Annotated in this window: 56 protein-coding genes (1 of these 56 cut by a window edge); 10 read left to right on the forward strand and 46 right to left on the reverse strand. The window is 57.6% G+C overall.

Annotated features, from left to right (window positions below; genetic code table 11):
• From IC235_RS17520 to IC235_RS17625, 22 genes are all read right to left on the reverse strand, one after another.
• A protein-coding gene (locus IC235_RS17520; RefSeq protein WP_191006498.1) for a hypothetical protein crosses the window boundary here: on the reverse strand, positions 1–46 show its 5' portion. It extends 464 nt beyond the left edge of the window; 46 of the gene's 510 nt are visible here — the first part of the coding sequence; it begins with the start codon at positions 44–46; its stop codon lies off the left edge, out of view.
• Positions 36–872 carry a hypothetical protein gene (locus tag IC235_RS17525; RefSeq protein ID WP_191006499.1) on the reverse strand — a complete coding sequence of 279 codons (837 nt, stop codon included), beginning with the start codon at positions 870–872 and terminating at the stop codon, positions 36–38. Before IC235_RS17525 ends, IC235_RS17520 begins: the two co-directional genes overlap by 11 nt.
• 1 nt (position 873) lies before the next feature.
• Complete coding sequence (locus IC235_RS17530) at positions 874–1,311, reverse strand: hypothetical protein (RefSeq protein WP_191006500.1); 438 nt, start codon at positions 1,309–1,311, stop codon at positions 874–876.
• A gap of 3 nt (positions 1,312–1,314) precedes the next feature.
• The gene (locus IC235_RS17535) at positions 1,315–2,736 is read right to left on the reverse strand and encodes a hypothetical protein (protein ID WP_191006501.1); all 1,422 of its coding nucleotides are present in this window, start codon (positions 2,734–2,736) and stop codon (positions 1,315–1,317) included.
• A 6-nt stretch (positions 2,737–2,742) separates the two neighbouring features.
• Positions 2,743–3,873 (reverse strand): hypothetical protein, encoded by a 1,131-nt coding sequence (locus IC235_RS17540; RefSeq protein ID WP_191006502.1) that lies wholly within the window; start codon positions 3,871–3,873, stop codon positions 2,743–2,745.
• Position 3,874: 1 nt separating this feature from the next.
• On the reverse strand, positions 3,875–4,183 hold the full coding sequence (locus tag IC235_RS17545; protein ID WP_223847384.1) for a hypothetical protein: 309 nt from the start codon (positions 4,181–4,183) through the stop codon (positions 3,875–3,877).
• The gene (locus IC235_RS17550; protein ID WP_191006504.1) at positions 4,170–4,475 is read right to left on the reverse strand and encodes an oxidase; all 306 of its coding nucleotides are present in this window, start codon (positions 4,473–4,475) and stop codon (positions 4,170–4,172) included. The genes IC235_RS17545 and IC235_RS17550 overlap by 14 nt, the downstream gene beginning before the upstream one ends.
• The gene (locus tag IC235_RS17555) at positions 4,472–4,693 is read right to left on the reverse strand and encodes a hypothetical protein (protein WP_191006505.1); all 222 of its coding nucleotides are present in this window, start codon (positions 4,691–4,693) and stop codon (positions 4,472–4,474) included. Before IC235_RS17555 ends, IC235_RS17550 begins: the two co-directional genes overlap by 4 nt.
• 3 nt (positions 4,694–4,696) lie before the next feature.
• Positions 4,697–5,137: a hypothetical protein gene (locus tag IC235_RS17560; protein WP_191006506.1), complete on the reverse strand. Its 441-nt coding sequence runs from the start codon at positions 5,135–5,137 to the stop codon at positions 4,697–4,699.
• Entirely contained in the window at positions 5,137–6,138 is a 1,002-nt protein-coding gene (locus IC235_RS17565) for a hypothetical protein (protein ID WP_191006507.1), read from the reverse strand. Before IC235_RS17565 ends, IC235_RS17560 begins: the two co-directional genes overlap by 1 nt.
• The gene (locus IC235_RS17570; RefSeq protein WP_191006508.1) at positions 6,135–6,731 is read right to left on the reverse strand and encodes a DUF6046 domain-containing protein; all 597 of its coding nucleotides are present in this window, start codon (positions 6,729–6,731) and stop codon (positions 6,135–6,137) included. Before IC235_RS17570 ends, IC235_RS17565 begins: the two co-directional genes overlap by 4 nt.
• Positions 6,728–8,890, reverse strand: coding sequence for a phage tail tape measure protein (locus IC235_RS17575; RefSeq protein ID WP_191006509.1), 2,163 nt, complete (start codon positions 8,888–8,890; stop codon positions 6,728–6,730). Before IC235_RS17575 ends, IC235_RS17570 begins: the two co-directional genes overlap by 4 nt.
• Positions 8,891–8,951: 61 nt before the next feature.
• Entirely contained in the window at positions 8,952–9,122 is a 171-nt protein-coding gene (locus IC235_RS17580; protein ID WP_191006510.1) for a hypothetical protein, read from the reverse strand.
• A gap of 14 nt (positions 9,123–9,136) precedes the next feature.
• Positions 9,137–9,496: a hypothetical protein gene (locus IC235_RS17585; RefSeq protein ID WP_191006511.1), complete on the reverse strand. Its 360-nt coding sequence runs from the start codon at positions 9,494–9,496 to the stop codon at positions 9,137–9,139.
• An 88-nt stretch (positions 9,497–9,584) separates the two neighbouring features.
• Positions 9,585–10,007 carry a hypothetical protein gene (locus IC235_RS17590; protein WP_191006512.1) on the reverse strand — a complete coding sequence of 141 codons (423 nt, stop codon included), beginning with the start codon at positions 10,005–10,007 and terminating at the stop codon, positions 9,585–9,587.
• Positions 10,008–11,258, reverse strand: a complete 1,251-nt coding sequence (locus tag IC235_RS17595; protein WP_191006513.1) for a DUF2586 family protein — start codon at positions 11,256–11,258, stop codon at positions 10,008–10,010.
• The gene (locus IC235_RS17600; RefSeq protein ID WP_191006514.1) at positions 11,259–11,981 is read right to left on the reverse strand and encodes a hypothetical protein; all 723 of its coding nucleotides are present in this window, start codon (positions 11,979–11,981) and stop codon (positions 11,259–11,261) included.
• Positions 11,978–12,529 (reverse strand): hypothetical protein, encoded by a 552-nt coding sequence (locus IC235_RS17605; protein WP_191006515.1) that lies wholly within the window; start codon positions 12,527–12,529, stop codon positions 11,978–11,980. Before IC235_RS17605 ends, IC235_RS17600 begins: the two co-directional genes overlap by 4 nt.
• Positions 12,530–12,534: 5 nt before the next feature.
• Positions 12,535–12,951, reverse strand: coding sequence for a CHAP domain-containing protein (locus tag IC235_RS17610; protein WP_191006516.1), 417 nt, complete (start codon positions 12,949–12,951; stop codon positions 12,535–12,537).
• A 62-nt stretch (positions 12,952–13,013) separates the two neighbouring features.
• Positions 13,014–13,514: a hypothetical protein gene (locus tag IC235_RS17615; RefSeq protein WP_191006517.1), complete on the reverse strand. Its 501-nt coding sequence runs from the start codon at positions 13,512–13,514 to the stop codon at positions 13,014–13,016.
• Between the two features lie 61 nt (positions 13,515–13,575).
• Complete coding sequence (locus IC235_RS17620; RefSeq protein WP_191006518.1) at positions 13,576–14,664, reverse strand: phage capsid protein; 1,089 nt, start codon at positions 14,662–14,664, stop codon at positions 13,576–13,578.
• A 92-nt stretch (positions 14,665–14,756) separates the two neighbouring features.
• Positions 14,757–15,773 (reverse strand): hypothetical protein, encoded by a 1,017-nt coding sequence (locus tag IC235_RS17625; RefSeq protein ID WP_191006519.1) that lies wholly within the window; start codon positions 15,771–15,773, stop codon positions 14,757–14,759.
• A gap of 174 nt (positions 15,774–15,947) precedes the next feature.
• On the opposite strand from IC235_RS17625, the gene IC235_RS17630 reads away from it, so the two are divergent.
• The 8 genes from IC235_RS17630 (at position 15,948) to IC235_RS17665 (ending at position 22,353) form a co-directional block, all read left to right on the forward strand.
• Entirely contained in the window at positions 15,948–16,415 is a 468-nt protein-coding gene (locus tag IC235_RS17630; RefSeq protein WP_191006520.1) for a phage terminase small subunit-related protein, read from the forward strand.
• A 121-nt stretch (positions 16,416–16,536) separates the two neighbouring features.
• Positions 16,537–18,105: a hypothetical protein gene (locus IC235_RS17635; protein ID WP_191006521.1), complete on the forward strand. Its 1,569-nt coding sequence runs from the start codon at positions 16,537–16,539 to the stop codon at positions 18,103–18,105.
• Between the two features lies 1 nt (position 18,106).
• Complete coding sequence (locus IC235_RS17640; RefSeq protein ID WP_191006522.1) at positions 18,107–18,616, forward strand: phage protein Gp36 family protein; 510 nt, start codon at positions 18,107–18,109, stop codon at positions 18,614–18,616.
• A gap of 3 nt (positions 18,617–18,619) precedes the next feature.
• Positions 18,620–20,791: a phage portal protein family protein gene (locus tag IC235_RS17645; RefSeq protein WP_191006523.1), complete on the forward strand. Its 2,172-nt coding sequence runs from the start codon at positions 18,620–18,622 to the stop codon at positions 20,789–20,791.
• Positions 20,791–21,330 carry a phage virion morphogenesis protein gene (locus IC235_RS17650; RefSeq protein WP_191006524.1) on the forward strand — a complete coding sequence of 180 codons (540 nt, stop codon included), beginning with the start codon at positions 20,791–20,793 and terminating at the stop codon, positions 21,328–21,330. The genes IC235_RS17645 and IC235_RS17650 overlap by 1 nt, the downstream gene beginning before the upstream one ends.
• A gap of 42 nt (positions 21,331–21,372) precedes the next feature.
• The gene (locus tag IC235_RS17655) at positions 21,373–21,609 is read left to right on the forward strand and encodes a hypothetical protein (RefSeq protein WP_191006525.1); all 237 of its coding nucleotides are present in this window, start codon (positions 21,373–21,375) and stop codon (positions 21,607–21,609) included.
• Entirely contained in the window at positions 21,606–22,082 is a 477-nt protein-coding gene (locus IC235_RS17660) for a hypothetical protein (RefSeq protein ID WP_191006526.1), read from the forward strand. Before IC235_RS17655 ends, IC235_RS17660 begins: the two co-directional genes overlap by 4 nt.
• A 22-nt stretch (positions 22,083–22,104) precedes the next feature.
• On the forward strand, positions 22,105–22,353 hold the full coding sequence (locus IC235_RS17665; RefSeq protein ID WP_191006527.1) for a hypothetical protein: 249 nt from the start codon (positions 22,105–22,107) through the stop codon (positions 22,351–22,353).
• Positions 22,354–22,381: 28 nt separating this feature from the next.
• On the opposite strand, the gene IC235_RS17670 is transcribed toward IC235_RS17665, so the two are convergent.
• The 17 genes from IC235_RS17670 to IC235_RS17750 all read right to left on the reverse strand — a co-directional run bounded on the left by IC235_RS17670 (position 22,382) and on the right by IC235_RS17750 (position 31,710).
• Positions 22,382–22,747 carry a DUF2511 domain-containing protein gene (locus IC235_RS17670; protein ID WP_191006528.1) on the reverse strand — a complete coding sequence of 122 codons (366 nt, stop codon included), beginning with the start codon at positions 22,745–22,747 and terminating at the stop codon, positions 22,382–22,384.
• On the reverse strand, positions 22,744–23,148 hold the full coding sequence (locus tag IC235_RS17675) for an SH3 domain-containing protein (RefSeq protein ID WP_191006529.1): 405 nt from the start codon (positions 23,146–23,148) through the stop codon (positions 22,744–22,746). Before IC235_RS17675 ends, IC235_RS17670 begins: the two co-directional genes overlap by 4 nt.
• 68 nt (positions 23,149–23,216) lie before the next feature.
• On the reverse strand, positions 23,217–23,798 hold the full coding sequence (locus tag IC235_RS17680) for a hypothetical protein (RefSeq protein ID WP_191006530.1): 582 nt from the start codon (positions 23,796–23,798) through the stop codon (positions 23,217–23,219).
• 2 nt (positions 23,799–23,800) lie between these two features.
• On the reverse strand, positions 23,801–24,109 hold the full coding sequence (locus IC235_RS17685) for a hypothetical protein (protein WP_191006531.1): 309 nt from the start codon (positions 24,107–24,109) through the stop codon (positions 23,801–23,803).
• Between the two features lie 19 nt (positions 24,110–24,128).
• The gene (locus IC235_RS17690; RefSeq protein WP_191006532.1) at positions 24,129–24,404 is read right to left on the reverse strand and encodes a hypothetical protein; all 276 of its coding nucleotides are present in this window, start codon (positions 24,402–24,404) and stop codon (positions 24,129–24,131) included.
• Entirely contained in the window at positions 24,401–24,841 is a 441-nt protein-coding gene (locus IC235_RS17695) for a hypothetical protein (protein ID WP_191006533.1), read from the reverse strand. Before IC235_RS17695 ends, IC235_RS17690 begins: the two co-directional genes overlap by 4 nt.
• A gap of 2 nt (positions 24,842–24,843) precedes the next feature.
• Entirely contained in the window at positions 24,844–25,248 is a 405-nt protein-coding gene (locus IC235_RS17700; RefSeq protein WP_191006534.1) for a hypothetical protein, read from the reverse strand.
• 77 nt (positions 25,249–25,325) lie between these two features.
• Entirely contained in the window at positions 25,326–25,565 is a 240-nt protein-coding gene (locus IC235_RS17705; protein WP_191006535.1) for a hypothetical protein, read from the reverse strand.
• Between the two features lie 24 nt (positions 25,566–25,589).
• Positions 25,590–25,793 carry a hypothetical protein gene (locus IC235_RS17710; RefSeq protein ID WP_191006536.1) on the reverse strand — a complete coding sequence of 68 codons (204 nt, stop codon included), beginning with the start codon at positions 25,791–25,793 and terminating at the stop codon, positions 25,590–25,592.
• Positions 25,774–26,049 carry a hypothetical protein gene (locus IC235_RS17715; RefSeq protein WP_191006537.1) on the reverse strand — a complete coding sequence of 92 codons (276 nt, stop codon included), beginning with the start codon at positions 26,047–26,049 and terminating at the stop codon, positions 25,774–25,776. The genes IC235_RS17710 and IC235_RS17715 overlap by 20 nt, the downstream gene beginning before the upstream one ends.
• 1 nt (position 26,050) lies before the next feature.
• Positions 26,051–26,614, reverse strand: coding sequence for a host-nuclease inhibitor Gam family protein (locus IC235_RS17720; protein ID WP_191006538.1), 564 nt, complete (start codon positions 26,612–26,614; stop codon positions 26,051–26,053).
• Between the two features lie 84 nt (positions 26,615–26,698).
• Positions 26,699–27,133, reverse strand: a complete 435-nt coding sequence (locus tag IC235_RS17725; protein WP_191006539.1) for a hypothetical protein — start codon at positions 27,131–27,133, stop codon at positions 26,699–26,701.
• Between the two features lie 4 nt (positions 27,134–27,137).
• The gene (locus tag IC235_RS17730; RefSeq protein ID WP_191006540.1) at positions 27,138–27,518 is read right to left on the reverse strand and encodes a hypothetical protein; all 381 of its coding nucleotides are present in this window, start codon (positions 27,516–27,518) and stop codon (positions 27,138–27,140) included.
• A complete protein-coding gene (locus IC235_RS17735; RefSeq protein ID WP_191006541.1) occupies positions 27,505–28,161 on the reverse strand; it encodes a P-loop NTPase family protein in 657 nt (218 codons plus the stop codon). The genes IC235_RS17730 and IC235_RS17735 overlap by 14 nt, the downstream gene beginning before the upstream one ends.
• Positions 28,162–28,374: 213 nt before the next feature.
• Positions 28,375–29,274 (reverse strand): ATP-binding protein, encoded by a 900-nt coding sequence (locus tag IC235_RS17740; RefSeq protein WP_191006542.1) that lies wholly within the window; start codon positions 29,272–29,274, stop codon positions 28,375–28,377.
• A gap of 70 nt (positions 29,275–29,344) precedes the next feature.
• Positions 29,345–31,405 (reverse strand): hypothetical protein, encoded by a 2,061-nt coding sequence (locus tag IC235_RS17745; protein ID WP_191006543.1) that lies wholly within the window; start codon positions 31,403–31,405, stop codon positions 29,345–29,347.
• 74 nt (positions 31,406–31,479) lie between these two features.
• Positions 31,480–31,710, reverse strand: coding sequence for a hypothetical protein (locus tag IC235_RS17750; RefSeq protein ID WP_191006544.1), 231 nt, complete (start codon positions 31,708–31,710; stop codon positions 31,480–31,482).
• Between IC235_RS17750 and IC235_RS17755 the strand changes: the two genes are divergently transcribed.
• Entirely contained in the window at positions 31,703–32,791 is a 1,089-nt protein-coding gene (locus tag IC235_RS17755) for a LexA family transcriptional regulator (RefSeq protein ID WP_191006545.1), read from the forward strand. The two genes, IC235_RS17750 and IC235_RS17755, sit on opposite strands and share 8 nt — an antisense overlap.
• 158 nt (positions 32,792–32,949) lie before the next feature.
• On the opposite strand, the gene IC235_RS17760 is transcribed toward IC235_RS17755, so the two are convergent.
• On the reverse strand, positions 32,950–33,324 hold the full coding sequence (locus tag IC235_RS17760) for a hypothetical protein (RefSeq protein ID WP_191006546.1): 375 nt from the start codon (positions 33,322–33,324) through the stop codon (positions 32,950–32,952).
• A 677-nt stretch (positions 33,325–34,001) separates the two neighbouring features.
• Here IC235_RS17760 and IC235_RS17765 point away from each other — a divergent pair.
• The gene (locus IC235_RS17765) at positions 34,002–36,101 is read left to right on the forward strand and encodes a M13 family metallopeptidase (protein WP_191006547.1); all 2,100 of its coding nucleotides are present in this window, start codon (positions 34,002–34,004) and stop codon (positions 36,099–36,101) included.
• 270 nt (positions 36,102–36,371) lie between these two features.
• Here IC235_RS17765 and IC235_RS17770 read toward each other — a convergent pair whose 3' ends face one another.
• The 6 genes from IC235_RS17770 to IC235_RS17795 form a co-directional block, all read right to left on the reverse strand.
• Positions 36,372–36,989 (reverse strand): Hsp20/alpha crystallin family protein, encoded by a 618-nt coding sequence (locus IC235_RS17770; RefSeq protein WP_191006548.1) that lies wholly within the window; start codon positions 36,987–36,989, stop codon positions 36,372–36,374.
• A gap of 301 nt (positions 36,990–37,290) precedes the next feature.
• On the reverse strand, positions 37,291–38,361 hold the full coding sequence (locus IC235_RS17775) for a chorismate mutase (protein ID WP_191006549.1): 1,071 nt from the start codon (positions 38,359–38,361) through the stop codon (positions 37,291–37,293).
• A 110-nt stretch (positions 38,362–38,471) separates the two neighbouring features.
• A complete protein-coding gene (locus tag IC235_RS17780) occupies positions 38,472–39,317 on the reverse strand; it encodes a prephenate dehydrogenase (protein ID WP_191006550.1) in 846 nt (281 codons plus the stop codon).
• Between the two features lie 337 nt (positions 39,318–39,654).
• Positions 39,655–40,869, reverse strand: coding sequence for a pyridoxal phosphate-dependent aminotransferase (locus tag IC235_RS17785; protein ID WP_191006551.1), 1,215 nt, complete (start codon positions 40,867–40,869; stop codon positions 39,655–39,657).
• Between the two features lie 92 nt (positions 40,870–40,961).
• Positions 40,962–41,900 carry a prephenate dehydratase gene (locus IC235_RS17790; protein ID WP_191006552.1) on the reverse strand — a complete coding sequence of 313 codons (939 nt, stop codon included), beginning with the start codon at positions 41,898–41,900 and terminating at the stop codon, positions 40,962–40,964.
• A 774-nt stretch (positions 41,901–42,674) separates the two neighbouring features.
• Positions 42,675–43,199 carry a DinB family protein gene (locus IC235_RS17795; RefSeq protein ID WP_191006553.1) on the reverse strand — a complete coding sequence of 175 codons (525 nt, stop codon included), beginning with the start codon at positions 43,197–43,199 and terminating at the stop codon, positions 42,675–42,677.
• Positions 43,200–43,520 lie beyond the last annotated feature (321 nt).

The following is a 43,520-nucleotide window of genomic DNA, read 5'->3' on the forward strand; positions in this document are numbered from 1 at the left end:
CACCGATGTCAAAACGGTAGCGTAGGGGTGTGCTGTTATTGGGCATTGGGCACGAAGGTGATAGTGTCTAAGAATCCATCCCCGGCCGCATCATCCTCCACAATGAAGCCCGCCACGGTTTCATAAAACCGCGTGATGGCCACCGCCTGGCCAGTGCCATTTCGGGCCGATACAGTTCCCAGCAGCACATCTTTCACCCCGGCCACGGATTGGATGGCATCTTCAATCTTGCTCAGGTACACCAGGCCATCAAAGTCCAGGCTTGCCAGATACAGCCGTAGCGCCGCCCGTACCGCAGCCTTCAGCGCATCCAGGTTCACCAGCGGATTGAAATACACCGTGGCCAGCACCTTCAGCCGGTCCGCGTCGCCTGTGGTTTCGACAATGCGCGTTCCTGGAAAACGGATTTGGGCAATGTAGCCGCGCACCTGCGTCATTTCCGGCCCGGTCAATGCCCGCAGGCCACCCGGCGCACTCGCGTCATCGGTGGCCAGCTTCAGGAAGAGCTGATTGGTGGTGTAGTTCTCTTTGGCTGTGGCCTGCGTCACCAGCTTCAAACCAGTGCTACCAGCCGGGTAGTGGATGCCATCGTCATCCACCACCAGCTGGTCGCCTTGTTGAAACTTCTTTACCTGTATCGCATACCACTGCGCCGTTCCTGGCTGCGCCCTGGCCAGCTTCGCATCCACGTCCGCCATGTGACGGTCAAAGATGGTTTCATGCACCCGCAGCACCACGGCCATCACGTAGGCCAGCAGCCGGTAAATGGCAACGGCTGACGGACTGGTCAGACCTTCAGGCCCGGCCAGCTCAGGCGTGGCCGCTATCTCATCCAGAATACTGGTTTCAATTTCATCTATTGTTCTGGCCATCTTATGCGGGGTTTTTGCGAGTGATGCGGACGTAAACACTGCCCACGGGATAACTCAGTCTAATTTGAAGAACGCCGAACTGATTAGGCGCAATGGTCATTTGGGCGGTTTGGCCTGCGGCGTAGCGATTGGAACCAGTCAGCGCGAATACAATCGGCTGGTTTTCTGGCAAAGTGGCCTGATAAGGAACCGCAGGATTATGGAAGAGCGGAAGCGTGTTTTGTTGGCCCGTGACAGGGTCATAGTAGTCCAGGGTGTAAGAGGTTCCGGCATCCACAGGGGAACCGAATTCATCCAGCACCACCAGCAGGAAATTGGTGGCCAGCGTGACGCCAAAACCAAAGTGGCCAAACACATCAGACGCCACAGGCGTCATCTGAACTCCAAAACCGTAGTGACCAACCTTGCCAGCAGCCAGGGCATCCGTGTATTCTGACATGGCCTAGCTGTAATAGTTGTTAATGGCCCGATACTCGATTTGCACCCACAGGGCGCGAACGTTTTGAACGTTGGCGGGTGTGGCATCAAAGAGTTGGTCCCCGTTGCCCCGGTTGGTGGCCTGGTTCCAGGAAGGCACCGCGCCCACCTCAAAGGGAAGGAAGGTGGCACCCGTAACCCAATCTGTGGCCACAGCGTCCAAAGGTGCCTGACGGGTGGACCAGCGCATCCCAATGGTCAATCTGTGAGGCGTCACACCAGCGTCCCCGCTGGCATAGTCCACGGCCACCGGCACGTTGTTGTTTTGAACGTCCGGCTGGTTACTGTCAAAGCTGGCTGCTGTGGCGGGGAAAGACGTATCAAAGTTGTAGCCAGTCAGCACCGGCACCGCCCGCAGAATTTGAGCCACCGCAGCCACCTGGACGGGCGCAATCCGATACCGCGCCTGAAAGTTGCCAGCTGTGTTTTCCGTGATGTAAATAGACCCTTGCTGTGACCAGGAAAACCCTGTCAACACCAGGAAATTCACAATGCTGCCATCAGCTGAGTTTACCAGCCAAGTATTGCCAGGCGTACACACCTGGCCAGCGGTGCAAGTGCTGACTAAATACCAGCCCTGCGCATATCGCAAATGAACGGGGCCAATGCCAGCGGCTAGGTGTGGCGAATCCAGGCGTAAAGTATAATCCTCACGCGCTGAATTATTGAAGCGCGGGTCCACACTCACACAGTTCGGAAACCAAGTAGCGTCAGCAGCTTTCGCGGCGGCTAGTGTTGGGTAAAAAGTGCCCGCCACGATAATAGGTCCACGGATATTATTATTTGAGCAGTCCGCAGGGTTTTGGACCGTCATGGTAGAAAGCGGGTCCGTGTAGCTGTATTTAATCCAGTAAACGGCCAAGTTGCTATTGAAAAAAAGGCAGCGCGTAAAACGGACAAGGTTGCTTCCCGTCCCATCCAGCATCCCTTTGAAAATGGAGCTTTCAGCCGCCGGAAAAGTCCCGCCACCAGTGGTCAGGACCGCCCCGGCTAAGTTGTTCTGAGCCTTCACAAAACATCTGTTCAGGAAGCTGACTAGGTTGTCTGTGCCAGCTAGTTGAAAAGACTGGCCCACTACAATGCGCAAGTCATACAATTCTGTGTCAACTGGTCCGCCGTAGATTTTGTACACGTCTAAATTGTTGCCCTGAATTTGGACTAGGCCATCAGCAACAACGCGGTGGTTTATGGCTATGCGGCCTTCCATCGCATAATTGCCAGCGCCCACCACGATGTAGGATGGCCCGAGGTTCTGAGTGTAGCAAAGAATAGTATTGAAGGGGTCTTCAGGCGCACCTGTGCCACCCGCGCCACCAGTTTTTGAAACAAAGGCCACGCCGGATTCGGGTAAGCCATTTTGTAGGTGCCAATGGAAATTATGGAGCATGGTGAATTACGAAATGGTTTCTTCAAAAAAGAGTGTTCCGGCCGTGTAGCCGCTTTGATACACCACGTTTGAGATGGTGAGGGAAGACCCTGCGGGAATGGAGATTCCCCGAGTGTCCACATTAGCCAGGAAGACAAAAGGCGTGACGGCCCCGCTGCCTACCTGGTAGCTGGCTGAAGCGATGCCAGAACTACGCCCGACCAAATTGATAGTGGTGGCCACGCGGTAGTCCTGTGGCGGCGCGGCGGCCACTTGACCAAAGGCCATTTGCCACAAATACTTTGCGACTGAGGCACCCACGCGGACTTCTGTGCTGCCTGTAGCGGCGTTGTCTGTGACCGTGATATTGGCCCCAATAAAATTCAGATTGGTGCGGGCGCTGAAGGACGTTCCATCTTTCTGAATGGTATGGCCACCTGTGCCTGGTGTGACGGGTGTGGTGGTGGCTGTGGCGTCGGGGCTGGTGAAGCGCAACCGCCATGCGGCCGGGTTCACCACCACGGCCTGCGGGTTTTCTGAAGGCAACGAGGCCATAAGCTGCGGCCCCAGGCACTCATACAGCGCATACTTCGTGGCCGAAATGGCGTGATACCAAGTATCCCCCGCATTACCACTTTCATTGCTCGGGGCAAAACTCTCCCACCGGGTCACACTGCCACGGGCACCGTTCAGGCCATCGGCCCCGTGCAAGCTGGCTAGGAACTGTGCGGCCGTGCCCACGTTGCCAGCGTCCAGCCACTGCTGGTAGGCACTTTTGCCGTTCACGCCATCAAAGTAGTCCACTCCCTTGCGCGGGGTATGCCCGTCAAAGTAGTCGATGCCCTTCTGTGGTGTGTAGCCATCAGCACCCTTCAGCCGAAACTGAAACTGCCAGCCGAATTGATGCCGGATGTGATAATCTGATGTGCTAGTGTTCACATAGGCATCACCTTCAATGCCAATGCTGGCATCGGGCGGGCCGTAGCCTTGCAGAATGCGAGCGCCCCGCTGAAGTCCTTCCAGCAGGGCCACGGCATCGGCCACGGTGCCAAACACCGTCCGATAATCAACCGCTTTGTTTTTACGTCCCGAAATGATGTTGGCAATCGTAGAATTACGAATCGCATCAGCCAGGGCACCAAGAATGAGGTTTGGCATATTAATAAAAGTCTTGTTCGTCGTGGTCGTTTTCGTCGTGGTCAATCAGACCCTCCTGCTCAGGCACCTGCGCCCGTACCAGGTTTGTGGTGTTCACTCGGATTTGCTGGTCCTGGAAGTAGGCCACGGTGTCAGCTGATACCGTGGCCCCGTCTGGCACCACCAGCACCTGGCCGGGCACCAGGTCATCCGTAATGGCCAGCCCGTTGGCATCGGCCAGGGCAAACAGCCCGTCCGCGCCCCCGAGTAGGCCAATAGCCACATCCAGCAGGCTCTGGCCTGCGCTTACCGTCACCTTAGTCATTTGCATCACGGTAGTAAGCGGCCACGTCCAGGGTCGCGCCGCTCAGGTTGATGTGGTCCACTTCCATCCCGTCCGCTTCAAACTGCGCCTGGATGCTGGAAGAGATGGCCGCTGAAGGCGCATCGTCTTCAATCATGTTCTGGATGCCCACGCCCACCAGGGGCGCGGCCCGCCACTCGCCGGGATTGGACTGCAAAATCAGCTTCTGGTTCTGCTGTGTGCTTTCACCCACCACCAAGTCACCGCCCTGGATGTCGAGGTCATTATCACTGTTCAAAAGCAAATCAAAAACCCTCATGATAGTCTGGCGGTGGTGATGGTTCCGGCCTGAGCTGCGGCCGTTCCCGTGGTGCTGACGTTGCCCGTGATGGTGGCTGTGGTCATCAAATCGGCCATGAGGTCCACCAGCTCACTGGCATAATCCACGCGGTCCTGCGGCCCTGCGGTAGTCCGGCGGGCCATGTCATCCAGCAGATTGGCCAGACGTGTTTTAGCGGCGGCTCTGTTTAGTGGCATCGGTTAAGAGAATAAGAGGTTAAAGCGTCGTTTTAGGTCGGTGAACTCGGGAGCATTCACCAGCTGAAGAGTAGCGCCGCTGTTGGTCTGAAAAACCATGCGGCCGATGGCGTCAAATAAGTCCGACATCAGTTCCTTCATGCTCTCCTGGCCGTTTCGGATGCTGTAGCTTTCCACAGCACTGTATTGCACCACCAGGCCCGTGTGGTCATCCAGCATCAGCACCGTCACGGTGCTGCCTTGCACTGGCCAGATGGTGAAGCCGTCCTGCGCCCCATCCACCACCGACCGCAGCCGGACGTTCAGCAGTTCGGCCCCTTCATCGTCGGGGTCCACGTCGATGGTGCGGGCCGCTTTGTCCACGTCCTTCACGGTGCCCGTCACCACCATAGCAGCTAGGTCACCCAGGACCAGCTGCTTCAGCATATTCACAATATTTTCCATTAGTGCGAGCTGCGTTTGCCTAGTGTCACTTTGCGCCGGTAGCCTTCCGGCCCGAAGCTGATTCCTACCGCATCCACCAGGTAGCGCCCGCTCCGCTGTGGGTGCTTTGTGTCGAGCAAATCCGCCACACCGGAATGAATGATGCGGGGCACTCCGAAGCCGGTAAAATCGCCCCGGTAACCGTCGTATTTGAATTTAGCCAGCTCCGCTTCAGCCAGCAGCTTCAGCACGGTCTTGTCCTTCGTTTCCGTGCGCAGGGTGATGGTTCGTTCCTCCCCATCCACGTCCCCGGCTTCTGTGGTAGTTCTCTTGCCGTTTTGGTGCATGGCCACCACTTTGGCTTTGATATGGACATCCTCTTTGCGCTGGTAGGTCAGGTTATCATCTACAATGTTCTGCTGGAAGCTGTAGAGAGCCAGGGCCGCTTCCACCCCGCTGGTGCTGGTGAATTCCGTGTAGGTCAGCCCTACAAAAAGCCGCCCGTCACGGAAGTAGGCACACAGGCCAGGGTAATCATCCTTCAGCTTCTTCAGCACCCCGGCCGTGGTGGTGCGGTCAGCCCGAAACGTGTCTATCCTCATATCGGGGATGCTCGGGGAAAGAATGGCCGTGGGCACCAAGTCAGCCAGCAGCTTGCGTAGGGTGGTATTCTTCCAGCTGCGGTTCACGCGGGTCCGCTTCAGGTTGAAATACCCATCTTCCAGGCGCAGTTCAAACGGGATGGTGAGTTTGATTTCGGCCACATAGCCCTGGAATTCCGTGTGCAATTCGCCGTCATAGCCAAGTTCTACGGTCACAGGGTCGCCTACCTGCACCAAGTCTTCCAGCGCCTGCACAGTGCCTTCCGTGTCATCGTCCGATGCCAGCACCGTACAAAAGCCGTACAGCTTCAGGGTGGCCGTATCACCCAAATTCTTCCAGCTGGATTCCGAATCAAACCCGGAAATCTTGGTATAAACGATGTCCCCAATCGTTACCCGGCAAGTCAGTAGAATGCTCATTTTTTACGAATGAGTTTGGCCAGGGATGATTCATCAGACACAGCCGTAATCTGATAGGCGAAGTAGTCCGAAGCGCCTTCAATAGCTGGAAATTCAATGGTTTTGATGACCAGGGCCGTGATGTTGAAATAGGTGAGTAGCTGGCACTGAACCTTCAGGTGACGGTTGCGCCGAAACAGCATTATCAGCTTGCGCAGCCATTCTTCGGGGTAATCTTCCGGCACCAGGCTATTGGCCACGGCCTGGCTGCGGTTGCCTTCGCGCACAGCATAGCCCTGGATTTTGATGGCGTAGTTATCGGCCCCAATCATTTCAATCACGGTGAAGTCACCTCCGGCTATCACCGTTTCCACCATGTGCTTTGAGCCGCTGACCGTAATCAGCGGCTCATTGGGCAGCATCACTTCATCCAGCTGCATGGCGAAGAATCGAGGCGTGCCCAGGTCGGAAGCCGTGGGTGCTTTGAATTCGGCGGCTTGGCGGGCTTTCTCAAAAGGTTCTATGCCGCCGTATGGCAGGCGCGTCAGCAGCGCCCCGAGCTGGAAGGTGGCCGCTGTGTGGGGCGCTGCTGGTGTTGTTTTTACTTCGCTCATGCTCCTGTTCCTTGACTTACACCATTCACCACGCGGGTCAATCCCTCTTCCAGCATGGTCATGGCATCGTTCACGCCTTCCTTGATATTGGTGGTGTAGAAGTTCACCGAATCCTGGAATTTCCCGATGTGGATGTTGATAGTGGTGGGCTTGCTGCCACCGCTGGCCACCTTATCCACTGAAGCCTTCAGCTTGCCGTTACCAGCTGCGCCGATGGCCGTTTGGCCAGCCGCAAAGGGGTCTTCATTCTTGCCCGCTATAATCAGCTTGCTTTCGATGTCCCCGCCCATCTTCATTTCCCCAAAGCCGAGGTAGGGCGCAATCTTGTCCCACAGGAATTTGATTTTGCCGACCAGTTGATGCACGAAACCCGTGATTTTATCCCACAGGCTGCGGAACCAGGCTTCTATCCCTGGAAACAGCTTGAAGATGCCCTGCACCATCATGGTGAAGGGATTGTACTTGATGAAGAAGTTGCCGAGTGCCAGCAGCCAGCCTTTCACCACGTCCCAGTTGCGGATAATGAGGTACACCGCCCCGGCCAGCGCCATAATGCCCAGAATGATGGCCCCGATGGGGTTGGCATTCATGGCCACGTTTAACGCCCACTGTGCGGCGGTGGTAGTCACGAAACCGGCAATCAGCGCAGGCAGGCCCGTCACAGCCGCCCACAGCCAGGACGCCCCGGCCCGCAGTGCGGCTACGCTGCCCTGCCACATACTGGTCAGGAAACCCTGCATGGAAAACGCCTTCAGCCGGTTCTGGAAGATACCCAAAGCCAGCGCCGCCTGAAGCCGTATCGAGGTGCCAAACGTGAAGATGGAAATGATGCCCCGCCCCATGCTCAGGATGAAGGAGCCAATTCCCTGCGCCGCCACCAGCAGCATCCGCGCCCCGAACTGAAGCACGGCCAGCGCCCCTTTGGCCAGGCCCAAGCCAAAATCCCACACAGCACTGGCTGCGTGAACAAGGCCGTTTTTCATGATTTCCAGGATAGGCAGGGATTGGCTCATCACGGCCGCAGCTTGCCCGGCCGTCTGGATGTATGGCAGGTAGGGTTTGGTAGCGTTGAAAACTTCAATGCCCAAATTCTCCCACATGGCCTTCATCCGGTCCATGCGGGCCGCGTAGCTGTTCATCACAATTTTGGCAGCATCCACGGCCCCATTGGTGCCCCTAATCTGGCTTTCAAACTGTGCCATCTTATCCACCCCACGCAGCAGGATGTTGCCCACGGCATCATTTTCCACCCCGAAAAACTTGGTCACCAGTGCCCCATCCTTCTGAATTTTCTTCAGCTCAGTCAGGCGCTGGCCTAGCGTGAGGGATTTATTGGCTAGGACGTTGATGTCCACGCCTGCGGCCTTCAGTTCCATGCGGGTTTCTTTCGGCAGGAAGCGGCCTTCCGAAAGCTTGCCCAGCACGTTCCGCAAACCCACCCCGGCTTCAGCTCCTTTCTTCTGGCCAGCGGCCAGCACCTGGATGGCGGCGTTGGTTTCGTAGAAGCTTACCCGCGCATTGCTGGCAGCCACCCCGGCCGATGCCAGTGACTGCGTGATTTGTGGCACCTGAGCGGCCCCCGCGTTTGCCGCTGAAGCCATCACGTTCATGGCCGTGGTCATGGCCTTCGCCGTCAGCACCGGATTGTTCGTGTCCACGCCAAACTGCTGCATGGAAGCAGTCAAAGCAGCGGTGGCCCCAACGGCATCTCCGCCCATGCTTTTGGACAGGATGGCCACGCTGGTGGTCATGCTGTCCATAGCCGCCTGGTTCTTGGCCAGCTGCGGCCCGAGTTCCCCGAGGATGTTGGTGGCGCTGGTGACGTAGCCACTAACCGGCCCGCCGAAAATGCTGGCCGTGTTGCGGGCCGATTGGCCCATTGCATCCAGGGCCGCGCCCGTGGTGCCTGTCAGTGCCGACAGTTCAGCCAGGGTCTGTTCAAACTTCACGCCCGGTTCCACCGCGCTGGTGATGGCGTTGTTGATGGTGGTGAAACCCTGCGCCACCTGGCCAGCCACGGCCATGTTCAGGAACATGGATTTGGCGCTGGCCTTCGCTTTGTCGAGTACACCGGACACCTTTTCCCCCCGCTGCAAAATCTGTTGCATCGGCCCGGAAACCTTGTCCACCAGGTTCAGCACCCACTGGTAATTTTTCATCGGATAGTGTCGGGATTAAGATGAAAAAGGGGTAGCCGCCTTTGGCCGCTACCCCTTTCAATTATTTATTCTCCTGGCCGCTTTCGGCCTCTTTTTGCCGCAGCCATTTGAGGTCTGCGAAGTGTTCCGCCCATTCCAGGTCTGTGAGCTGGTCCACTTGGTCCTGGCTCAGACCGTAGTAGTATCTCAACATGGAATCCACCAGCCGCAGGAAGCTGGTATGGCGGTCCACTTCCGCCTGCTCAATTAGTTTTTTAGCGTGGCGGACAGGCTGGTGATGATTTCGTCCACCTTGTTGGCCAGGGCGAAGAAGAGTTGCACGTTGCTTTCCGTTTCAGCCTGGTAGTTCAGTTGCGTGTTCTTCAGGATGGTTTCCTGGTAGGCATCCACGTCCCGGCTCTTGGCCAGGGCCGCGTTGGCAGCTTTCACCAGTTGGCGGGTGGGCTGTTTGAAGTACACCTGGCGGTCACCAACTTCAAAGCATTTCACCTCACCATGCGCGGCCACCCACTGTGCCACCTGGTGTTCCGTGGGGTTGCCTTTTTTATCCACCAGGGCAAGGGTTTCAACAGCGTCGCCTGCGGTGGTGCTATTCAGATTGTCCATTTTGAAAGGGGTTTGAGGATTTTTGAAGCCGTTATGGCCGTAGTGCTATTTCTAGCGGTTTTTAAGTGTTCAAAAGGTGTTTAAAAGCCTAAGCGGCCTGCAATTCGATTTCGGCACAGGTGAAGGGGATTTCCACTTCCATGTTCAGGTCGCCCTGCTTGCTGGCCTTTTCCCATTCGAGGGTCAGGACACTTTTACAGATGTCCTTAATCATCAAATTGGAATCGTCCAGGTACTGCGTGATGATGTCGAAAGGGGCCAGCGTGGTGGGCGTCTTTCCGGCTGCTTTGGCAGCGGCCACAATGGCTTCAAACTCACTTTGCAGCACCGTGATGGAGCCGTTGCAATCCGGCGAACCGTTGGCGTAGGCCACCGGCTTATTGCCCACGGCGCGGATGAATTTGCGGTCCCGCTTTTCGCCGTACTTGATGGCCACCACTCCGAGAACTGCCCGCCCGAGGAAGGCAAACTGGATGTCGGCCCAGCTGTATTCTTTGCCGTTGATTGTCATTTAAGAGGCGGTTTTAAAAGGGTTGTCGTATTGGACTGTGGCTTCGATGTGTTCCGCCGAACCTTTGGGCACGATGGTCACCAGGGCTTTGATGGTGGAGGTGGACAGCACGTTCTGCTTAGGGTCCACGAAGACCGTGACGGACGAGATGTTGGTGCCCATCCCATCTTCCAGCGCCTTGCGCAGCTCATTTTGGAAGCTGGCCACCTGGATGGCGGACAGGTAGCCCGTGACCGGGTCCACGTCCACGTCATCCAGCAATTCCAGCAGGTAGGTGGCACGGGCAATGCGGGCGGCGGTGTGGATGGTGCGGCTCAGCTTGATGAAGGCATAATCATCCGTGCGGGCCGTACACGTCGCATCTCCGTTGTAGAAGAAGCCATCACGCCCCGAATGAATCAGCGGGAAGATGTACCCCTTGTTATACAGGATGTCGAGGTCACCGCCCTTGCCGTCGCTCAGCTCAGTCACCAGCTTGCCCCCGCTCAGCTCCGCAGCAGTGATACCGGCCAGCTTGCCCGACTTCACCCGGCCAATGCTGCGCTGGACGGGCATGGCCGAAAGCCGACCAAGCACCTTGCCCACCTGCGCGTACTTACTGGCCACGGCAATCCCCGCAGTCACCAGCGCCGCAGCCCGCAGGCTGTCCCGGCCGATGGTCACGGCCACGCTCGGGGCTTCCAGGGTGCGCAGGTCGTAAGCGTTGGTGGTGGTGCCCGTAAACAAGCGGCCTTCCAACACAATGTCCAGCGGGCGGAAGGCGTCAAACTCAGCATCCGCGAAAGCCTGCGCCAACGGAATAGCCGTCAGCAGGTCCGCCGTGATGCCCGTAGGCCCGGCCACTTCAGCAGCGGCGGGATTCAGGGCCACGCCCAACAGGCGCATCTTGCCATTTTCGGCCTTCAGCTTATTCAGCAGAGCCGTGTTGGTGGCATGGCCAGGCGTGAAGAGTTGCACCAGCGTGGTGGCCGCAGGCACCAGCAGCACCCGCAACGGGGTGCCGTCCCCGGCTTCCGTGTAGAAGTCCTGGATGTGCTCATACACCAGCGCGGCATTGGTCACGTCATCGGCTTCCGTGGCCCCGGCCAGCTGTGCGCCCCGCTTGCTGTAGAGCAGCGTTTCGCTCAACACGTAGCCCACGGGTGCGCCGATGACGATGATGGCCAGGCCATCCGCATTGTCCACTTCCGTGGCCAGGTTTCCATTGCCCAAAAGGATGTTCACATTGGGCCGTTCTGCTACCAGTGTCATTTAGGCGGTTGCTTTGGTGGACGTTTTGGTTTTCGGGCTTTTGGCGGCAGCGACCTTTTTCGGGGCCGCAGCTTTGCGGGCGGGCTTAGCCACGGGCGCGGCTTCAGTCGAGGCGGGCGCAGGGGCTTCCGTGGAAGTGGTGGCGGGCTTGGCTACCTGATAGGAAGCATTAGCAGCCAGCTTTTCCACGTCGGCAGAATTCGGCTCATCCTGAGCTGAAGCATCCGGCTGGTCAGCCGTGCCTTCACCGCCCTGGTCAGCATCATCCTGGTCGCTTTCGTCCTGGTCGTTGTCTTCCTGGTCGGCATCGTCGTCCTGGTCGGCATCGTCCAGACCCAGCCCGGCCAGCTCTTCTTCCGGGAGTGCGCCGGCCAGAATGTCCGTCAGCACCTTCGATGGCTCTTCACCGTTAGCCACCCGTTGCAGGTGGGTGGCGAAGAATTGCACCAGGTCTTCCACCTTGCCGCCGTGCGCCGCAGCCAGGCGGTTGACGTGGACGTTCATGGCCGCCGTGGTGATTTCGCTGGCTTCAGCGTCAGCCGTGACCTTCACCAGCTGGCCGCCGTTGGCATCGGCACCAGCTTGCGCGTAGCCCACATTCTCAGGACGGTAAAAAATGCCGTCATGCGTAGATGCCACCAGATAGGGGGCATCGGGGTTACTGGCAAAATAATCGGGGGCCATGTCCTTCAGCTGGTCCACCGTGTAAAGCGTTTTGCTCATTTGAAAAACCGTGTAATGAATGAAAAAGGGTTGCTGAGCTTGTAGTAAAGCCCGATGGTGAGCAGTAGCAGCACACCGATGGTGAAGGCAATACAGCCCTTCACAAAGCGGCTCAGCGGGGCTTTCACCACCTGCGTCTGTTTCACCGTTTTGGTGCTGGTGTGATTCACCTGCGTGTCCGTCACGGGCACCTGAAATGTCCAGGGCGCAGTGATGGACTGGATGGTCACTTGCCCGAAGGCATCCAGACCGAAAGCCAGGGTGGTATGTCCGGCCTGGCTGTAGATGGTGACCGGCTTAAAACGCCCGGTCTTTTCGTCGTACTGGATGCGGGTGCGCAGGCGGGCCGAATCACCAGGAGCCGACACCGACACCATCCGCTGAACCACCCGCTTGGTGGTGGAATCCGTGATAATGGTTTCGTTGGGTTCCAATCTGGTGGTAGCACAGCCGAAGCTGGCCACCACCAGGACCATAAGCGCCCCCAACTTCAGCATCCAGCTGACCAGGTTGGTTTTGGGGTCATTAATGCGGATTGGGTAGCGCATGGTTTTTATCGAGGAATCCAACAGCTCACTAATGATATTTGAGAGGCCAGGCGGCGCATCTTGTGGACGCCATCCCCTTCCCGAGTGATGCCGTGGCCGCTTCCGGTATTGCCTTCCACCGTGATGGCGAAATCATCCGTCCAGCGGTCCACAAACCCGACGTGGCCGATGCGGCTTCCGTAGATGAAGCCCACGCAGTCCCCGGTTTTGGGCTTGCGTTTCATGGCCCCGCCGCGCCGGTAAATCACCCGCTCGGGCGGGAACCAGTTGGCAGCGGCCCCGGCTCCGGCTGGCACTTTCAAGCCCAGCACCTTCAGGCACCAGCAGACAAAAGCACCACACCAGGGCTGGCCTTCCACGTTGCCCGAGCTGGCCAGATAAACTTTAATTTTCGGCCCCCGATTGAAGCCGGTTTCTGTCACGCCCACCTGGCTGTTAAAGACTGTGGCCAGGCGGGTTCGGATACTATCTTCTTTATTGGTCGTTAGTGCGTTAGCTGCGTGGCTAAAAAGACAAAGAGCGAGAGCACCCACAAAGAGGCGATGATTTTTTGCCATTCGGTAAGCCTGTAGAAAGCCCGCACAAAGCGGATGGTGAAAAGGAAGCGTCCGACTGGCGTGATGTACCGTTTGACTAATAGCCGCGAAAAACAGTAGAGCGCCACGGCCCGAACGATGGCCAGCAGGATGGTCTGGAAAACCCCCACATCCATCAGCGCCGGGCCATCGGGACCATCACCAGTGAAGAGGTGGAGGATAGGCCCGTAGGCGAACCAGCCAGCCAGCGCGGCCACCGTGATGGTGATGCCACCGTGGCAGCGGGTGAAGCGGACCACTTGGTGTTTGGCCCGATGAAAGATTGCGGCCACGCGGGCAGCAATGCCCCGCACGAAGCCAGGAACCAGGTTGTCCACGATGGTGCAAATCAGCGCCACCACAGCAGCCCACAGCAGAACAGAAGCCAGGATAATGAGGAGGTTTCCCATTGTCGTATCGTTGAAATTGTGAATTCAGGCGTGTCCATCGACACGCCTGAATTCAGCTGGATTAGGCCGCTTTTTCTACCAGGGCAATCACGCCCCGCTGGTCGGCTCGGGAAATCTTACCACCTGCGCGAACCATTGCCGACATCACATCACCATACATGGTGGGCGAACCGTTTTGCTCAAAAACGTCGATGCCGCCGTTGGTGCGGCTACCTACCGCCTTGCGCACGAATTGGGGATGCCAGAAGATGATGGAAGCGCCATCCGTGGCAGCCGTGGCAGCGGCCACATCTTTGGGGGCACCGGCCGCCGTGTAGAGCAGGGTCCGGCTGCGCACCATGATGTCGAAACCGAACACCCGGCCCAGCACGCCTTCTTTCAGGGCACCCTGGCCGAAGATGTTGGCCGAAACGAATTCGGGAATCAACATCAGGTCCATCAGTAGGTCGGCATCCACCAGGGCCACGCGGCCTTCACGCGGCACATCCATGCGGTCCAGCAAGCGGGCCGCGTTGGCAAAGTCTTCTTTGGCCACCCGCAGGCGCTGGCCAGTCTGGAAGCCCTTGTAAGCGTCACGGGCCGCGCCGCTGGTGCGGAAGATGTTGGTGGGCAGCGTAGGCGACCAGTTCAGGAGCATCCCGTCAGCCACGGTGCTGCGCAGGGTGCTGATGTGGTCACCCATCACATCCATGCGCTTGTTGTAGCTGGCTTCTACTTCTTCCGTTACCGTTACCACCGTGGGGTCTGTGGTGTACTCATCCACCACGTAGTCATTCACCGTGTCCGTGCGCTTGGTTACCACGGCAGGCGTCACAGCGCGGTTCTTCTGTGCCGTGGGAGGCGCACCGGCTTGCGGAACGTGAACAATCCGCCCCTGCAAGCCTTCCGAATCATCACGGGACTTGTTGATGAAAGAATCATCGGGGAAAACGTTCTGGTCGATGTCCGCAATCCAGACCTCCTTCTGAATGGCCATAAAGGCAAAAGGAGCCTGAAAACCCATCGGCTGAGCTGGCAGGAGGAAGCCCGTACCCAGCACAGCCGCGCCGGTAGCGGTAGCAGCCACCGCGCCGAACATAGGCGCAAGCGCCATAATCAGCGCCATTACCATCACCACGTTATAAATGAGGTTTTTACGATTCAATTTCATACTAAAAGCTTGTCGTTAGACAGTAGTTATAGATTGGTTTTTGGACAAACCCACCAGATTAAGGCGGGCCAAATGGTCACTGGTATCGAGGTTTAGCCTTTGATGCTGTAGAAGGCTTTGTAAAGCTTTTCGTGGATTTCAGGCTTTTCGCGCTTCAGGCGCAGCCAGGTTTTGGAATCATCACGCTCCCAGCGGCGGGCGTCCCAATCAGCACGCGACAGCACCAGCTTTTCCAGTTCATCCTTCGGACCCTCAGCAGCGGCAGCGGCAGCAGCTGCGGCGGCATTGGCCGTAGCGTTGCGGTCCACCACGTCGGTCAGGCGCAGGCTGTCTTTGGGCGGGGCGGCATCACCAGCGGGTTTCAGGCCGCTGAAGTCCACCAGCTCCAATGCAGCTTCGGGGTCCAGCTTGGCCAAGCGCAGGAACATGGCTTCTTTCTCCGGCTTGATGAGTTTGTGTTCCTTCGCCAGCTTCAGGATGAAATTGGCGGTGGTGGTGTCGGCATCGGCCTTCACCTTGTCGATGGCTGCCAGGGCGGCTTCTTCCGAAGCGTTTTCCGACAAGCCGAGGCGGGATAAAACCAGCTTCATTTTGGGCTTGTAATTGAGTTGGAGATTGGGAAAATTCTGTTTGAAGGCTTCAGCAGTAGCGGCGGCATCTTTCGACAGCAGCAGGCTCCCACCCATCGTTAAGCGCAGGGCGCTATCATTGCCAGGTATGTCGCAAATGCTTATTTCATAGAGCTTTGATTTAATGGCGGTGGGAAATAGTTGGCCAGCCAAGCGCAAAGCGGGGTCATCGGAAAAGCAGCCAGGGGCGCTTACATCCAGTTCGGGCGAGCAAGCCCGCAGCCAGTCCCCGTCCACCTTGCGTTTGATTTCAGCCGCGAATTCATCCTCTTCGTCAAAGACTGGTTCACCAGTCAGCAGCGGACCTTCTTTCTGAAGGTTGATTACCCGCCCAATGACGCGGCCCCGCTGGTGCATATAGAGCAGTATGTTGTTGCGCTCATACTGCGAAATGTCGATGCCTGCGGTCATCACGCGGATGCCATAGGAGTTGACCTCATTTTCGTCGGAGATGACGAAGCGGGTTGGTTTGTCAGCCATTGAGGAAGGGGGGTGCTTCGGTTGAGAGGCACAATGTTACAGGCACCCCTAAGCGGCTGTAAAGCAGAAATTTCCGTCACGCGTATGAATCACTACGCGTGACGGAAAAACCATCTGGACACCCCTTCCGCGCCCGAACATCTTTGCGCCATACCGCTACATTACTAGGAGCTTATGGCCAGCAAAACGCCCAGCAAAACCAGCGCAGAAAAGGACTATGCCATGACGTTGTACCTGTATTCAGGCATGACGCAGCAAGAGATAGCCGAACGGGTAAAAGTCAGTGAAAACACGTTAACCGCCTGGAAAAAAGAAGGAGATTGGGAAACCCTGAAGGGTGCCCGCACGGCCACGAAGCCGCAGCTGATAAAAGACTTTTACCAGCAGATAACGCTGATAAAAGAAGGCGCGGTGGATGAGCAGGGGCAGCGCCGCGCCATGAGCTACAAGGAAACACAGGCCGTGCTGATGATTACCAAATCAATCAAAGCACTGGATGCGACACTGAGCGCAGACCTGTATGTCCAGGTGCTGGAAGAATTCGTGCGCTGGCAGTACGAGGCCAGCCCCGATGTGGCACAGCAATTCCTGCCCTGGATGGACCGATTCATGAAAGGCAAGTTTGCCGAGCTATCCAAATAAATCCATACCGTTCAAAAGGCGTTCAAACAGCCCTAGAATCGACGCGACTACCCTTGCGGGCGTCAGTGTATGGATAAAAGGCTTAGAGAGCGCCACAGCGGCTTAAATCACCATTAGCCAAATGGCCCTATACCGGAAGACCAAAGACCCCCAACAGCGTTGGGAAGCCCTGGTGCTGCGCGTCAGCAGCGCCACCGCTGCCGAAAAAGAGCAGCTGAGCGAAAAGGAAGGCCGCATCCAGCGGGCGCTGGTGGATTATGACTACTTCGTCACCACCTATTTCCCACATTACACCAAAAACAAGCTCGGGGAAGTCACGCCCTGCGCCCCGTTCCATATCGAGGCAGCCAACGCCGTGCTGGCTGACCCTGAGTTCACCGGCTTCTGGCAGTGGTTCCGTGGTTCGGCCAAAAGCACCCACGCCAACATCTTCCTGCCCATGTGGCTGAAGATTCAGCGGCCCATGCGTCAAATCAACGTGATGCTGCTGATTGGCAAGAACAACAAGACGGCCACCCGCTTGCTTCAGGATATTCAGGTTGAGCTACAGCACAATGAATTATTCATCCGTGACTTTGGCCAGCAGGTGCTGGATGGTTCGTGGGAACAGGGCGAATTCCAGACGCAAGATGGGTGCGCGTTTGTGGCGCTCGGGATGGGGCAGCCGCCCCGTGGCACCCGTTTTGGTGCCCAGCGCCCCGATTACATTGTTTGTGATGACCTGGACGATGACAAGCTGAAGAAGAACCAGGGCCGCATCACGGAAGTGGTGGAATGGCTTCACCGTGCCGTTTTGGGCACAATGGATGACGGCCTGATGCGCTTCCTGTTTGTCAACAACTTCATTGCGAAGAAAGGGCTGATGGCACGGCTGATTGCCGAACATCCTGACTGGTTTATCATGCGGGTGGATGCCCTGGATAAAAACGGGGTGCCGTCCTGGCCGCGCCACAGCAAAGCCCACTTTGACCGGGTGCGCAAAAAAATCAAGCACAAGGCGTTTGAATCGGAGTACATGAACAATCCGATGGAAGACGGCGGCGTCTTCCTGTTGGAACAAATCAAGTGGAAACCCGCCCTGAGCGATTGGGCCAACTATGACGCCCTAGTCATGTATGGTGACCCAAGCTTCAGCACCAGCGAAAAAGCGGACTTCTTTTCCATTCCCCTGTGGGCGAAGCGGGGCACCAAGTTCACGAAGCTGAAGGTGTACCACCGCCAACGTGAAACCGCCGCCAAAGCAATCAAATGGTGGTTCAATTACTACTACAGTTTGCCCCTGCGGCTACGGGTGAAGGTGCGCTGCTACATCGAGGCCAACGCCACACAGAAAACGATTCTGCGGCCCATTATCGAGCGTGAAGCCAAAAAACGGGGCGTCACCAACTTCATCAAATTCGACACCACCAAGAAAGGGGATAAAGAAGACCGCATCAGCAGCATGACCACGCAGTACGAGAATGGCGACGTGGAATATAACTCAGCTGAGCAGTCCGACCCCGATATGCTTGCCAGTGTCGAGCAGTTGACTGGATGGGTGGAAGGTGGTGGCCAGGGGATGCACGATGACGGCCCCGATGCCGATGAATCGGCATGGCGCAAACTGGAAAAAGCGGGCAAGCGAAGCGGCCGTGCAGGGCGCGAACGCAGCAGCGCAGGGTTCAAAAAGTCATCTTCAAGAGGTTTTTAACATGAGTTTTATCAAGCTTTCCGACTATAGCGCCAGCATTACGGCGCGTGACCTCCAATCCTTACTGAGCATCGACGAGCCGGACCCAACATTGGAACCGTTGCCCGAAGACCAGGACGATGATGGCGACCCCGACCCTGACCCCGCGCCCGCCCCGGCTGTGAGCCTGCGCGAAGAAGCTGAAGCCAATGCCATGACGGAAGTGGCCAGCTACCTGCGTGGGCGCTACGATATGGAAGTCGCTTTTGCGGCTACGGGCACCGCCCGCAATAAGCAGCTGGTGCGCCTGGTGGTGGATGTGGCCCTGTGGAACCTGTGCCCCCGCGTGGCTTTCGCCAACGTCAGCGAAATCCGAGAAACCCGCTACAAGGCCGCTATTGCCTGGCTGACGATGGCACAGCGCGGCCTGAGCAATCCTGACCTACCCGCCTACGCCCCCGACCCCGAAAAGCCACAGGGCCGAATGCGCTTCCGCTATGGTTCCAATCCCCGCCGCAGTCAATCATTCTAATTCATGGAACTGAACATCTTTGGCCGTCGCCTCACATTGGGCAAAGCCCCCGCATCCGCGCCCACCGCTCCAGGTAAGAAAATACGGCCCGCCCGTGGCGCGAAAAGCCAGCGCGTAGCTGAGCAGATAGAACGCCCCTATACTTACCACCGCTCCAAAGCAGAAATGGATGTGTGGGTGCTGGCTGAAAACCGCGCCCGTAACCCCGTTATGCCGCGCCGTGACCGGCTGATGCTCATTTATGAGCAGGTAATGAAAGATGGCTACCTGACCGGCCAGGTAAAGACCCTGAAGAATAAAGTGCTTTCGGGTGGCTTTGCCGTGGTGGATAAGAAGTCCGGCCAGGAAGTGGATGAAGTCCTGGAAATGCTGCAACGGCCCTGGTTTCATGACTTCATGAATGCCTACCTGGACACCGACTTCTACGGCCATACGCTGCTGAACTTCCGTTATCCAGCTGAAGACGGGGACCACGTTGGCGAGTTCACCGGCTTTGACCTCATCCCGCGTGAAAACGTGGTGCCCGAAACCGGCGAAGTATTGCAGCGCGTCACGGATTCCATCGGCATTCCGTTCCGCAATACTGATGCACCTTATACCAAGCTGCTGGTAGAAATAGCCCTGCGGGATGAAACCGGCCGCTATTCGTTGGGCATTCTCAACAAGGCCGCGCCGGAAATCATCTGGAAGCGGTACGCCCGCACCGATTGGTCCCGCCGCTCCGAAAAGCACGGAATGCCGCTGGTAGGCTTGACCACCAGCGCCGTGGAGAAATCCGAGCTGGATGATAAGGAAATGGCCCTGGCCAACTTGGGTTCGGATGGGTATATCCTGCTGGAAGAGGATGAAGAACTGACCTTCCACGAAGCCAAAAGCAACGAGAACGGCCAGATGTACAGTGGCATCAAAGACGCCTGTAATGATGAAATAGCCTTCATGATTACGGGCCAAACTATGACCAGCCAGGACGGGGCAAGCCTGAGCCAAAGCGAGGTTCACGAACGAGTACAGGAAAACTATGTGGTAGAACGGCAGCGGTCACTGTCCTACTTTATTAACTTCAATTTGTTCCCCTTCCTGCGCAGTTGGGGCTATCCGTTGGATGGCCTGGAATTCAAATGGCGGACGCTACTGGATGAAGAGGCAGCTAAGAAAAAGGCGGCTGAAGCACCCACGCCCGAAGACCCCAACGCTAACCCCACCGGCCCTGAGCATGGCCCGCAGGGCACCAATGCCCCCACCGCGCCCGGCAAAAAGCAGCCACCCAAGCCAGGCCAGGGCAAGCCAGGCAAACAGCAGCTCACGCTGGCCACACCAAATTTTACTAAGCCCGTGGCGCAGGCCAGCGCCACGGGCCGCATCCAGCTGGCCGGAACGGATAAGGAGAACACGAAGCTGCGGGCGCTATTCGACAAAGTAGTGGACAAGCTACACGCCGAAAGCCCGAAGCTGCGGAAGATGATGCGCAGCCCCGAGTTCCGCGCCATGCTGAAGGAAACCGGGGACCAGCTCAGCGACGGCCTACAGGAAGGCTACGGCGCAAAGCTGCCAGAATTGGAGTATGGCACCCCCGACGCCGTGCTACTCGGGAAGCTCACCACCAGCCTTTACATCTTCAGCGCAAACAAGAGCTACAAGCTGCTGACTGAGCTGAACAAACTGCTGCTGGACGGTGGCCAGGTGCGGCCCTACGCCGATTTTAAGAAGCAAGCCCTACAGCTGCATGAGGATTATAATATCCAGTGGCTGAAAACGGAATATGACACCGCCGTGGCAACAGGTCAGATGTCTGCCAAGTGGCAAAGCTTCCAGGAAAACGCCGAACACTACTTCCTGAAGTACACCACGGCCGGGGATTCCCGAGTACGGCCCGCGCATCACGATTGGGACGGCATCACGCTACCCGTGGACCATCCGTTTTGGAATACCCACTGGCCACCCTGCGGCTGGAAATGCCGCTGCAATGCCGTGCGGGTGCCCCGCCTCACCAATACCGCCACCAGCCAGGACCGCTTGGATAACCTGACCACCACCCCGCCCGAGTTCGGCCACAATGCAGGCAAAACGGGCGTAGTGTTCCCCGAGAGCCACCAGTATAACGACATCCCCGCAGGTGCCAAACCCATCCTGCGGCGCATGGCCACCGAAGAAGCACCCACCGCCAAACCGAAATAATGAGCTTCCGCGATGACCTAAAGATGATGGGTGGCCAGTTCCGTGGCTTCCTCAGAGAACTACCGCAGCTGGCCGGCGCGGAAATGCTGGACAGCGTGGACCAGAACTTCCGCACAGAATCATTCTTTGGCGCACCGTGGGCACCCCGCGTGGTGAAAAAGGGCAATGAGGGCCGCGCCCTCCTGGTGCAATCGGGACGGCTGCGCAGGTCGTTCCAGCTGAAGAATTCCGGCCTGAGCATTACCCTGTTCACAGATGTTCCCTATGCCGAGATTCACAACGAAGGTGGCACCATCACAGGCACCGCAGAGATAGCCGCCTATGAACGCCACCAGTACGAAATGAATGAGGTTTCCGGCCCCCATGCCAAGAAGCCAAAGTGGAAAAAGGAGAAGACCGGCACGGTTCAGGTTAAGGCGCACAGCCGTGAATTGCACATCGAAATCCCACAGCGTCAGTTCATGGGAGAACACCCCATTTTAGATGCGAAGATTGAAGCTTTGATTGAAGTGGGAATGCGTAATATATTTGACGGCTAATCCGTTCTCTACTAATTTTTTATGGCCCGAGATTTAGAACTTTTGAATGACAGAAATAAAGAAATCCGGGCCGCTTACAACCGGCTGAAATGTGAGGAACAGATTGTGACCCATCGGGGCCGTCGAATTGCCATCCGGTTGTCTTACTCGCAGATTCTTCAGGTGCTCAGCAAAACCTATTTCATCAGCACCCGCCGCGTGGAATATGTATTGGGCCAAACCGAAACCCACCTAGCACCCATTAACGGCAAAACCGAAGAGGTTGCCACCGCCGCATGAGAGAAGTTTATACAGCCCTAGAGGCCAAGATAAAGGCCATTTTACCCGTGGTTCGGGACGTAGAACGGCACTTTGGCCAGTTGGCTATGGAAGCCGCTGGCCAGGGCAAGCCCGTCAACTTCCCGGCCGTGTATTACGAGTTGGTGAATATCCGCACGGCCAGCCGTGGCCGTGGCATCCAGGACTGTGATGGCATCCTGCGCCTGCGCCTGTGTGACCGTGCCCTAGTGGTGCAACAGCTGCGCACTGTCAAGATGGAAGAAGAAGCCTATTTCGGCCTAAGCGGGTGGCGTGGCGCGTCACTGATGACCGGCTTGGAACGGGTGGCCGTCTATCCAGACCCCAACTATCGGGGCACAGAGGTCATCATCCAGGAATATGCCATCAAGTGGACGGACACCAGCTTGCGGGACCGCACCACCACTAGCATCCCAGGCAGCCAGCTGACTGGTGAAACGGCGGTTAATTTGTAAAGCACACCATCAGCACAGGGCCATGAACCACGATTTGCAGAACCACATCAGCAATGAACTGCTGAACACAATTCGGAGGGCAGCACTTAAAAAAGCTGAATCCATAGAAACACCAGCTGACATTCTGGACGTGGATGTTATTCATCAGTGGCCCACGTTCAGCTTTGGCGTTTCTCCTATCGCAATGACTGAAAGCCACCACACCGTCCGCCTAATCAAAGGACCAAATGGATGGGAGGCAGGCGACGTTTTTACAATCCTCAATAAATAAAAAAGGCCACCCAAGCGGGTGGCCTTTTTTATTGCTTGCAAATCTTGTACGCCACTTCAAAAAAGGGCTGTGTGTCGCCTACGTATCGCATTCCAGCACTATCCCGCTTGCTGATGATTTTTTCAAGCTCGGGCCATTTGTCCCTACTCTTAGCGGTGCCATTCATCGCATAGGTGACGCCCGAAGCGGTGGTAAGCAGATAGTACATCCCGTTTCCTTCGCACTCTACCTTCACGCTATCCGAGATAGTGAGCGGCCATTTGCGGCCCATCTTGGCTTTGCTGAACCAGATGGTTCCGTCACTGGCTGCGGCTTTTGCTACGGGCTTCTCGTTGTTGGCTGTGCCCGACTGGCACCCGGCCAGCCCCATCAGCAGTATCAAAAACCGTTTCATCTGTAGTGGACGTTGCCGTTATAGTTGCGGGCTGCTGGTGGCACCCCCGTCACACCACTGCGCTTAGGGTACACCTTTTCATCTTTCGGCACCGTGAACAGGGCCGCAGCTGGTGGCACCTTCACGCTGTCCCGGCTGGCCACCAGGTAGCGGGTTTCCACCCACCCGGCCCAACTCATGCCGCCATCATAGGGCGAAAACATGGCCTGCGACCACTGGCCGTTTGGTTTGCCTAAGACCGTGACTTCAGCGGGTGCCCCGAGCTTCAGCATGACGTGGGAGGTGGCCGCAGGTTTGTCCCGCAGGTTCACCGATGGCGCATTCACCCACATCGAATGTGTTTGCGCCTGCGCCGAAACCCCTAAAAAGGCCACTAACGCGGTAGTAAAGGCTGTTTTCATTCTGTTTTATGATGTTTAAAGTGTCGTTGAAAGGCATTTATAGACCGCGAAATGTACCAAAATCACATCTATAATTGGTCCCCAAGCACCCATTTACCAACCTTATTTCGTCTATAACCGAGAGCATGAAGGTGTTTTTGGTAGGCCAAAAGCCTGTCTGGTGGCAGTTTATGATACAATTCGTGGTTGTAGTCATTCGGAAACCGCTCCTGGATGTCCCGACCATTCTTCAGAATGTCCTTCGTGACGTTGATTCGCTTGATGTAATTGTTGATGCTGTAGTCCCTGAGTGGACTTTCAAAGAACACCGTTAGCAGTTCACTATTCACGGGCACCGTGCGGATGTTGCTTTTTTCGGTTTGGGTGGGCGTGTAGGTCACATCCCGGTATTCCTTATAGGCCGCGCAATACTGCTTTATCTTATCCTTTACGGACTTTTCAGGTAGGGGCACCACGTTCATGGTGCCCCATTTAATCGCTGCCAGTTCCTTTTCATACACTGGCAGCACGTTCAGCAGGTAGCCCAGCTGTTCCGCAGTAGGCTGCGCATCGGCCACGTCGATGGCCTTCAGGAAGCCCGCTTGGTAGTTCAAATAGATGCCGCCTCCCTTAATCTTTGGTGACGTCAGCTTGTAGATACTGGTGGTCATTTTCACCAACCGAAATAGAGCCAAATACCTTCATCGGCCCGCATCCTTTCAATGATGTCAAGCCACCTTTCTTGGCAGCCTTCGGGAATGTTAGCCAGCACCCAATCACGGAAGACATCTAAGTCTGCGGGGCGGTTGTGGCCAAAATCTGTATCCCATTCGGGGCGCACCCATTCAACGCCTTCCGCAGTTGGCACCTCATTATCCCCACCGTAGCGGCCTGCGTCCCATCCTGGCACGTCATCAGTAATAGGATAGTTTTCAACTGGAAGTATGTAGCGAAGCCTAACGGCTGAAATATTAATACCCATTATCAAAGGCAATTTGTGGTTAGTAACCTGGCAGTCCTGGCACCCCATCAGTCATCATAGATGTCAACACCTCAGTTGCAAAAGCAATATCACGAACGTGCATATTGTCTAAGGCTTCTGGTGTAAGTGCTTTCTCATCAATTTCTACGAGGGCAAGCATCAGGTATCTGATAAACTCAGCAGCATCACCACGCGAATGGCGTAGGGCATGAAAGTAGTGCCGACCATAGCACTCATATATCACGGCTGCGGAACCGCTAGGCATCGTGGTTTTGGTAAATACTTGCTTTGTCATTTTGTGAGGTCTAAAAGGAATTTGGAATAGACAATTTTGAACTGTGACAGCAGCTTGGTTAGCTCCGCATAGGTGTACTGATTCAGCACCTTTTTCCCGAAGCCACGCGCCTGGCACCAACCGTTCAGCCGGTTCATATCCACCTTGCCGGTGCCGTCGATATACCACCGCATTTCATGGCACAGGCTTATCATTTTGCGGCGCATCTTGTCGCTGGCTTCTTCCTGCTCAGGCGTGGGCGCGGTAACTGCTAAGCCCAGCTGCTCTTCCAGGTGCTGGATAAGCCCCTGCGCCTGCACACTCAGCAGGTGTTTGCTACTGGTCGAATTCTCATTGGTGAAGGCATAGACCAGAGCTTGTTTGTCTTCGCCCGAGATGCCCGCCTGGTTCAGCAGCTGGTGAAGCCTGCGGTTTTGGGGTGCTGTGATGTACTGCATGGCTATTTCTTGACCTGTAGTTGCCCCTCACTCAGCATAAACGGCTTTTCTGCTGCCAGCTTCACCATCCAGAATCCAGGAAAGTCCTTCCGAGCTTCCAACAGCTTGCCGCTAAGACCTACCAGCCCTTTGCCCCGCACCACTTCCACCGTGACGCCTGCGGCAAACTTTCCCTTTGCCTGCGCAGCCCTGGCCTGTGCCTCTTTGCGGTGCTTCGTCAGATAGTTCTGGCATGAATCACACCATTCGTAGCCATTCGGATTGTCCTGAAATACGGCCTTAGCACCCATGCGCAGGGCGTTATGGCATAGAGCTACAGGCGTACCATCTGGCCGATAGCTCAGGCCGAAGTAGTGAACCATTGAGCCGGTTTGGGTGAATGCCCATCCGTGTGGTTTCGTATCCATTTTGCTTACCTTAAAAGTGAAGTTTTGCCCCTGGCACGGGAGTCGAACACCGTGCTGCGACCATCCAGGGTGGGCGCTTATTCTGCTGGCTTTACAGGTGGCGCTAACGTGAAGCCCGCACGTTGCAGGCTGGCACAGTTGTATTTCCGATGCTCATAGATGATGCCTTCAGCCAGGTAGAGTTCACCGCCCCGCGTTGGGCTAGAGCCGACATAATACTGACTGACCTTGCCCATTGTGAAGACTTCACCAGGCATACCTGCGTGTATCAAACGCAAGCCCTGGACGATGTCTGAAGCCTTTATTTTTGTCCTCATTTGAGAGCTTATAAAAAGTGGTGGTTAGATTTTTTCAAAGTCTTCGGGCCACAGCCTGACATTCCCGCCCGGCCCTTTCACCCAAGTAAAATTTTTCATTCGGGCCACGGGGCTGGACACGATGGGATATTCCTCCCCGGCCTTCATCGAGTATTTGGGCAGCCCCAAATTCACGTCCTTCAGCAGCCGCACCCGGCCCAATGGTGCATTAGTAGCGTCTTCCAGCATAGCTTTTGGCGGAAATCTTGATAGTGATTTGGGTAGTGCGCCCGCTGCCCAGTAGCTTCCGGTCTATGGCCATGCTCACCAGCAGCACCACGGCCGCAGCACTCACCAGCACCCACGGCCCCCACAGCGGCGCATAAATCAGCCACCAGGGCCACGCGGCCACAGGTGCCCAGGCCAGCAGCTTTGCCACGTACAAGGCCACCGTAGCGGCCACCATCATCCCGATGGTGGCCGTGATTTTCGTGGTCAGTGTCACGCTATTTGCTGGCTGTGACAAAGAATTTGTCTTCCTGCGTCACATCCACGCCCAACTGCTTCAGGCGCTTCACCAGCTTCAGGTTGTTGACAGACTGGCCTTCCCAAGCTACCAGCAGCTTTTTGGTATCCACTTCCTTGCTCACAGCATCCGGCAAGTAGGTTTCTACTGCTGACACGAAATTGGCCTGCATTCTGGCTACGTTCTTTTCGTGTTCCATGCCGATGCTAGGCATCACGATGGTCTTAGCTCCGAGCTTCCAGCCGATGACACCACCGGCAATTTTCAGGCTCTTGGCACCGCCGAAATCGGTGTCCTTCGCGCTGTCTGCATAGCGGTTCAGTTCCTGCTTTGCCGTTTCCATTGCGGCTTTGTGCGGGGCCGCATCTTCAGCCGCCTGCTTAGCTATCAGAGCCATTGCCCTGAATGCTACAGAATAGCGGTCCATCGCTTGAGCTGCCTTTTCCTGCGGGGTCAGCTCAGGTGCGGCGGCGGGTGCCGTGCTACGCACAGCTTTGGCCGAATTACTGGCCTTTTTAACGAGTGGGGTGGCTGTTTTTGCCATGTTTGAAAATTGGTTTGGGGTGAAAAAATGGGTAATCAGTAGCTCCTGGCCGGGGAGTTGAACCCCGGCTGCGACCATCCAGGATTAGCAGGCAGTGCGCCCCGATTTGATGATGATGCCCAGCACCACAGGGTCCAGCTGGATGCTCAGCTTTTCGGGACTGTGGCCAGCCAGGTAGTAGGTTCTGAATTCTTCCGGCTCATGGATGAAGTCCGTAGCCCCGGCCATCATATCCGTGCCCACCTTCAGCGTGATGGTCATCACGCCCACGTTATTCACCTTCGTGCGGGTGCTCAATTCCATGTCCCGGCCCGCCCAAGCGTTATTCCACCACGTCCAGAAAAGCTTATGACCAGCCAGCAAGTCCAGCAGCTGGCCAGCCGGGTAATGCGATTCCAGCCAGGCCAGGCCCGCTTCATACCGCTGTTCAAATAGCCACTCTTCATCAGCGGCCAGGAAGCGAAGCATACGGCGCACCACTTTGGCGTCCGCGTTTTGAATGATTGTTGCGTGATTCATTGTGTTAGCTCAGTAGTTTGTGAATGGCATTCATGGCCCCTAGCCAGGCTACTTGTTCGCTCACAGGCGCGGGGTCCAGCATTGTTAGGGTCCACAGCAATAGCCCTTCCGCCCGGCTCACCACAAGCGTGATTTCTTCCGGCAATACATCCAGCCGCATCTGTGGCACTACCTGGCTTTCATACAGGTCCAGGACCAAAGCCAGGTTAGCGCAGTAGAGCACCGTGTTCAGGGTGATTCCAGGGCCGTGGCGGTTAATCTGGCCTTCCATGCTTTCGATGTGTCGCACAAAAGCAGCTGTCATTTCCTGCGGCCCGGTTCCTGCGACAGTCACCCGCAGTTTCCCGCTTTTGGTGAGGCGCACGGGCGGCTTATTGCTGCTCATCGGGCACTAGCTCTAGCTGCTTACCAGTGTGAACCTTCTTGGCCTTTTTGCTCGGGAAAAGCCGGTATGGCTCGGTGGCCCCAAAGCGGCTCAGCGCAATGACTTCCCCATCATTCACGCGGACTTTGATGTCCACCATGTATTCGATGGCTTGCCCCTGTGTGCCCAGCGGCTTTTTCCCCGATGGCTCCGACCAGCTGATGATGATGAACGCCTTTTTGGGAAAGGCTTCAATCATCTCTTTGTACTGCGCTTCCGTCAGCTTCAGGTAGTTCAGCGAATCGATGATGACGAATGGGGCACTGCGCTTTTTGCTCAGTGTGTCCATCATTTCGCGGAACGTGTGGCGGTCAGCCAGCATGAAGCTGCCTTTGGGGCAATCCTGCACTTTAGCCCGCTTGAAAGCGTCCTGGATGCTTTTGCCTTCCCCTTGCTCACTGCTGTTGTAGTACACTTTCCCGAGGCCCGTAAGCATCACGCCTAGTTCCATGCCGAAAGTGGTTTTGCCACCGCCCGATTCTCCGTAGATAATCATCCTGAAATTCGATTCAGGCAGGCCGATAATGCCCACCCACTTTTCAGGAATAGGCAGGGTTTTGTAGCTATTGCCTAATACCGTGTGTGCGCTGATAAGCTTTCCCATTGTGTTCTTTTTGAGGCTGTTTTTGCGTTTCTTATTGCAGGCGTCGCAGTTGTCGATACACCCGTGGTTTCCGTCGTAGAATGCGCTCGGGGCTAGGTTTCCCGGCTTCCAGCGTCCGCACATACTGGCCGTGCCATCACCCTGGAAGTAGTGGTATTTGAGAGAGCCGGGCACCTGTGCCCAGCCCCTCATTTCCGATTCAATGGCCAGCATCTATTCAGCCGCTTGCAGTGCTTCCTGGTCACTTTTCAGCTTCTTCAGGCGGCTGAAAAAGGTGCCGTAGTTGTCGCAGGATGCCACCAGTGCCGTCACGTCACGTTTCTGCGTGATGCCGTAGCTGGCACAGATTTCCGTGGCATCACCCATGTCCACGCCCGAGTTCAACAGCACCGGATTGGCCCCGAAGCGGCGCAGCACCTGCGGGAAGCTTTCCACGTTGTAATGTGCCTTTTGCTTCAGCTTGGCCAGGAAGCCATTGGCACCTACAATCACAATGCTGCTGCGGCCTTCCACCCGGTCATACAGGTCTTTGATGTACCCGAAGGCGCGGGATTTCTTCACCATCGTTTCCGATTCATCCAGCACCAGCAGCGCCTGTTCCCGGTTCATCTTGTCAGCAATGGCCTTCAGCCGGTCTTCTACCGCGCCCGTTTCACCCGTCACACCCACGCCCACGGCCTTGCACATGGCCCGCACCATCTGCGTGGCCGTCATGGCATTGCTGCACTTCACCACGTAGGTGTTGGCAGAGTGTTGGCGGGCGTATTCCGTGATGGTGAAGGTTTTGCCTGCGCCCGTGTCCGCGTCGATGATGTAGTAGCTCACATTGCGCCGGGCATCGTCCAGCGTAATCATGATGTCCATGTAGTTTTTGGTCTGGAACACGTCTAGCGAAAGCCCCATCCACGCCTGAAGCTTGCGGAAGTGGCTGTCACCTATCACGGTGGTTTTGCCATCGGCCACGGGCACTTCGTTCCACTTGCGCTTCAGGATGGCAGACACGTAGCCAGCCGATACGCCCGAGCCTTTGGACACCTTGTTCTGGCTGATGTCATGCGCAGCCATGTAGGCTTCCAGCGCAGTGGTAATTTGTTCTTTCTGAGATTCCAACATTACTTTGGGGTGTTAAAAGTGAGTATTGAATTGAAGCCCGCCCCGGTTGCCGCCGTGGGCGGGTTTTGCTTTAGTCGTCTTTTGCAGCGCGTTGCATCTGTGCCCAGCGGGCGGCGCGGATGTCATCCACCGAAGCGCCATTCACCACAGCGGCGGCTACTCGGGGCAGCGCCCGAGGCGCAGGGGCCGATTCCTGCGCAGTCAGGAAGTCCTGTTCCGCAGCTGCCAGCACATCTTTGGGAATGAAGCGGTGGCCTAGCTTCTGGATTTCTTCAGCGTCCAGGTATTCAGCTATGTCCGCCTGCTTCTGTAGCACCTGGTCACGCTGCTGCTTCTTGATGCTCAGCCGCACCTTGATGTCATCCCGGCTGGTTTCCGTGTAGTCAGCCACGGCGCGGGGCATCGCTTCTTTGGAGTAGGCGAACCCGATGAAGCGTTTGTCTTCGCCCACATACAGGGCTATTTTTTCGCCCACGTTTTCAGGGTCATACTTCACGTAGAAGCGTTCCCCAACAAAACGGCTGTGGAAGGCCAAATCCGGTATCATTTCGATGACACCAGGCACATCGCTTTCCACCGTTTCCATGAATTCATACACATGGTCCACGCCCTGCTTTTTGAAGCGCAGGCCATCACGGCGGTAGGTGATTGGCTGTTCATTCCACAGCCAAAAAGCGTCCACCTCATCCAGCGCAGTCAGCTTTTGCGGGTCTAGGTTCTCACTGGTTTCATACCGCTCTTTGGGGGACTTGCCATCCTTGCCAGGGGTATTGTTCCAGGTGTGTAGCTCTAGTTCAGCCTGCGCAATGGCCTCTTTCAGCGTAGGCAGCTGCGACAGTTTCAGGCCGTCCGTGTTTTCCTGGTTGTCCAGGCGTTTCGACCGGATATTCTGGCCAGTGAAGTTCACATCATCCCGCATGATGCCCATTTGCAGGCGCTTAAAAGCCCCTTCAATGGTCTTGCTTTGCCCGTTATAGGGCATCGCTTTGTAGTGCAGCCCGGCCATATTCTTGAAAAAGGCCGTGTTGGACCTGTCACCATCGTACAGGAATTGATAGGGGCGCACCCCACCACTGCGGCGCATAGCCATCCGCACAGCTTTGGCCACTTCGTGCTGGTCTTCCGTTTCGGCAAACGACCACCCGAGGAAACATTCGCTGGCCACATCCATCACCACCAGCATTTTCAGCTTGGCACCGGCCACCACGCCCCGAGATGTCACCATCTGGTAGCGTTTGTTCACTTTCGTGCCGTCAATCACCCACTGGATGTCACGCTGGCTAGGCTTATAGCAGAGCATGGTGTATTCATAGCGGGCTTTCCAGGCGTCGAAACCATGCCGCGCCATGTACCAAACCGGCTGCACATCGGTAGCCAGCAGGTTGTTTTTGGTAGTGCCCGCTGTGATTTCCGGCCACATTTCCAGCCCGAGGCTTACCCGACGCATGGCGGCATCATTGTACCAGGCCGTTACCATCTCAAAAGAGGGCTTCCGCTTGTCTGAATACAGCTTTATGAGGTATTCCAGCTGCTCATCACCCACTTTCCGGCTCACTGTGTTGCCGTATGCCTTGCTCACTAGGCAGGCCGCGCCCTGCTCTTCGTAGTCCCGCAGCTTTGCCTTCAGCTTGCTGTAGTTGGTTGGCAGCTTCACACCCTCTTCCGAGTAGAGCACCACACAGGCCGCAATGAAGTCCGGCATGGATGCAAAAACCGGGTTCACTTTCACCCGTTCGGCCTTTTTCTTCCACTTGGGGTCACTCAGCATGGCCAGCCAGCGGCAAGCTTGGCCATACTCTTTAATCTTGTCTTCAGGCAGCCCGCTGAGTTCTTTGGTCAGCACTTCGCCCGTGTTTAGGTCGGTGCTGTCCCGCTGGATGCGGAAGTTGCGCAGGGCTTTCACGTCCTCCGTGGGCACAGCTGGTAGGAATTGGCGCAGCACCGCGAACTGTTCGCGCTTCAGCATCCAGGCCAGCGGCTCTTCCCCGTCCGTCAGCTTCGCCCGCACCTCATTCTTCTTTTCCTGCGGCAAGCTGGCATAGGCGTACACCCGACGCTGCCCATTCTGCGGGTCTTTCTCCGCAACAATGCCGCGCCATGATGGCCGCTGAGCGGAAATGTTAGAATCCACAGTCCTGGCCGAATAGCCCAGGTCCGTGAAGTCCTCCTTTTCCAGATAGAGAAGATTGTTAATCAGCCGCACGGTTATTCCCCTTCCACTTCAGGTTGGAACTTGCGCTTGGCTGCGGCCCGCTCTGTCAGCAGCATCTGGTAGGCCAGCATCACCCGGTCACTGGTTCGGGTGCCCTTGCGGGTGCCATTAATGACCTTGCGGACAAAGCTGGTGCTAACACCTACTCGGAAGGCCACTTCAGCGGCATCATCCCGCAGGGCTGGCACCCCTGTTTCTGCTAGTATTTCAGTTACGTTGCTCATATTTGTCCCGATTGCCGGGACACTGTCCCGGATAACAGGACAAAGGTTATTCCTCTCAGGAATAAAAAGCAAGTGTTTAAACCAGAAATTTTCCTATCAGGAAAAGATTTCCTTTATACTAATAATGAAAGTAGGAAAAACCATAAATGAGCGTCTTGCACAGGTGCGGGTGGCATTAGGCCACACACCGAACGCATTTGCGGACGCACTCGGGATTTCCAGGGGATTTCTTGACAACATTGAAGCTGGCCGGAAGAAACTTTCTTTAGAATTGGCCTTATTCCTGGCAGAAAAATTAGACGTTGCCCCCGATTTCATGCTGCTAGGCCGTGGCCCGATATTCCTGACAGGAAATAAAGCAGTAGCTGGAACTGAAGAAACCGCTAACCTATCCGCTGACATATCCGCTAACACTTCCCCGGTCAGCAAATCGAAAAGGACAAAAAATAATCAGGCCGAAACTGAACTAACTGTCCACCGCAATCCGACCCCACCCAAAGAAGACAACCTGCGCATCCTAGTGGTCACTACAGACCCCGCAGGACCGGAAAACATATCCCTAGTTGGCACCCGCGTAGCTGCTGGGTATGCTCAGGGAGGCTTTATAGAGCGCGAATTCATGCGCCACCTGCCCACGTTCAGCCTTCCCGATGCCGCCTACCGTAACGGCACCTTCCGAGCCTTCCAGGTAAGCGGCGAATCCATGCAGCCCACGCTGTATGAGGGTGATTGGGTCATTTGCCGCTACGTAGAGAATTGGGGCCGTGACATCCAGGACACGTTTGTCCATGTTGTAGTCACTGATGAAATCCCTGTAGTGAAGCGCCTACTAAACCGCCTCACAGAACGCGGCCAGCTGACGCTACAGAGCGACAACCCGGCCTTTGCTGCCCAATTCCTAGATGGTGAGCGTGTGCGCGAAGTTTGGCGTGCTGTAGGCCGTTTATCCCGCCAATTCGCTAACCCACGGTACGACCTTACTACCGAAATGAGCCGTACCCGTGCCGATGTCGATGATTTAGCCCAACGCCTGGCCAAACTGGAAGGCAAACTGCTACTTCAGCCCCTGGAAGAGCTATAAAAAACCCCATTAAAGACCGTTTGAAAGGTCATTTAATGGGGTTTTGTGTCATTACCGGCTCCGTTTCGGGCTAAGCCAGGGCCACAGTCCAAGCTGAATCCAAGCTGGTTCCAACCATTTGTCCCTTCCGTTTTTTCGCGAAATTTTTGGAAGGAAGGCTAAAAAGGGGCAAAACAGCCGGGAAATGGCCTTTTCGCGGATTTTTTCGCGAAATTTTCTTTAGTCATTATTTGTCCCTTTTGTTCTACCCCCATCACATTTGTGTTTAATATAAATTGGGTGAAGCTCTGTCCGTTATAGTTGAATGTGAAACCGATAGATTGAGGCGCCGAGTTGGCGTCGTCCAGGTCATTCACCACAATGGCCGTGCTGGTGCTGCCGAGCGGCATATAAGTAGCGCTGGTGTTGGTAACCGAAGTGGGAGAATAGTTTATCGCCTGCCCTTGGGCAGCAAATGCACCAAGACCAAGGAAGACCAGTAAAGCTAGGTCCTGGCGACCGGGTAAGTGTGAGAGTAACTGTTCTTTTTTCATGTGTTCAAAGTGGTAGATTGGGAAAGTGAAAATATTGCAGCGTATACACCGCTTGCTGCACTATTTGTTACATAAGCGCAGCGAAATTGTACAAATTCTTTCAATCGTATACCATATTGGTATTTTTCAGGATAAATCAAAGATTTGCTACCGGGTCAGCGCTTTGAGAAGGAAATTAGTTGCAGCGAAAGCAGCCGCCACATTCCCGTATAAAGCTGGTAGATGGGCCGGCTAAATTTTAAACCTTACGCCCGTCAATAGCCACCCCGCACTCCCCCTTCGTAAAGGCAATGTTGCTTTGGCTGGCGCGACCCTACACCGCCTAGTCAGCAAGTGCTCCCAGCCGAGAAAATTCGGCTGAGGCAAGCCCATCTCAGATGCGCTAGCGGCTGTGCGGGGTCGGCAATTCCGGCCTGGCTTGAGGCCTGGTAGTCCAATGCCGCGCGCTACCGTCGTGCTCCAACTCCGGTGGCACTACTCTCTCTAAGTCGTCAACCAGCAATAAAGCAGATAACGTGGTCTCGGCTCATCTGACGTCCGCGCCGCCGAAGCAGGACCGTCTTTTTGAGGCATTAAAGAGCCTGTTTGTGGGCATCCGAGGCCGTGGACGCAGCTATCGGGCCCCCGCGAGGGTCTTTCTGCTAATTTGCAGCAGTACAATACCATCTTACTGACTTATGAATGAACTACCTGCCCGTTTCTGGCTGATAGCCGCCGCGCTGGCCTTGGCCGCCTGCTCCGCTACCAAGCCCGTTGCGGTAGCTACCGGGGCCGCGACGGCCGCCGCAGCCCCGGTTCCACCCGACCCCAAAGGCGTGGGCCTCGACATGGCTGACCTCGACCACACGGTGAGTCCCTGCGACGACTTCTTTCTTTTTTCGGGTGGCAACTGGCTTCGTAACAACCCGATACCGAGCTATGCCTCCAGCTGGGGCCCGCGCAACCAGCTCGGCAACCGCACCCAGGCTTTGCTGCGCCGTATTCTGGAAGAAGCCGCGGCCAACCGCACCGCACCGCCCGGCAGCAACGCCCAGAAGGTGGGGGACTTCTACGCTGCGGCCATGGACACTGCCGCCATCGAGCGGGCGGGCCTGGCCCCCCTGAAGCCGGAGCTGGTCCGCGTGGCTGCCGTGCGCGACCAGGTGGGCCTGCGCGCCGCCATCGTGCATTTGCAAGAGCTGCAAGCCGGCGTTTTCTTCCGGGCGGGGGTGGACGTGGACGAGAAAAACACCGCCCAGTACGCCGTGCGGCTGGACCAGGGCGGGCTCACGCTGCCCGACCGCGACTTTTACTTCAAGAGCGACGCCCGCACCGAGAAAGTGAAGACGGCTTACCGTGCGTACATGACGCAGATTTTTAGCTTGCTCGGCGACGCGCCGGCCGTGGCCCAGCGCAATGCCGCCACCGTTGAACGCCTCGAAACCCGCCTGGCCAAGGCCTCGCGTACCCGCGTGGAGCTGCGCGACCCCCAGGCGAACTACAACAAAATAACGGTGGCGGCGGCGCAGCAGCGCTATCCGGTGCTGGCTCCCCAAGCGTTGCTGGCCGGGATGCAGCTGGGCAAAGCGCGGGAAATCATCGTGGGTCAGCCGGCGTTTTTTGACGAGGTGAACACGCTGCTGAAAACCGAGCCCCTGGCCGACCTCAAAACCTACCTGCGCTGGCACCTGGTGCGGTCGGTGGCCAGCACCCTGCCCACGGCCTACGCCGAGGCCGCGTTCCGCTACAACCAGGCGCAGACCGGCGCCAAGCAGCCGGCGGCTCGCTGGAAGCGCATGCAAGCCGCCACCGACCAAGCCTTGGGCGAAGCCTTCGGCCAGCTTTACGTCGACCAAGCCTTCAGCCCCGAAGCCAAGGCCAAGGCCCTGGAAATGGTGAACAACATCAAGGCCAGCATGGCCGAGCACATCCAAACCAATACCTGGATGAGCGCCCCCACCAAGGCCGAAGCCCTGAAAAAGCTCAACGCCCTGCGTGTGAAAATCGGTTACCCCGACGTGTGGAAAGACTATTCGGCCCTGAAAATTACCCGCGAAAGCTACCTGAAAAACGTGCTGGCGGCCCGGCAATGGGCGGCCCGGGAAGCCGCCGCCAAGTTTGGCGGGCCGGTCGACCGCAACGAGTGGAGCATGACCCCGCCCACCATCAATGCCTACTATAACCCGCCCCTGAACGAGATTGTGTTCCCGGCCGGCTACCTGCAGCCGCCCTTCTTCGACCCCCGGGCCGACGACGCCATCAACTACGGGGCCATTGGTGGGGTGATGGGCCACGAAATCACCCACGCCTTCGATGATGAGGGCCGGCAGTACGACGCCGCCGGCAACCTGCGCGACTGGTGGACGCCCGCCGACGCAGCCGAGTTTACCAAGCGCGCCGCGGTGGTGGGCCGGCAGTACGATGCCTTCTCGCCCCTCGACTCGGTGCACGTAAACGGCCAACTGACCATGGGGGAGAACCTGGCCGACTTCGCCGGCCTCACCGTGGTGTATGGTGCCCTCCAGAAGCAGTTACAGCAGCGCTACGGCAACGGCCCCCGCCCGAAGTTCGACGGCTTTACCCCCGAGCAGCGCTACTTCCTGAGTTGGGCTCAGCTGCGTCGCCAAAACATTCGCCCCGAGGCCCTGCGGCAGCAAATTGCCACCGACCCGCACTCGCCCGGCCAGTACCGCACCATCGGGCCGCTGATGAACATGCCGCAGTTTCAGCAGGCTTTTGGGTGTAAGGAGGGCGACAAGATGGTTCGCCGCGCGGCAGATCGAGCCGTGATTTGGTAGAGTCCTCGCGCTGGGTGTCACGGGCCTCCCAGCAGGCTCCAGGGACTGCTCCGGCTTAAACGGCCCGGCAGGGCAAACCGTCAATATTTGGTCAAATGCCGCTACTGATAATGAGTTAGCATCGTTATTTGGTCATCCTAATCAGCAGGAATGGTATAAAAAAAGGCCTCAGCTCGGAGCCGAGGCCTTTTTTTATATACTATCGGTATAAAACGCGCACAAAATGCTTCCGGTCTATCAGGTAAACCGAGAAATCCCGGAGGTGCCTGGTTAGCGCGCTGCCATCTGCACTTCGCGCTGGGCTTCCTGGCCGCTGCGGTTGCTTCGGCCGTTCTGGCCCTTCTGGCCATTTTTGCCGTTGCCCTCCTGTACTTGTGCGTCGGTGGCCTGCTGGCCCATGTGCTCCGATATCTGGCCGTTGCTCATCGCTTGCTGGTTGTTGGCCTGCCCGCCCTGGATCTGAATCTGGTGGCGCATGGTTTTCTCCTCATTTTTGGGCACCATTACGCGCAGGATACCATCTTCAAAGTTGGCTTGGATCTGGCGGGGCTCCACGGTATCGGGGAGCTGGAACGAGCGTTGGAACGAGCCGTAGGAGCTTTCTACCACGTGGTAGCGGCGCTCATTTTGCTCGTTTTTAAAGTGGCGCTCGCCCGAAATGGTGAGCCGTCCCTGCTGGAAGTCCACCTTGATGTCTTCCCGCTTCAGCCCGGGCAGGGCTACTTCAATCTGATAGCCTTTTTCGGTTTCGTAGGCGTCTACTTGGGGCGAAAAGGCACTTACGCGGCCCCGGCTCGCCAGGGAGTCTTGGAAGAACCGGTCGAGCATGGTCGAAAAACTCATCGGCATCATATCACCGAACGAGTCCTGATATTTTTGAATAGCCATGAGGTTAAATGTTGATAAGGTTAGGGAAGAGAATTCTGCCTTAATAGGCGGGTATTTTACTGGTTGGGCGGGGCGCAGGTTTCACGGAAAAAGCCTTTTTGGGGCTGTGGAGGCACTTTTTTCTGATTTTAGTGAGTGAAGGCTAGGACTCGGACTGGGGGTGGGCCGCTGGGGTTTGGGGCTGCTGTTCTTGGGATAGGGGTTTGTTCTGGTGTTGCTTGTTACTGGTGTTCGTGGTACCACGAACCGCTGCGCGGGATTCGTGGCACCACCGCTGACCTGGTCGGTGTTTTGGACTGGTTTACGCTTCCATTATGCGGCTCTGGCGGTTGATGGATTCCAGGTGCACGGCGGCCAGGTACTGCTCTACGAATTCGGAGGTGAGGCCCACGGCCTGGCCTTGGCGCAGGGCGCGGTCGAGTACCTCGTTCCAGCGGTTGGTTTGGAGGATGGTGATGTCGTTGTCTTTTTTGTACCGGCCGATTTTTTCGGCCACGGCCATGCGCCGGCCCAGCAACTGCATGATTTCCGCGTCGAGGTGGTTGATTTGCTCGCGCAAGCTGGCCAGGGCCGTGATAAACTCGCGCTGGTCGGTGGTCTCGTGGCGCCACACCAGGGCATGGATGAGGTCGTGGAGCGCTTCCGGGGTAATCTGCTGCTTGGCGTCGCTCCAGGCCGCGTCGGGGTCCTGATGCGACTCAATCATGAGGCCGTCGAAGTCGAGGTTGAGGGCCTGCTGGGCCACGGCGGCCAGCGTGTCGCGGCGCCCGCAGATGTGGCTGGGGTCCGACAGCAGGGGCAACTCGGGCAGGCGGCGCTTCATTTCGATGGGCAGGTGCCACATCGGCGCGTTGCGAAAGTCGGTGTTGCCGTAGCTCGAAAAGCCCCGGTGGATGAGGCCCACTTGCTTGACCCCCGCTTTTTGCAGCCGCTCCACGACCCCAATCCACAGCTCTAGCTCGGGGTGAATGGGGTTTTTGACCAGCACCGGGATCTCGACGCCGCGCAGGGCCGTGGCAATCTCCTGCACCGAGAAGGGGTTGCCCGTGGTGCGGGCTCCCACCCATAGAATGTCGATGCCGAAGGCCAGGCAGTCCTCCACGTGCTTGGCGGTGGCTACTTCCACGGCCGTGGGCAGGCCGGTAAGCTCACTCGCTCGTTTCAGCCAGGGGAGGCCCTTGGTGCCCACGCCTTCGAACATGCCGGGCTTGGTGCGGGGCTTCCAGATGCCCGCGCGCAGGGCCTGCACCTTGCCGGTGGCAGCCAGGCGCTGGCAGGTGTCGAGTACCTGGGCCTCGGTTTCGGCTGAGCACGGGCCCGAGATGAGGAAAGGCTTGTCGTCCGGCTGACGGTTAAAGAGCGCAGATTTCATATGATGAAGGGAAGGATTAGCGGGTTGATAAATTTGGGGGTGGGAGATAGGCTACTCCCTGCCTTACCAGGCGAAGGCCGGCGTAGCGAAAGGGGGTTGTCGTTTACAGCTCAGGGCAGAATCTTGCGGATGTGGTTGGCCTGTTGAATCCGCTCCTCGAGCCCGGCATAGTCTTCCCGGGCCAGCAGCTCGCGCAAGTGTTGCAACTGGTGCAGGTGCTCGTCGAGCACGTCGAGTACGTTAAGGCGGTTGTGGCGGAAGATGGGCACCCAGGTAGCGGGCGCGCTTTTGGCCAGCCGTACCGTCGACTCGAAGCCTCCGCTGGCCAGGTCGAAGATGCGCTGCTCCTCTTTTTCCTTTTCCAGGACGGTGAGCGCCAGCGCGAAAGAAGAGATGTGCGAGATGTGCGACACGTAGGCGGTGTGCAGGTCGTGGTCGGCCCCATCGAGGTAGAGCAGGCGCATGGGCAGGGCCCGAAACAGCTGCTCCACAACCTGCAGGGCGTCAGGGGCGCTGTTAGCCGTGTCGCAGAGCACCATCGTCTTACCCTCGAACAGGCCCACCACGGCCGCGTCCGGACCCGAATGCTCGGTGCCGGCCATGGGGTGCGTGGCTACGAAACGGCCGCGGTGGGGATGCTCGGCCACGGCCGCCAGTAGCGCCTGCTTGGTCGAGCCCACGTCGATGACAACCTGGTGCGCCGCAGTGGCGTCGAGCACGGGCGGCAACACGCTCACCATGGCGTCTACCGGCACGGCCACGACGATTAAATCGGCCTGGCGGACGGCGGCGCCCAGGTCGGTCTCGATTTTATCAACCAAGCCCAATTCCAGGGCCCGGTGGGCGTGAGCCGGCTGCTGCTCCACCCCGATGAGGCAGTGGGCCAAGCCGTGTTGGCGCAGGCTGAGGGCGAGCGAGCCGCCGATGAGCCCCAGGCCGATGATAGTGACAGTCATTGAGAGGGTTGGAAATGGGAAGTAGGGAGGTGGGGATTAAGGGGGCATAGCGGGCGGAGCAGCTCGCTCGCATTGTTCAACCAGTGCGTTAGGGCTGCCCCCGGGAGGCTTTGTCCCTGGCTTGAGGCGCCGCCGGCTCGGTCGACAGGGTGGAGGCAACAGTAGGAGTTGGAGTGGCAGCAGGCTCGGGCCCGGCGGATTCCGGCTCCGGCTTTCCCGCGATCCATTCAGAGCAGTTTTCGCAGAGAAAAGAATTAAAAATGAAGAATTAAAAATCTGCCGGTCCATTTTTTTAATTCTTCATTTTTAATTTTTAATTCCTAAAAAGTACCCTGACTTAAGAACCTCTATCTGCTGGGGTCGCCGCCCGCTCCGGCTCAGCGAGGAGGGCGGTTTGGGCTTTTATCCTGGCCAGGGCCTCGCGCAGCACTGCTTCCGGCTGGCAGAGGCTGGCGCGCACGTAGCCCCAGCCGTTGCTGCCGAAAATGCCCCCCGGCGTGAGGAATACCCGGGCCTGGGCCAGCACGGCGTCGCTCAAGGCGTAGCCGTCGGCAAAGGCCCGGGGTACCGGGGCCCAGACGAACAGGCCCGTTTGGCCCGGCGCGGGCGCGCAACCCACCGCCCGGAGCAATTCCACTACCAGCTCCCGGCGGGCGCGGTACGTGGTGTTCAGCGCTTCAAACCAGTCGGAACCCAGCGCCAGGGCCGCCACGGCGGCCTGCTGCACGCCCAGGAACATGCCCGAGTCCATGTTGCTTTTAAAGCGGAGGACGTCGGATAGCAAGTCGGCCCGGCCCACCAGCATGCCCACGCGCCAGCCGGCCAGGTTATGCGACTTGCTCAGGGAGTTAAGCTCCAGCGCCACCTCGCGGGCCTGCGGCACCGCCAGCAGGCTGAGGGGGGGCGTTTCGTTCAAAATGAAGCCGTACGGGTTGTCGTGCACCAGCAGAATCTGGTGCGCCCGGGCGAAGGCCACCAGCTGGGTCAGAAACGGCAGGTCGGCGGGCGTGCCCGTGGGCATGTGCGGGTAATTCACCAGCATGAGCTTGACGCGCGAGAGGTCGGTGGCCGCCAGGGCCGCCAGGTCGGGCCGCCAGCCGGTGGCGGCGGTGAGGTCGTACTCGCGCACCCCGGCCCCGCATATTTCGGCCACGGCGCGGTAGGTGGGGTAGCCAGGGTTGGGAATGAGCACCTCGTCGCCGGCTTCCAGAAAGGTCATGCCCACGTGCATCAAGCCTTCTTTCGAGCCCAGCAGCGGCAGCACTTCGCTAGTGGCATCGAGGGCCACGCCGTAGTGGCGCTGGTAGAACTCAGCCATGGCCCCGCGCAGCGCCGGCGTGCCCTGGTAGCCCTGGTAACCGTGGGCGTGGGGCTGCGCCGCGCTAGCGGCAAGGGCGGCGGTTACGCTCGGGTGGGGCGGCAAGTCGGGGCTGCCGATGCCCAGGTTGATGATATTAGCACCCGCGGCATTGAGGGCCGCCAACTCGCGCAGCTTGCGCGAGAAGTAGTATTCGCCAGTGTGGGCCAGCCGGCTGGCAACGGAGACTTGCATGGGCAGTTCGGAGTGAGGCGAGGGTTCTGGCGAGCGGAACGAAGTCACTCGTTCCCGCTGCGTGACTAATCTGGTACTGTGAAAAACCTTGTTTATGGAAGCCGAGCGCTAGTGCTATTAAGGGAGCCTGGTCCCTCCCTGGGCGCAGCTTGAGCCCGGGGCCGATTGCCTGGCTCTGCCCGCAACGCCCCCGCAACAGCCGTCTCCATGCTGCCCCGGCGGTAAGCGCCCAGCACCCGCAGCTCCTCGGTGACGGGCTCCAAATCGGTAAGCAGGGCGTTAAACTGGGCCAGGTCCTCGAACTCCACATCGGCGTGAAAGCCGTAGTGCCAGGGCTGGCCGGGGCGGGGGCACGACTGGAGCTTACTCAGGTTGAGGCCGTGCGCGGCCACGCGGATGAGCACCTGAGCCAAGCTGCCCGGGGCGTGAGGAGCGTGAAAATAGAGCGACGCCTTGTCGGCGCGGGAGTCGACCACGGCCGTTTCGGCGCGTTGCAGCACCAGGAAGCGAGTGTAGTTGTGTGGGTCGTCGTGGATGCTGCCGACCAGGATGCTCAGGCCAAACTGCTCGGCGGCCTGGGCGCCGGCCACCACGGCCACGCCGGGCGACTGGTTCTCGGCCAGCAGTTGGGCGCTGTGGCCGGTATCATCGGTTTCGACCAGCTTCCAGTGGGGGTAGCGGTCCAGGAAGTCACCGCACTGGCGCAGGGCCATGGGGTGCGAGTGCACGGCTTGCACGTCGGCTAGGCGGGTGTTGGGCAGGGCCAGCAGGTGTTGGTGAATGGGCAAGTACACTTCGCCCGTGACGCGAATGGCCTGCCGCTCCAGCAGCAGGTAGTTAGGCAGGATGCTGCCGGCCAGCGAGTTTTCCATGGCCATCAGGCCGGCCTCGGCCGTGCCATTCACCACGTGCGCCACCACCGCGCCGAAAGTGGCGCAGGGCAGCAAGGTCGGCGCCGCCCCGAAATACTGGCGGGCGGCTACTTCGTGAAAGCTTCCCCGGAACCCTTGAATGGATACGTGTTGCGGCATAAGGCTGGTTGCTAGTTTATTAGGATTTGAAGAGGTTGCGGCCGGCGGGACGTGGCGGGCAGTGGGTTATCGGGAAACGGGCAATAAAAAAGGGCCTCCGGTGTGCGGGGCCCTGCTAGTGTTGGCGGAGAGTGTGGTGGTTAACACGAGCAACAGCGGGCCGGCTTCTGCGGATAGAAGTAGTAGCCGTAAGTAAAAAAGACCTGCTGAGTGGGAGTCATGAGCAAAATGAGCATTAAAAAAGCGCCTTCCCGATAAACGAGCGGCGCTGGAGAAGTTTGTGGATCAGCTACAAACGGCGGCTCGTTCTACGCGGCGGCGCAGAAGTAATAGTAGCCAAAAAAGTAGCGGGTCTGAAGCATGGAGCAGTGAATACTGTGGCAAGATAGAGATGAGATTAATAAAAGCAAATTTTCAGCGTCCTGTTTTTACGCTGTCCGATGCCTAACTGCCTCGCTATCATTGCCGAAAAGGTGCGAACGATAGGGCCCTGCATCCCACGTACCAGCGTCGCTAGTGAAGCCTCCCCTGACCCCGTGCGCTAGCGGCGCGAAGCCTGCCGAGAGACAAGCCCGGCGACTGGGACCCGGAACGGAAAGCGGCCGGCTGAGACGAGGACGCAGCTTGTCTTGCTGGGCCAGAACATTTGGTGACTTTCTTGGCAGTTCGGGTCAAGGCGGGGGGCCGCTTGGTCGTGTTGGGCCAGGACTCATTCACGCCGAAAACAACTCTTTCAGCCAGTTAAGGTGCCCACGGGAACCCCCTGCCCGGGCGCTAGGTATGAGTAGCTTGCACCACCCGCGCCGTTACCAGCAATTGGCCCAGGTGGCGGGTGGTGTGTTCGGCCGCGTGGCCCAGCAGGCCAATAACGGTGGACGGAATCTGGGCCCGGCCCACGCCACGTGCCGTGGTCAGCGCGGCTTCGGGAGTAGCGCGGAGCTGCTCCAAGGCCCTGTCGACCTGCGTACTGAACTGCTGTAGCAGATGCGCTACCGTACCGGGTTCAATGGTGAGGGGTGCTTGCTCCGCGGCCAGGGCGGCTAGCTGCCCGGCCGTCAGGGCCTCGGCCCGGGCGTAAGTGAACAGGCGGTCCAGCACGCCGGCCAGATGTTGCAAGTGAAAGCCCACCGAGGCCACACCGGCAGGCCGCTCGTTGAGCAAGCCCGGCGGGAAGCGGTGCAAGGCGGCGGTCAGCTCTTCGCGGGCTTGCAGCAGGGCGGCGGCCACGGGCTGGAGCAGCGGCGGCACGCCGGGCAGGGGACCGCGCTGCCACACTTCGGGAAGATTGGGGGAAGACATTTTTGGGGAGTAAAAAAGTTGAGGTGCTATTTACGGGGTGCTGAGTTGACTTTCGGGCGCTAGTTTATCCCTGGGGCAGGTGCCCTTATTGGTCCAAGGATCATTACTTGCTTCGGGGATGTTAGGGTAGGAGAGCTTGTCTGTGAATCCTCCGGGCGAGGAGCTTTACCATGCTTCGCCTGGGCACTATTACTCAACAGGCCGCTTTAATTAAAGAGTGTTGTTTGCCGGTTCCCGGGTCTGTCCTAGGCTGTACGGACAATTATCTTTGGGTTCGTGAGCAATCTGGATGAAATCAGTGACCGGGCATGGGCGGCGTTG

Origin of the sequence: Hymenobacter montanus (assembly GCF_014699115.1) — a bacterium.
GTDB lineage: Bacteria > Bacteroidota > Bacteroidia > Cytophagales > Hymenobacteraceae > Hymenobacter > Hymenobacter montanus.

Coding starts and splice junctions, on each gene's coding strand:
- IC235_RS17525 (WP_191006499.1), bottom strand. CDS start 872: ATGGCCAGAACAATAGATGAAATTGAAACCAGTATTCTGGATGAGATA.
- IC235_RS17530 (WP_191006500.1), bottom strand. CDS start 1,311: ATGTCAGAATACACGGATGCCCTGGCTGCTGGCAAGGTTGGTCACTAC.
- IC235_RS17535 (WP_191006501.1), bottom strand. CDS start 2,736: ATGCTCCATAATTTCCATTGGCACCTACAAAATGGCTTACCCGAATCC.
- IC235_RS17540 (WP_191006502.1), bottom strand. CDS start 3,873: ATGCCAAACCTCATTCTTGGTGCCCTGGCTGATGCGATTCGTAATTCT.
- IC235_RS17545 (WP_223847384.1), bottom strand. CDS start 4,183: ATGCAAATGACTAAGGTGACGGTAAGCGCAGGCCAGAGCCTGCTGGAT.
- IC235_RS17550 (WP_191006504.1), bottom strand. CDS start 4,475: ATGAGGGTTTTTGATTTGCTTTTGAACAGTGATAATGACCTCGACATC.
- IC235_RS17555 (WP_191006505.1), bottom strand. CDS start 4,693: ATGCCACTAAACAGAGCCGCCGCTAAAACACGTCTGGCCAATCTGCTG.
- IC235_RS17560 (WP_191006506.1), bottom strand. CDS start 5,137: ATGGAAAATATTGTGAATATGCTGAAGCAGCTGGTCCTGGGTGACCTA.
- IC235_RS17565 (WP_191006507.1), bottom strand. CDS start 6,138: ATGAGCATTCTACTGACTTGCCGGGTAACGATTGGGGACATCGTTTAT.
- IC235_RS17570 (WP_191006508.1), bottom strand. CDS start 6,731: ATGAGCGAAGTAAAAACAACACCAGCAGCGCCCCACACAGCGGCCACC.
- IC235_RS17575 (WP_191006509.1), bottom strand. CDS start 8,890: ATGAAAAATTACCAGTGGGTGCTGAACCTGGTGGACAAGGTTTCCGGG.
- IC235_RS17585 (WP_191006511.1), bottom strand. CDS start 9,496: ATGGACAATCTGAATAGCACCACCGCAGGCGACGCTGTTGAAACCCTT.
- IC235_RS17590 (WP_191006512.1), bottom strand. CDS start 10,007: ATGACAATCAACGGCAAAGAATACAGCTGGGCCGACATCCAGTTTGCC.
- IC235_RS17595 (WP_191006513.1), bottom strand. CDS start 11,258: ATGACACTGGTAGCAGAACGGCCCAATGTGAACATCCTTTTGGGCAAT.
- IC235_RS17600 (WP_191006514.1), bottom strand. CDS start 11,981: ATGAGCAAAACGCTTTACACGGTGGACCAGCTGAAGGACATGGCCCCC.
- IC235_RS17605 (WP_191006515.1), bottom strand. CDS start 12,529: ATGCGCTACCCAATCCGCATTAATGACCCCAAAACCAACCTGGTCAGC.
- IC235_RS17615 (WP_191006517.1), bottom strand. CDS start 13,514: ATGGGAAACCTCCTCATTATCCTGGCTTCTGTTCTGCTGTGGGCTGCT.
- IC235_RS17620 (WP_191006518.1), bottom strand. CDS start 14,664: ATGAAATTGAATCGTAAAAACCTCATTTATAACGTGGTGATGGTAATG.
- IC235_RS17625 (WP_191006519.1), bottom strand. CDS start 15,773: ATGGCTGACAAACCAACCCGCTTCGTCATCTCCGACGAAAATGAGGTC.
- IC235_RS17630 (WP_191006520.1), top strand. CDS start 15,948: ATGGCCAGCAAAACGCCCAGCAAAACCAGCGCAGAAAAGGACTATGCC.
- IC235_RS17635 (WP_191006521.1), top strand. CDS start 16,537: ATGGCCCTATACCGGAAGACCAAAGACCCCCAACAGCGTTGGGAAGCC.
- IC235_RS17640 (WP_191006522.1), top strand. CDS start 18,107: ATGAGTTTTATCAAGCTTTCCGACTATAGCGCCAGCATTACGGCGCGT.
- IC235_RS17645 (WP_191006523.1), top strand. CDS start 18,620: ATGGAACTGAACATCTTTGGCCGTCGCCTCACATTGGGCAAAGCCCCC.
- IC235_RS17650 (WP_191006524.1), top strand. CDS start 20,791: ATGAGCTTCCGCGATGACCTAAAGATGATGGGTGGCCAGTTCCGTGGC.
- IC235_RS17660 (WP_191006526.1), top strand. CDS start 21,606: ATGAGAGAAGTTTATACAGCCCTAGAGGCCAAGATAAAGGCCATTTTA.
- IC235_RS17665 (WP_191006527.1), top strand. CDS start 22,105: ATGAACCACGATTTGCAGAACCACATCAGCAATGAACTGCTGAACACA.
- IC235_RS17670 (WP_191006528.1), bottom strand. CDS start 22,747: ATGAAACGGTTTTTGATACTGCTGATGGGGCTGGCCGGGTGCCAGTCG.
- IC235_RS17675 (WP_191006529.1), bottom strand. CDS start 23,148: ATGAAAACAGCCTTTACTACCGCGTTAGTGGCCTTTTTAGGGGTTTCG.
- IC235_RS17680 (WP_191006530.1), bottom strand. CDS start 23,798: ATGACCACCAGTATCTACAAGCTGACGTCACCAAAGATTAAGGGAGGC.
- IC235_RS17685 (WP_191006531.1), bottom strand. CDS start 24,109: ATGGGTATTAATATTTCAGCCGTTAGGCTTCGCTACATACTTCCAGTT.
- IC235_RS17690 (WP_191006532.1), bottom strand. CDS start 24,404: ATGACAAAGCAAGTATTTACCAAAACCACGATGCCTAGCGGTTCCGCA.
- IC235_RS17695 (WP_191006533.1), bottom strand. CDS start 24,841: ATGCAGTACATCACAGCACCCCAAAACCGCAGGCTTCACCAGCTGCTG.
- IC235_RS17700 (WP_191006534.1), bottom strand. CDS start 25,248: ATGGATACGAAACCACACGGATGGGCATTCACCCAAACCGGCTCAATG.
- IC235_RS17705 (WP_191006535.1), bottom strand. CDS start 25,565: ATGAGGACAAAAATAAAGGCTTCAGACATCGTCCAGGGCTTGCGTTTG.
- IC235_RS17710 (WP_191006536.1), bottom strand. CDS start 25,793: ATGCTGGAAGACGCTACTAATGCACCATTGGGCCGGGTGCGGCTGCTG.
- IC235_RS17720 (WP_191006538.1), bottom strand. CDS start 26,614: ATGGCAAAAACAGCCACCCCACTCGTTAAAAAGGCCAGTAATTCGGCC.
- IC235_RS17725 (WP_191006539.1), bottom strand. CDS start 27,133: ATGAATCACGCAACAATCATTCAAAACGCGGACGCCAAAGTGGTGCGC.
- IC235_RS17730 (WP_191006540.1), bottom strand. CDS start 27,518: ATGAGCAGCAATAAGCCGCCCGTGCGCCTCACCAAAAGCGGGAAACTG.
- IC235_RS17735 (WP_191006541.1), bottom strand. CDS start 28,161: ATGGGAAAGCTTATCAGCGCACACACGGTATTAGGCAATAGCTACAAA.
- IC235_RS17740 (WP_191006542.1), bottom strand. CDS start 29,274: ATGTTGGAATCTCAGAAAGAACAAATTACCACTGCGCTGGAAGCCTAC.
- IC235_RS17750 (WP_191006544.1), bottom strand. CDS start 31,710: ATGAGCAACGTAACTGAAATACTAGCAGAAACAGGGGTGCCAGCCCTG.
- IC235_RS17760 (WP_191006546.1), bottom strand. CDS start 33,324: ATGAAAAAAGAACAGTTACTCTCACACTTACCCGGTCGCCAGGACCTA.
- IC235_RS17765 (WP_191006547.1), top strand. CDS start 34,002: ATGAATGAACTACCTGCCCGTTTCTGGCTGATAGCCGCCGCGCTGGCC.
- IC235_RS17770 (WP_191006548.1), bottom strand. CDS start 36,989: ATGGCTATTCAAAAATATCAGGACTCGTTCGGTGATATGATGCCGATG.
- IC235_RS17775 (WP_191006549.1), bottom strand. CDS start 38,361: ATGAAATCTGCGCTCTTTAACCGTCAGCCGGACGACAAGCCTTTCCTC.
- IC235_RS17780 (WP_191006550.1), bottom strand. CDS start 39,317: ATGACTGTCACTATCATCGGCCTGGGGCTCATCGGCGGCTCGCTCGCC.
- IC235_RS17785 (WP_191006551.1), bottom strand. CDS start 40,869: ATGCAAGTCTCCGTTGCCAGCCGGCTGGCCCACACTGGCGAATACTAC.
- IC235_RS17790 (WP_191006552.1), bottom strand. CDS start 41,900: ATGCCGCAACACGTATCCATTCAAGGGTTCCGGGGAAGCTTTCACGAA.
- IC235_RS17795 (WP_191006553.1), bottom strand. CDS start 43,199: ATGTCTTCCCCCAATCTTCCCGAAGTGTGGCAGCGCGGTCCCCTGCCC.